This window comes from Paraburkholderia fungorum, assembly GCF_046026025.1.
Taxonomy (GTDB): domain Bacteria; phylum Pseudomonadota; class Gammaproteobacteria; order Burkholderiales; family Burkholderiaceae; genus Paraburkholderia; species Paraburkholderia fungorum_E.
Genome location: NZ_JAQQFL010000012.1, coordinates 173,015 through 216,889, shown reverse-complemented (window position 1 = coordinate 216,889; position 43,875 = coordinate 173,015). Strand labels below are relative to the sequence as shown.

At 61.4% G+C, this 43,875-nt stretch carries 40 protein-coding genes and 1 pseudogene (1 of these 41 running past the window's edge); 21 read left to right on the top strand and 20 right to left on the bottom strand.

Features of this window, described 5'->3' with window-relative positions; translation table 11 throughout:
* The 3 genes from PQR67_RS16005 to PQR67_RS15995 all read left to right on the top strand — a co-directional run.
* Window positions 1–754 (top strand): DUF3138 family protein (locus tag PQR67_RS16005; RefSeq protein ID WP_408460815.1); only part of this gene is annotated, 754 nt, incomplete at its 5' end.
* A 73-nt stretch (window positions 755–827) separates the two neighbouring features.
* Entirely contained in the window at window positions 828–2,120 is a 1,293-nt protein-coding gene (locus PQR67_RS16000; protein ID WP_408460813.1) for an NAD(P)/FAD-dependent oxidoreductase, read from the top strand.
* Window positions 2,120–3,442 (top strand): NAD(P)/FAD-dependent oxidoreductase, encoded by a 1,323-nt coding sequence (locus PQR67_RS15995; protein WP_408460810.1) that lies wholly within the window; start codon window positions 2,120–2,122, stop codon window positions 3,440–3,442. Before PQR67_RS16000 ends, PQR67_RS15995 begins: the two co-directional genes overlap by 1 nt.
* 16 nt (window positions 3,443–3,458) lie before the next feature.
* On the opposite strand, the gene PQR67_RS15990 is transcribed toward PQR67_RS15995, so the two are convergent.
* The gene (locus PQR67_RS15990) at window positions 3,459–4,340 is read right to left on the bottom strand and encodes a LysR family transcriptional regulator (protein WP_408460807.1); all 882 of its coding nucleotides are present in this window, start codon (window positions 4,338–4,340) and stop codon (window positions 3,459–3,461) included.
* A 343-nt stretch (window positions 4,341–4,683) separates the two neighbouring features.
* On the opposite strand from PQR67_RS15990, the gene PQR67_RS15985 reads away from it, so the two are divergent.
* From PQR67_RS15985 to PQR67_RS15970, 4 genes are read left to right on the top strand one after another with little or no spacing between them, the layout of a single operon-like run.
* A complete protein-coding gene (locus tag PQR67_RS15985) occupies window positions 4,684–4,902 on the top strand; it encodes a DUF3311 domain-containing protein (RefSeq protein WP_408460805.1) in 219 nt (72 codons plus the stop codon).
* Complete coding sequence (locus tag PQR67_RS15980; protein ID WP_408460802.1) at window positions 4,899–6,377, top strand: sodium:solute symporter family protein; 1,479 nt, start codon at window positions 4,899–4,901, stop codon at window positions 6,375–6,377. The genes PQR67_RS15985 and PQR67_RS15980 overlap by 4 nt, the downstream gene beginning before the upstream one ends.
* A gap of 5 nt (window positions 6,378–6,382) precedes the next feature.
* Window positions 6,383–7,579, top strand: coding sequence for an amidohydrolase family protein (locus PQR67_RS15975; RefSeq protein ID WP_408460849.1), 1,197 nt, complete (start codon window positions 6,383–6,385; stop codon window positions 7,577–7,579).
* A 34-nt stretch (window positions 7,580–7,613) separates the two neighbouring features.
* Window positions 7,614–9,065: an amidohydrolase family protein gene (locus PQR67_RS15970; RefSeq protein WP_408460799.1), complete on the top strand. Its 1,452-nt coding sequence runs from the start codon at window positions 7,614–7,616 to the stop codon at window positions 9,063–9,065.
* Window positions 9,066–9,078: 13 nt separating this feature from the next.
* Here PQR67_RS15970 and PQR67_RS15965 read toward each other — a convergent pair whose 3' ends face one another.
* The 4 genes from PQR67_RS15965 to PQR67_RS15950 form a co-directional block, all read right to left on the bottom strand.
* Window positions 9,079–9,915: a bifunctional allantoicase/(S)-ureidoglycine aminohydrolase gene (locus tag PQR67_RS15965; protein WP_408460796.1), complete on the bottom strand. Its 837-nt coding sequence runs from the start codon at window positions 9,913–9,915 to the stop codon at window positions 9,079–9,081.
* Window positions 9,916–9,993: 78 nt separating this feature from the next.
* On the bottom strand, window positions 9,994–11,211 hold the full coding sequence (locus PQR67_RS15960) for an amidohydrolase family protein (RefSeq protein ID WP_408460793.1): 1,218 nt from the start codon (window positions 11,209–11,211) through the stop codon (window positions 9,994–9,996).
* A 240-nt stretch (window positions 11,212–11,451) separates the two neighbouring features.
* The gene (locus PQR67_RS15955; RefSeq protein WP_408460790.1) at window positions 11,452–12,231 is read right to left on the bottom strand and encodes a transporter substrate-binding domain-containing protein; all 780 of its coding nucleotides are present in this window, start codon (window positions 12,229–12,231) and stop codon (window positions 11,452–11,454) included.
* Between the two features lie 52 nt (window positions 12,232–12,283).
* A complete protein-coding gene (locus PQR67_RS15950; protein WP_408460787.1) occupies window positions 12,284–13,447 on the bottom strand; it encodes an amidohydrolase in 1,164 nt (387 codons plus the stop codon).
* A 135-nt stretch (window positions 13,448–13,582) separates the two neighbouring features.
* Here PQR67_RS15950 and PQR67_RS15945 point away from each other — a divergent pair, with 135 nt between their 5' ends.
* The 4 genes from PQR67_RS15945 (at window position 13,583) to PQR67_RS15930 (ending at window position 17,509) form a co-directional block, all read left to right on the top strand.
* A complete protein-coding gene (locus tag PQR67_RS15945) occupies window positions 13,583–14,491 on the top strand; it encodes a LysR family transcriptional regulator (protein WP_408460784.1) in 909 nt (302 codons plus the stop codon).
* Window positions 14,492–14,821: 330 nt separating this feature from the next.
* Window positions 14,822–15,538, top strand: coding sequence for a DUF969 domain-containing protein (locus PQR67_RS15940; RefSeq protein WP_408460781.1), 717 nt, complete (start codon window positions 14,822–14,824; stop codon window positions 15,536–15,538).
* A complete protein-coding gene (locus PQR67_RS15935) occupies window positions 15,538–16,488 on the top strand; it encodes a DUF979 domain-containing protein (protein ID WP_408460847.1) in 951 nt (316 codons plus the stop codon). Before PQR67_RS15940 ends, PQR67_RS15935 begins: the two co-directional genes overlap by 1 nt.
* Before the next feature lie 10 nt (window positions 16,489–16,498).
* Window positions 16,499–17,509 (top strand): DUF2891 domain-containing protein, encoded by a 1,011-nt coding sequence (locus PQR67_RS15930; protein WP_408460778.1) that lies wholly within the window; start codon window positions 16,499–16,501, stop codon window positions 17,507–17,509.
* 58 nt (window positions 17,510–17,567) lie between these two features.
* Here PQR67_RS15930 and PQR67_RS15925 read toward each other — a convergent pair whose 3' ends face one another.
* Window positions 17,568–17,993: a PRC-barrel domain-containing protein gene (locus PQR67_RS15925; RefSeq protein ID WP_120345032.1), complete on the bottom strand. Its 426-nt coding sequence runs from the start codon at window positions 17,991–17,993 to the stop codon at window positions 17,568–17,570.
* Between the two features lie 170 nt (window positions 17,994–18,163).
* Here PQR67_RS15925 and PQR67_RS15920 point away from each other — a divergent pair, with 170 nt between their 5' ends.
* The 3 genes from PQR67_RS15920 to PQR67_RS15910 all read left to right on the top strand — a co-directional run bounded on the left by PQR67_RS15920 (window position 18,164) and on the right by PQR67_RS15910 (window position 21,711).
* On the top strand, window positions 18,164–20,530 hold the full coding sequence (locus PQR67_RS15920; protein WP_408460775.1) for a DNA polymerase II: 2,367 nt from the start codon (window positions 18,164–18,166) through the stop codon (window positions 20,528–20,530).
* A 213-nt stretch (window positions 20,531–20,743) separates the two neighbouring features.
* Window positions 20,744–21,208 (top strand): cupin domain-containing protein, encoded by a 465-nt coding sequence (locus PQR67_RS15915; RefSeq protein WP_408460772.1) that lies wholly within the window; start codon window positions 20,744–20,746, stop codon window positions 21,206–21,208.
* A 95-nt stretch (window positions 21,209–21,303) separates the two neighbouring features.
* Window positions 21,304–21,711, top strand: a complete 408-nt coding sequence (locus tag PQR67_RS15910; protein ID WP_408460769.1) for a VOC family protein — start codon at window positions 21,304–21,306, stop codon at window positions 21,709–21,711.
* Window positions 21,712–21,843: 132 nt separating this feature from the next.
* Here the strand turns inward: PQR67_RS15910 and PQR67_RS15905 are convergent, their stop codons facing one another.
* The 13 genes and pseudogenes from PQR67_RS15905 to PQR67_RS15845 all read right to left on the bottom strand — a co-directional run bounded on the left by PQR67_RS15905 (window position 21,844) and on the right by PQR67_RS15845 (window position 34,719).
* On the bottom strand, window positions 21,844–22,695 hold the full coding sequence (locus PQR67_RS15905; RefSeq protein WP_408460767.1) for an AraC family transcriptional regulator: 852 nt from the start codon (window positions 22,693–22,695) through the stop codon (window positions 21,844–21,846).
* 486 nt (window positions 22,696–23,181) lie between these two features.
* Window positions 23,182–23,631 carry a contact-dependent growth inhibition system immunity protein gene (locus PQR67_RS15900; protein ID WP_408460764.1) on the bottom strand — a complete coding sequence of 150 codons (450 nt, stop codon included), beginning with the start codon at window positions 23,629–23,631 and terminating at the stop codon, window positions 23,182–23,184.
* A gap of 257 nt (window positions 23,632–23,888) precedes the next feature.
* Window positions 23,889–24,845, bottom strand: coding sequence for an alpha/beta hydrolase family protein (locus tag PQR67_RS15895; RefSeq protein WP_408460761.1), 957 nt, complete (start codon window positions 24,843–24,845; stop codon window positions 23,889–23,891).
* A complete protein-coding gene (locus PQR67_RS15890; protein ID WP_408460758.1) occupies window positions 24,842–25,390 on the bottom strand; it encodes a cupin domain-containing protein in 549 nt (182 codons plus the stop codon). The genes PQR67_RS15895 and PQR67_RS15890 overlap by 4 nt, the downstream gene beginning before the upstream one ends.
* Window positions 25,391–25,458: 68 nt before the next feature.
* Entirely contained in the window at window positions 25,459–26,157 is a 699-nt protein-coding gene (locus PQR67_RS15885; protein WP_408460844.1) for a helix-turn-helix transcriptional regulator, read from the bottom strand.
* Window positions 26,158–26,546: 389 nt separating this feature from the next.
* A complete protein-coding gene (locus PQR67_RS15880; protein ID WP_408460755.1) occupies window positions 26,547–26,990 on the bottom strand; it encodes a cupin domain-containing protein in 444 nt (147 codons plus the stop codon).
* A gap of 255 nt (window positions 26,991–27,245) precedes the next feature.
* Window positions 27,246–28,124: a PhzF family phenazine biosynthesis protein gene (locus PQR67_RS15875; protein ID WP_408460752.1), complete on the bottom strand. Its 879-nt coding sequence runs from the start codon at window positions 28,122–28,124 to the stop codon at window positions 27,246–27,248.
* Window positions 28,125–28,192: 68 nt separating this feature from the next.
* Complete coding sequence (locus tag PQR67_RS15870) at window positions 28,193–29,053, bottom strand: PhzF family phenazine biosynthesis protein (RefSeq protein WP_408460842.1); 861 nt, start codon at window positions 29,051–29,053, stop codon at window positions 28,193–28,195.
* Window positions 29,054–29,257: 204 nt separating this feature from the next.
* Window positions 29,258–29,824: a GNAT family N-acetyltransferase gene (locus tag PQR67_RS15865; RefSeq protein ID WP_408460839.1), complete on the bottom strand. Its 567-nt coding sequence runs from the start codon at window positions 29,822–29,824 to the stop codon at window positions 29,258–29,260.
* Between the two features lie 194 nt (window positions 29,825–30,018).
* Window positions 30,019–30,315 (bottom strand): cupin domain-containing protein, encoded by a 297-nt coding sequence (locus PQR67_RS15860; RefSeq protein ID WP_408460749.1) that lies wholly within the window; start codon window positions 30,313–30,315, stop codon window positions 30,019–30,021.
* Window positions 30,316–30,494: 179 nt separating this feature from the next.
* A pseudogene (locus PQR67_RS15855) lies at window positions 30,495–31,001 on the bottom strand (DUF1697 domain-containing protein); the annotation flags it as partial.
* 169 nt (window positions 31,002–31,170) lie between these two features.
* Window positions 31,171–32,625, bottom strand: coding sequence for an MFS transporter (locus tag PQR67_RS15850; protein WP_408460746.1), 1,455 nt, complete (start codon window positions 32,623–32,625; stop codon window positions 31,171–31,173).
* Window positions 32,626–32,760: 135 nt separating this feature from the next.
* Window positions 32,761–34,719, bottom strand: coding sequence for an aconitase family protein (locus PQR67_RS15845; protein ID WP_408460743.1), 1,959 nt, complete (start codon window positions 34,717–34,719; stop codon window positions 32,761–32,763).
* Between the two features lie 372 nt (window positions 34,720–35,091).
* On the opposite strand from PQR67_RS15845, the gene PQR67_RS15840 reads away from it, so the two are divergent.
* The 5 genes from PQR67_RS15840 to PQR67_RS15820 all read left to right on the top strand — a co-directional run bounded on the left by PQR67_RS15840 (window position 35,092) and on the right by PQR67_RS15820 (window position 41,493).
* A complete protein-coding gene (locus PQR67_RS15840; RefSeq protein ID WP_408460836.1) occupies window positions 35,092–37,383 on the top strand; it encodes a TonB-dependent hemoglobin/transferrin/lactoferrin family receptor in 2,292 nt (763 codons plus the stop codon).
* 64 nt (window positions 37,384–37,447) lie between these two features.
* Entirely contained in the window at window positions 37,448–38,536 is a 1,089-nt protein-coding gene (locus PQR67_RS15835; protein ID WP_408460740.1) for a hemin-degrading factor, read from the top strand.
* Between the two features lie 44 nt (window positions 38,537–38,580).
* Window positions 38,581–39,513 (top strand): heme/hemin ABC transporter substrate-binding protein, encoded by a 933-nt coding sequence (locus PQR67_RS15830; protein ID WP_408460833.1) that lies wholly within the window; start codon window positions 38,581–38,583, stop codon window positions 39,511–39,513.
* Window positions 39,513–40,601, top strand: a complete 1,089-nt coding sequence (locus PQR67_RS15825) for a FecCD family ABC transporter permease (protein WP_408460738.1) — start codon at window positions 39,513–39,515, stop codon at window positions 40,599–40,601. Before PQR67_RS15830 ends, PQR67_RS15825 begins: the two co-directional genes overlap by 1 nt.
* Before the next feature lie 40 nt (window positions 40,602–40,641).
* A complete protein-coding gene (locus PQR67_RS15820; protein ID WP_408460735.1) occupies window positions 40,642–41,493 on the top strand; it encodes a heme ABC transporter ATP-binding protein in 852 nt (283 codons plus the stop codon).
* Between the two features lie 9 nt (window positions 41,494–41,502).
* Here PQR67_RS15820 and PQR67_RS15815 read toward each other — a convergent pair whose 3' ends face one another.
* On the bottom strand, window positions 41,503–42,408 hold the full coding sequence (locus tag PQR67_RS15815; protein ID WP_408460733.1) for a LysR family transcriptional regulator: 906 nt from the start codon (window positions 42,406–42,408) through the stop codon (window positions 41,503–41,505).
* Window positions 42,409–42,790: 382 nt separating this feature from the next.
* Between PQR67_RS15815 and PQR67_RS15810 the strand changes: the two genes are divergently transcribed.
* Both PQR67_RS15810 and PQR67_RS15805 read left to right on the top strand, forming a co-directional pair.
* Window positions 42,791–43,522 (top strand): gluconate 2-dehydrogenase subunit 3 family protein, encoded by a 732-nt coding sequence (locus tag PQR67_RS15810; protein ID WP_408460730.1) that lies wholly within the window; start codon window positions 42,791–42,793, stop codon window positions 43,520–43,522.
* On the top strand, window positions 43,522–43,875 hold the 5' portion of the coding sequence (locus PQR67_RS15805) for a GMC family oxidoreductase (RefSeq protein ID WP_408460728.1). Its footprint extends 1,425 nt past the window's final position; only the first 354 of its 1,779 coding nucleotides appear in the window; its start codon is at window positions 43,522–43,524; its stop codon lies off the right edge, out of view. Before PQR67_RS15810 ends, PQR67_RS15805 begins: the two co-directional genes overlap by 1 nt.

Sequence of the window (43,875 nt, the reverse complement as noted above, 5' to 3'; positions counted from 1 at the left end):
ACAGTACCGCACGTATGGCTCGGTGGTGCAGACCGGCACCAACGCGCTGGGCGATCCGATCACCAGCAGCAACAAGATCCCGACCTTCACGGCTCGTGTCGACTACACGTGGTCGAGCGCGCTGGATATTGGCGGTTCGTTCAATATCGGCCGTCAGACACTGTCGGCCGCCACGCAGAACGTGAACGGCAACACGATTCCGGTGTATGGCGTGGGTGGCCAGGCGCCTAGCGCCTTTGGCACGTTCTTCTTCGGCGAAGCAGATCTGGCCTACACGCAGGCTGACGTCCAGTACAACGCCGAGATCGACTACGGTCAGCAGCAGAACGCCGCGTTCAACGGTGGCCAGGCGCAGTGGTACGGCCTCTCGCTGCTCGCGCACCGCAAGTTTACGCTGCCGGTGGTGGGCCGCATGGGCGCGACGGCACGGTATGACGTGCTGGTCGACAGCAAGAACGGCGGTGGCGGTGGTGGCGTCGCGTTGAACTCGAATGGCATGGACACGTCTGACGGCTTCGGCATTGGCGCCGACTGTCTCGCCAATTCGAAGGCGAACGGCGGCCTTGGCTTCGAGTGCAAGGGTGCGATCCACCAGGATGTGTCGCTCGACGTGCTGTTCTATCCGACCCAGCAGATCACGGTCAAGGTGGAATACCGCCACGACTGGGCCAACAAGCAGGTGTTCCTGAAGAACGACGGTTCGTACGGCAAGTCCAACGACATCCTCGCGACGCAGTTCATCTACTCGTTCTAATCCGTACCGCCTGAACGCGTGGCCCGGCTTTATCGCGGGCCGCGCAGCCAGGCCTCTTCTGCATGCTCTGCCTATGCTCCGATTCTCAAACCAGCCTCACGTCACCTCGTATTACGCAGCAACCGCGAATGACAGTACACGCCATCCCACGCTCGAAGAAACGCTCAATGTCGACGTCTGTGTGATCGGCGCGGGACTCACGGGCATCTCGGCGGCGTTGAATCTCGCCGAACGCGGTCACTCGGTCGCGGTGCTCGAAGCATCGAAAGTCGGATGGGCCGCGAGCGGCCGCAATGGCGGCCAGTTGATCGGCGGCTTTGCCTGCGATATCGATACATTCGCGAAGTTTATGCCCGCGGATGACGTGAAGCGTGTTTGGGACATGGGGCTCGAAACCCTCGATATTGTCAGGGAGCGCATCGCCAAGCATCAGATCGATTGCGACCTGACAATGGGTTATCTGACCGCGGCGAACAAGCCACGCGATACGGATGATCTGAAAAAATGGCGTGACGAGGCGCAACGCCGCTTCGGTTACGACCGCTACAGCTATGTCGATGCCGATGGCGTCGGCGAGTATGTTCAATCGCAACGCTACCTTGGCGGCCTGTTCGATGCGGACAGTGGCCATCTGCACCCGCTGAACTACACGCTCGGTCTGGCGCGCGCGGCACGCGCCGCCGGTGTACAGATTTTCGAGGACAGTTGCGTCACCGCCTTGCGCGAGGAAAACGGCCGGCATGTGGCCGAAACCGCGCGCGGCAAGGTGAGTGCGCAATTCGTCGTGCTCGCCTGCAATACCTATCTCGGCCAACTCGCGCCGGATGTCGCCAGCAAGATCATGCCGGTCGGCACCTACGTGATCGCCACCGAACCGCTCGACCCCGATCGCGCCGAAGCGCTGATGCCGGCGAAAGCGGCCGTGTGCGACAGCCGCTTCGTGCTGGACTATTTCCGGCCGGCACCCGACAACCGTCTGCTGTGGGGCGGCAAAGTCAGCTATTCGACGTTCGCGCCGCACAATCTCGGCGAGGCGATGCGCCGCGATATGCTGAAGACCTTCCCGCAACTCGACGATGTCAAAATCGACTATGCGTGGGGTGGTTTCGTCGACATTACGATGAATCGCGCGCCACATTTCGGCCGGCTATCGCCCACGGTCTATTTCGCGCAGGGTTTCTCCGGTCACGGCGTGAACACCACCGGTCTCGCAGGCAAACTGATCGCCGAAGCAATCGACGGCCAGGCATCGCGCTTCGATCTGTTCGGCAAGATTCGCCACCGCGATTTCCCGGGCGGCGCTACACTGCGTACCCCTGCCCTCGTGCTCGCGATGGCCTGGTATCGAATGAAGGACCTGCTTTGATGAATGCTCCGACTCCCGGCTTTAACACCCTCGACCTCCGCGCCGACGCGCTGATCGCCAACTCGTACTACGAAGCGAGCGCCACCCGTCCGCTTGCCGACGATCCGGTGCTCGGCGGCACCGTGGAAGCCGACGTCTGCGTGATCGGCGCGGGTTTCGCCGGTTTGTCGGTGGCGCTGGAATGCCGGGCGCGCGGCTTGTCGGTGGTCGTGCTCGACGCACATCGTCCGGGTTGGGGTGCGTCGGGCCGCAACGGCGGGCAGACGCTGGTGGGTTTCGCGAAAGACGAGATCATCGAACGTCAGCTCGGTCTCGACGGTGCGCGCGCTGCGTGGGCGATGTCGGTGGAAGGTGTCGCTTTGGTGCGCGAGCGTATTGAGCGCTACGGCATCGATTGCGATTTCACTTCCGGCTATCTGACGGTCGCGACCAAACCGAAGCGCGTGCCGGATTTGCGTTCGTGGATGGAGTCGGCCTCGCAACGCTGGGGTTATACGAAGCTCTCGTGGCTCGATACCGATGAAGTGCGTTCACGCGTCGCCTCGCGACGCTACCTGGCGGGCGTCTACGATCCGTTTTCCGGCCATCTGCATCCGCTCAAATATTGTCTTGGGCTCGCTGATGCAGCTCGTCGCGAAGGCGCCCAATTGTTCGCGCATTCGCCGGTGATCGAAGTCGTGCGCGGCGCACGCCCTTTTGTGCGGACCGCCGGCGGCGAAGTGCACTGCCGCTTCGTTGCCGCGTGTGGCAACGCCACCATCGGCGAGGTGTTACCCGCGCCAGTGGCTGCGCGTATCGCGCCGATCGCGTCGTACATCGTCGCCACGGAGCCGCTCGGCAAAGAACGTGCGGACGCCCTGATCAAAGGGCGCGAAGCGATTTGCGACAACAACTTCTTCCTCGATTACTTCCGTCTGTCGGCGGATCATCGCGTGCTGTTCGGTGGGCGCGCGAGTTCGACCGGCGCGTCGCCCGTGCAACTCGGCGAGGAGATTCGCAAGCGCATGATTGGCGTGTTCCCGCAACTCGACGACGTGCGAATCGACTATGCGTGGGGCGGTTTCGTCGACGTGACGCGAAATCGCGCGCCCGATTTTGGCTCGATCGATCCGAATTACTTCTATGTGCAAGGCTTTTCCGGCCACGGCGTGGCGTTGACCGGAATTGCCGGGCGCGTGATTGCAAAGGCCATGGCGGGTGAGACAGCGGCCTTCGATCTGTTCGCGCAGTTACGGCATGCGCGCTTTCCAGGTGGCCCCGCCTTGCGCGGGCCTGCGCTGGAACTCGGGATGATGTATCACCGGATACTTGAGTTGTTCTAGGCCGTGCTCGAGCGCCTCATCGCCGCTGCGCCCCCAACATCCGTGCCAACGCGCGCGCGAGTTCCTTGACGGCGGCGTCGGCCGTCGGGCGATGAAGCAGCGCGATATCCATGGATTCGATTGAAGGCAGCCCGCTTTTCGGTGTCAGCACGACGTGATCCGCCGTCACCGCGCGCGCGGGAAGAAGACTGATGCCGAGACCATCGGCAACGGCCGCCTGGATTCCGCTCAAACTAGAACTAATAAAGCTGAGCCGCCAACGGCGTCCGAGCCCTTCAATCGCATTGGTCATGTCGTCACGGTACAGCCCGCGCGGCGGAAATGCGACGAGGGGGATCGGATCGAGCTGGATCGAAGGACTTTTCGCACTGTCGATCCACCTCAATTGCTCCGGCCAGCACGCGACCGCCTCACGGCTGTTGCGCCGCTGCTTGACGAGGATCAGGTCGAGGTCGCCGCGATCGTAGCTATTGCCCAGGTCGCGGCTTAATCCGCTGGTGACTTCAAGCTTGACCTGCGGATGCTTGCGGTTAAACGCGGCGAGCATATGGGTGGTCGGTCCGCCGACGAAATCTTCCGGCACGCCCAGCCGGACAGTCAGCCCCACCGTCGCGCCCGACAGCGCCTCGATCATTTCATCATTGAGAGCAAGCATTCGGCGAGCATAGGCCAGCAAGGTTTCGCCGGCATCGGTCGGACTCACGTCGCGACTGCCTCGCTCGAGTAGCTTGTGCCCCGCCATGTCCTCCAGGCGCCGCACTTTCTGGCTCACGGTGGACTGCGTGGAATGAAGCCGGGCGGAAGCCGCGGTAAAGGTGCCGCAATCGGCCACCATAACAATGGCTTTCAGCAGATCCAGATCGAACAACGGTGTACGTGCTTTGGCGTTGTGTTTCATCGAATCAGTTGATCTTTGAATGCGGACGCTGACTTCTATCACGCATCAAGCAGGCTGGCAATCGCGCTCGAGCCTTGCGGACAACCCATCCCCGCTCCGCTCAAGTCATTCCAATGGTATTTGATTTTCCACTGACATGCATTTGAACATTTAACTTTTGAATGCAGGGCGAGATGGATAACATCCAGCGATGTCGATGCGTGGCCATTCAATAGCCGGCTACGCCGCTTGAAACATCAGACAAAAAAGAACTCGATTGTGGGCGAAACACGGCTCGGCATTGCCGCAGCGGCCCGCGTCAGAAGTTCTAACGAGACACGCAAGATACCTCAGGAGGAATTCCATGAAGCTTCGCTTTCTACTGGCGGCGCTGCCATTCATCGGCATCTACTCAGGCGGCTCACTCGCCGCCGTCAGGCCGCTTCTGTTCGGCCTGCCGTTCCTGCTCGTATGGAATCTGCTCTGGATGGCCGCAACCGCTGCCGTCCTCGCCATCATTTATTGTCTCGACAATCGCGATGAAGCGGCGCGCGCGAGCGGGCGCACGGGAGACGGACAATGAACGCCGCACTCGTCATCATCATCCTGTTTGCCCTCTTCGCGCTGGCAGTCGGCCTGCATGCGCGTCGCGGCAAGACGCTCAGTCTGGAACAATGGGCAGTTGGGGGCCGCGGCTTCGGATCGCTGCTTACCTTCCTGCTGATGGCAGGTGAGGCTTTCTCGACCTTCTCGTTTCTCGGCGCAAGCGGCTGGACCTACAGCAAAGGGGTACCGGCGTTCTACATTCTGTCGTACGGCTGTCTGGCGTACATGATCGGTTACTGGATGCTGCCGGCCATCTGGCGCTACGCGAAAGATCACGGCCTCGTGTCGTTCGCCGATTATTTCGCCTCGAAATACAACAGTCGCGCCATCGGCGTGCTGGTGTCGATCGTGGCAGTCTTCGCGATGGTATCCCTGCTGATCATCCAGTTACGCGGCCTGGGCATTATCGTCTCCGAGATGTCATATGGCCTGATCTCGCAGGAAACCGCCATCTGGATCAGCGCGACACTGATGGTCCTGTACATGAGCGTGTCAGGCATCCACGGTTCTGCCAACATCGCGATCTTCAAGGACGTGCTGATCCTCGGGCTCGCGATTTTTCTCGGCACCTATTTGCCGCTACACTACTTCGGCGGTTTTGGCGAAATGTTCGCGCGCATCGACGCCGTGCATCCGGAACTGCTGCGCATGCCGGAGCGTGGCTTCAATCTGAGCTGGTACAACTCGACGCTGCTGCTGACATCGCTTGGCTATTATCTGTACCCGCACGGCTTCACTGCCGTCTACGTGGCGCGCGACGCGTCGGCGTTGCGCAAGAACACCATGCTGATGCCGATTTACCAGGTGTTGATCGCGTTCCTGTTCCTCGTCGGTTTCGCCGCGGTGCTGACCGTGCATGGACTCGAGGGCGCACAAACGGATCTCGCGCTGCTGCGGCTCGTCAAACAGACGTTCCCGTCGTGGTTCGTCGGGATCGTCGGCGGCGCGGGTCTGCTTACCGCACTGGTGCCCGGCTCGCTGATCATGCTCAATGCGTCGACCATGATTGCACGCAACGTCTACCGGGAAGGCTTCGCACCGCAGGCAAGCGACCGGGAAGTCGCGCGCGTCGCGCGAATCGCGTTGCCGCTGTTCACGCTGGTCGTCGTTTATTTCGTACTGCATGGCGGCTCGAACTTCGTCGCCCTCGCGATCTTCTCGTCGAGCCTGCTGACGCAACTCGTACCCATGCTCGCTTCAAGTTTCCTGAAACGGCCGTTCGGTACGCGGGAAGCGGCATTCGGCGGCATCTTCGCGGGCGCTGTCGTGCTGGCGCTGGCGAACTGGCGCGGCATGACGCTGGCCTCCGTGTTCCCGGCCGCACCCATCGCCTTCACTTCCATTAACACGGGCCTCGTCGCGTTGTTCGCCAACGCCACGGTGTTCATCGCCATCAGCGCCGCGCAGCGCGCGTTGCAGACCCGTGTTACCACTTCCGTCGAATCGGCATGACTAATATGACTCGCTCCCTGCTCCTCTCCAATGTCCGGCTGGCTGATGGCCAACCGGTTTCCGTCGCCATCGCCGACGGTCGCATCGCGGCGCTCGGCGCGCACCTCGAAGCGCAACCTGGCGCGGCAGTTGAAGACGGCGGCGACGCATTGCTGCTGCCGGGTTTCGTCGAAGGACATACGCACATCGACAAAACCAACTGGGGCCAGGCGTGGTATCGCAACGAGGTTGGACCGGCATTGACCGACCGGATCAACAATGAGCGCGAATGGCGCAAAACGTCGGGGCACGACGCGGCCGCCCAGTCGCTCGCGCTGGCGCGGGCATTCTTGCAGGCAGGCACAACGCGCCTGCGCACCCATGTCGACGTCGATACCGATGCGCGGCTGCGTTACGTCGATGGTCTGCTCAGCACACGGCAGACACTGAGCGATGTGCTCGACATGCAGATCGTCGCGTTTCCCCAGTCCGGGATGCTGATCCGTCCCGGCACGGTCGAACTGCTCGGCAGCGCGCTCGCAGCAGGCGCCGACGTACTCGGCGCGCTCGATCCCGCCTTGATCGACGGCGATCCGGTCGCGTCGCTGAACGCGACCTTCGAGCTGGCGGAGCGTTACCGCAAGCCGATCGATATCCATCTGCACGAACCCGGCGAAGTCGGCGCATTCACGCTGAAACTGCTGCTCGATCGCGTCGAGGCGATGGGGATGCAGGGTCAGGTGGTCGTCAGCCACGCGTTCTGTCTCGGCGCGTTACCGGAACGTGAACGCGACGTGCTGCTCGAGCGGATCGCGCATCTGCGCGTGGCGCTTCTGACCAGCGCGCCGCCATCCCGCCCGGTTCCGCCGCTCAAGCTTTGCAAGGAAAAAGGCATCACGATCTTCGGCGGCAACGACGGCATTCGCGACACCTGGTCACCGTATGGCGTACCGGACATGCTCGAACGCGCGATGCTGATCGGCATGCGCTACGACTTGCGGCGCGACGACGACCTTGCGATGGCATTCGACTGTGTGAGCCATGCTGCCGCGCAAGGTTGCGGCTTCATCGACTATGGCCTGCACGTCGGCGCACGCGCGGATCTCGTGCTGGTCGATGCGCAATCCGTCGCGCACGCTATGGTTAGCCGGCCCAAACGCCGCCTGGTGGTGGCGAACGGACGCATTGTCGCGCGTAACGGCGAACTGGTCGATGCTGTGTAACGTCGTATGAAAACCTCACAAGAAAAGCCCGTATATGAACGATAAGCAACCGGTCGACATACTCATTCAGCACGGCTGCGTGATCACGCTCGATCCCGCACGCCGTGTTATCGAAGATGGTGCGGTGGCAATCAAGGGCGATCGCATTGTCGCCGTCGGCGAGACGCGCACGCTGGTTCAGCAATACCAGGCAGATCGCGTGATCGACGCCCGCCGCAAAGCGGTCCTGCCGGGTCTGATCGACGCCCATGCTCACGCCGGGCACGCGATGCTCAGAACGATTGGGGGTGCGAACGGCGATGCATGGTCGGCCGCGTGCGAGGCGATTTATACGCGCGCATCGGACGAAACGTTCTGGGAAATGGAATCGCATCTTGCGGCACTGGAGCGCCTCAAGGCAGGCGTGACGACCGGCGTATCGCTGCTCGGCGGCGGGGACTCGATCATGCGCGTCGACGACCCTGTCTATGCGCGACGCCACTGCGACGCGGTAGTCAAAACGGGCACCCGCTCGATCGTCGCGGTGGGTCCGTCGCGGCCACCCGAGCCGCGCGCCTACACCCGGCACGACGCGAGCGGCAGCGTGACGCGCGAGGTCGATTTCGCGCAGATGCTGGACGTGTGCAAGGACATCATCGACGCATGCCATGGCGACGCCGACGGCCGCATCCAGATTGCGCTGACGCTGCCCGTCTATGCACCGCAGCACTATCCCGGGCACGCGGCTCACGAAGCCGTGTTCCGGCGTGAAGCGAGGCACTACGCGGCGCTGGCTCACGAACGCGGTCTAAGCCTGACGCAGGATGGCCATCGCACCGGCACGCTGGATTTTGCGCATCGCGAGCTGGGACTGCTGAACGCGAAGTCGTTCATGTCGCACGCCATCGATCTGAACGCCGCGGACATTGCGGCATGCGTCGAAACAGGCGCCTCGATTGTGCATAACCCGAGCGCGATCATGTCGATTATCGGCCGATGTCCCGTGCCGGAACTCATCGATGCCGGCGTGACGGTGGCGATCGGCTCGGATGGCGCGGCGCCCGACCGGGGCTACGACATGTTCCGTCACATGTGGCAATGCATGCACTACCACCGCCGTCATTTTCGTGACCCGGACGTCCTGCCGCACGGCAAGGTACTCGAAATGGTCACGATCGACGCGGCCAAAGCGTTGTCGCTCGACCACGAACTCGGTTCGCTCGAAGTGGACAAGCTGGCCGACATCATTCTGATCGACTTGTACAAGCCGCACCTCATGCCGATGAATATGCCCGTCCATCGCGTCACCTGCTTCGCCAACGCCGGCGACGTATGCATGACAATGGTGGGTGGCAAAATTCTGATGGAAAACTATCGTGTGCTATCGGTCGACGAAGGCGACATTCTCGAACGCGTGACGGCGGCCGCGGATCGCGCGTTCGATCGCGCAGGTCTGCGTCATCTGCTGGAAACGCCGCCAACGCTGTGGCGGCGTAGCCATTATTGAAGCCGGAGCGGTTTTATCGCGGTGCGTTGAGCGTCAACTTCATATGCCGGTTGACGTCCTTGTACAGGAGGTAGCGGAAACGGTCTGGTCCGCCGGCATAGCAGGCCTGCGGGCAAAAGGCGCGCAACCACATGAAGTCACCGGCCTCGACTTCGACCCAGTCCTGGTTCAAGCGATAAACCGCTTTGCCTTCCAGTACATACAGGCCGTGTTCCATCACGTGAGTCTCGGCGAACGGAATCACGCCGCCAGGCTGGAACGTGACGATGTTGACGTGCATGTCGTGGCGCATATCGTTCATGTCGACGAAGCGCGTCGTCACCCAGCGGCCGTCGGTGCCGGGCATGGGGATCGGTTCGATGTCCTGCTCGTTCGTCACGAAGGCCTCTGGCAGCGGCAAGCCATCAACGCGCTCATAGTGCTTGCGAATCCAGTGGAAACGGGCGGTGTCGCCGCTGCGATTGCGCAACGACCAGTCCGTGCCGGGTGGAATAAACGCGTAGCCACCGGGCTTCAGAACATGCGCGGCGCCGCGCAGCGTGACTTCGATTTCACCCTCGACAACAAACAGCACGCCTTCGGCCTTCTCGTCCTGTTCGGGATGCTCGCTGCCGCCGCCGGCGCCGACTTCCATGATGTACTGCGCAAACGTCTCGGCAAATCCGGACAACGGGCGCGCCAGTACCCACAGGCGGGTCTTCTCCCAGAACGGCAGATGGCTGGTGACGATATCCCGCATCACGCCTTTGGGAATGACCGCATACGCTTCCGTAAACATGGCGCGGTCTGTCAGCAGTTCGGTCTGGGCCGGATGGCCGCCGTGAGGTGCATAGTAAGTGCTCCGTGACATTCGCCACTCTCCTTGATAATTCACGTTGATGTTCCGACGCCGGCAAGCCATGTATCGGTTTCCTGCCTGACGATGACTTCAGCCGGTGATGCCTTGTCGGGGCGTCATAACCTTGAACTGCAAACGGGACACATCGCCCCAGAATTGCCCGCTTCGGACAATGGCCCGATCAGCCGGTACGGCGGCAACGGCGGCAGCCGCGTTCGGCGCTTTCACCACGACGAAGCTCGCTTCATTGCCGACCTTCAACCCGTAGTCACTTTTCCCCAGCACGCCAGCGCCCGCGTCTGTCGCCATGTGGAGCGCAACGCGCAGTTCTTCATCCGTATAGAAACCGGAGCGGTAACCGACCAGCATGGCCCGTTGCAACATGTCGCCATTGCCATACGGCCACCACGCGTCCTGAATGTTGTCGTTACCCGTGAACACATGCACACCAGCCGCGCGTAGTTGCAGAATGGGCGGGAACGCGCGGTCGCCCGGCGCATTCGTCATGATCGATACGCCCGCTTCCGCGAGTGCGAGGGCAATCCGGTCGACCACCTCGGGCGCAACGTCGCCGAGACCGTAAGCATGACTCACCGAGACCCGGCCGTTCAGCCCCAACGCCCGGGTGCGCGCGGCAATGCGATGCAGTTGATCGATACCTTGCTGGTCCGGCTCATGGAGATGAATATCGACTTTCACGCCGCGCTTTTCAGCAATGCCAAAGACAATATCGAGCTGCCCTTCGGCGTCACCATCCAGCGTTGTCGGATCGATCCCGCCCACGACCTGCGCGCCTTCACGGGCCGCAGCATCGAGAATCTCCGCCGTGCCGGGACACGACACGACGCCCGCCTGCGGGAACGCGACAAGTTCGATATCCACGACGCCGCGCCATTTCTCGCGCGCTTCCATGACGGCATGCAGGTTGGTCAGACCCGTCGTCGCGTCGACGTCGACGTGACTGCGCATTGCCATAGTGCCGAACGAAGCGGCCTGACGGATCAACGCATCGGCGCGCTCGACGATAGGCGCGGCGTGCGCCAGTTCCTGCTTTTCAATAGCAAGACGCTCACGCAGACTCGCGACATGACGATGCGGACGCCAGCCATCGCCCACGAAGCTTTTATCGAGGTGAATATGTCCATCGACAAATCCGGGCAACACCAGGTGCCCTTCCAGATCGACGATCTCCGCGCCGCCGGTCTGAGGATGCGCCGGACCGATGCCGGCAAAACGGCCCTCACGTACGGCGAGATTGAGCGGATTGCCGTCGGCATCTACGGCATTGACGAATACGCGGTCGAACATGGTTCTGCCTCTGCAAATCAGGACTCGAGGACTCCTCCAGCGCGCCCTGATCGGATAGCGTTCGTCGCGCTGCAATGGCCCTGTGTGGAATAGGTCACTGCACCATATCGGACAACGGCAGTATCGACAAATTAAATGTTGCGATGATTCATATTCATTATCTAAATAGATATCAATCGGAATGCCGCGCGCGGAGTTTGTCCCGCGCGCCGGTTGTAGCGCACCCGCCAGATGTGGCGCTTACTTCGTGGTTGCCCCTGCGTCCAGATACTTATGCGTGAGCCGCTCGATCGTACCGTTCTGCCTGAGTTGGGCAATGGCTGCGTCGAGCATCTGCAGCGTGTGTGCGTCGGTTTTGCGCACGCCGATCACACTGCTTGCAGAGAGCATCGCCGGATCGACGATCTGCGCGCCGGCCAGTTCGAAGTTCCTGCCCTCGGGCTTTGCGAGGAAGCCCAGTTGGGCGGCGGCGCCGACCACCAGCGTACCGTCGAGCCGTCCGTTCAGGAGGTCGGCGTAGACGCTGTTCTGATCCTGATACTCGACGACCGACACACCGTGCGCGGCCCAGTTCTGCTTCGCGAATGCCGCCTGCGTCGAGCCTTGCAGCACACCGACACGCTTGCCGGCGAGCGACGCCGCAGTGGGCTGCAAATGAGCGGCCTTCGCGGCGACGAGGCGAATGTCCGCGGGATACAGCGGCGTCGTGAAATCCATCACCGCGCGGCGCGAGGCCGTGGCGGCGAGCGACGCATTGATCGCATCGAACTTGCGCGATTGCAGTCCGGCGATCAAGCCGTCGAAACTCCCCTCAACCCATTCGCATTTCACATGAGCGGCGGCGCACAGGCTATTGCCGATTTCGATGTCGAGCCCGACGAGCTGGCCGCTCGGCAATTTGTATTCGTACGGCGGATAAGTCGGATCGGTGCCGAAGCGCAAGGTTTCGGCCTGCGCGGAGTGTGCCACGACGAGAGCAAGGGCGGCGGCTGCGAGCGCCGGCAGCAAACGCTGCTTCATAGGTATCTCCTGACTGGATTAATTGGCTGTACTTTGGGTGCGAAAAACCGGGCTACGCGTCGAGGCGCGCGAGCGCCAGCGTCACGAAGAAACGCACACCGAGCGGCAACACGGCGTCGTTGAAGTCGAACTCGGGGTGGTGGCAATAGACACCGCCCTGGCCGAGCAGCACGTACGCGCCGGGGCGACGCAGCAGGAATTCGGAGAAGTCCTCGGAGCCGTTGAGCGGCGGGAAATCGCGCAATACATTCTCCGCGCCAAACACCTCGGCCGCCGCGGCTGCCGCTGCTTCGGCCTGCTCACGATGGTTGACCGTCGCGGGCGAGCTGCCGTAGAACGTCACCGCGATTTCGCATTCTGTCGCGAGTGCGACGCCCGCGCAGATCGACTCGATGCGCGCCTTCATCCGTTCGCGTACGCTTTCGTCGAACGTGCGCACGGTACCCGTCATCTGCGCATGCGAAGGAATCACGTTCGACGTGGTGCCCGCATGAATGCTGCCGATGCTGAGCACAGCGGCCGAAGCGGGATCGATCGCGCGGCTCACCACCGTCTGCAGCGCGCAAATGAGTTGCGCCGAAGCCGCAATCGGGTCGCGGGTCTTTTCAGGCGACGAGCCATGGCCACCCACGCCGGTCACGTCGATCCGCATCTCGTCGCACGACGCCAGCATGGCGCCGTCACGCACGCCGAAGGTGCCCGGCGCAAAATGCGGCGCATTGTGCATGCCGTAGATTTCGTCGAACGGAAAGCGGGTTTCGAGCCCGTCGGCCAGCATGGCCAGTGCGCCACCGCCGGTTTCCTCGGCGGGCTGGAAGATCAGCACGAGCGTCCCCGCGAAATCGCGATGACAGCTGAAATGGCGCGCCGTGCCGAGCAGCATCGCGGTGTGGCCGTCATGGCCGCAACCGTGAAAGACCCCTTGTCGCAACGAGCGGTGCAACGGGCGGCCCTCTTCTTCCATCGGCAGCGCGTCCATATCGGCACGTAACGCGATGGTGCGCCCCATGCCAGACACCGTGCGCGTGCCACGAATGACGCCGACCACGCCGGTTTTGCCCACGCCCGTGTATGTTTCGATGTCCCAGGCGCGCAATTTCGCGGCGACGAGTTCACTTGTGCGCGTCTCGTCGAATGCCGTCTCCGGATTGGCGTGAATGTCTCGCCGCAACGCAACGAGTTCGTCGATGTCCGCATCGATGACGTTCAGTCCCACTTTCCCTCCTTGTCTTGAGTACTCCCCGCCGCGCGCCTCCTGGACCGCAGCGGAGTGGCTATACTAGCCAGCCCCGCGACTGGTCAATTTCCAGTTTTTTATGTACATAGCCAACGCTTATGGGCCGCGGAAACCATGAAAACCACTCAACTACGCACCCTTGTGGCGATTGCCGAGCACGGCACGCTGATGGCCGCCGCTGAAGCGCTGTGCCTGTCGCAGCCGGCCGTCACCAAGAGCATCAAGGAGCTGGAGGCACGCCTCGGCGTCCAGTTGCTGTTGCGCAGCGGCTCGGGCATTCGCCTGACCCCGTATGGCGAAGCGCTGCTCAGGCGTGCGCGAAACGTCGTGACTGAGATCGCGCGCGCGGAGCAGGAACTGGAGGAGATGAAGTCGTCGGTTGGGCGGACACTCGAGATCGGCGTATCGCTGCTCGCCGCGTCGATCGTCGTACCGGAAGCGATTCACGCATTCCGGGCACGGTTTCCCGATGTGCAGCTCGACGTACACGAGTACCAGACCATGCGGCTCATCGACGGCCTGCGCGACGGCTCGTTCGACATGTGCATCGGCTTTACCGGTGAAGGAGACCCGAGCAACGAATTCCGCGTGACATCGCTCGGCAAGGTATCGCAATCGCTGGCGGTCAAGCGCGGCGATCCGCTGGCGGGTGAGACAAAGCTTGCGCGTTTGCGCGAAGCGCATTGGCTCTACAACTACACGCGCAAGAGCGTGCCCGCATTCTGGGCCGCGCTGACCGCACGCGCAGGCGACACCCGCGGAACGATTTCCCCGCCCTCACGCATCACGGTCTGCACCGCGCGGCGACTCTATGCCGAACTCGCGAGCGAAAGAGGCGTGGTGAGCGTCTGGCCGGACTTCCAGTTGAATGAGGAAATCGAGCGCGGCACGCTGGAGCGCTTGACGCTCGATATCACGCTGCCGCGCCTTGCGCTCAGCCTGATTCATCGCAGGGATGGCGTGCTGGGCGATGCGGCGGAATATTTCATCGATTGCCTGAAGGGCAACGCGCTACCCGACTGAATGCGCGACGTGGCGTAAAACTGAACTCGACCACGCCGTACCGCTTTGGAACACCACAGGCAGTCGGCTTGAACGCGGCTCCCGAACAGCGACGCGCACTCCCCACCCTGCAAACTGCCCGCCCGAAGCGGCTGCCATCCTGGCGTTTACCCGAAAAACGCATTTTGCCGACTATTTATCGATAAATTCTCGTGTTAGATTTCGTCGCCTGCGCAGTGTTGCAACCTGGCGCAACCTGTTGCGCCGCAGGTGCAACCTACATTCGCCAGGCATCTGGAACACCGCGCACAGCGATAAAACAACGATATTGCAGCGACACAGGAGAACAGCATGTGGGTCTTGATTGGCGTGCCGATCGTCGTACTCGGCTTCGCATTGCGCTTCAATGCGCTACTGGTGGTGACGATCGCGGGAATCGCCACCGGCATCGCCGGGGGCTTGCAACCGGTGGAGATCGTCAGCGCATTCGGCAAGGCATTCGCCGATAACCGCTACATGGGCCTGATCTGGCTCACGTTGCCCGTGATTGCGCTGCTCGAACGCAACGGCCTGAAAGAACAGGCCAAGCATCTGATTTCGCGCCTGCACGCCGCCACCACCGGCCGCGTGCTGATGCTCTATTTCGTGATCCGCCAGCTCACGGCGGCGCTTGGACTCACCTCGCTCGGCGGCCATGCGCAGATGGTGCGCCCGCTGATCGCGCCGATGGCCGAGGCCGCCGCCGCGAACCGCTACGGCGAATTACCCGATGCGGTGCGTCAGCAGATTCGCGCGAATGCGTCGGCGGTGGACAACATTGCCGTGTTCTTCGGCGAGGACATTTTCATTGCGATCCAGTCGATCCTGCTGATCAAGGGCTTTCTCGAACAGAACGGCATCATCGTCGAGCCGCTGCACGTTTCCGTGTGGGCGATCCCCACTGCGGTGGCGGCACTCGTGATTCACGTTGTGCGGCTGATGCTGCTCGATCGCAATCTCTCGCACAAGATGAATAAGCTAGGTATGACACAGGTGGCGCAGGGACAGAAACAAGGTATCGCACCATGATGATCAAGCTCGAATCCCTCTACGTGCTGGCCGGTTTGATGTTTGCCGCGTTCGCGCTCTTCAACCTGCAAGACCGCTCGAATCCACGCCGCGTCGTCAACTTTCTGTTCTGGGGCATCTACGCGATCACCTTCATGTTCGGCGCGGAACTGCCGCATTTCGTGACCGGCTGCCTCGCTATTGCGCTCGCCCTGATCGCCGGTTCCGGCAAGCTTGGCAAAGGCAGGACGGACAACAATAGCGAAGCCGCCGCCACGCGCCGCGAAACCAACGCACAGCGCTTCGGCAATAAGCTTTTCATCCCGGCGCTGCTGATTCCGGTCATCACCTTGCTCGGCACCTTGACGCTGAAATACGTACCGTTCGTTGAACCAAAGAACGTCACGCTAATTTCGCTGGTGTTGGGCACGCTGGTCGCTTTTGGCGCCGCGCTATTCATGTTGCGCGACTCGCCTGTGCACGCGCTGAAAGACGCGCGCCACACCATGGATACGGTGGGTTGGGCCGCCATTCTGCCGCAGATGCTGGCCGCCCTCGGCGCGCTGTTTGCGATTGCCGGTGTGGGCCACGTGGTGTCGGATCTCGTGAAAACCTGGATTCCCGTCGACTCCGCTTTCGCGGTGGTCGCGGCTTATACATTCGGCATGGCGATCTTCACGATGATCATGGGGAATGCGTTCGCGGCTTTTCCGGTGATGACGGCCGGCATCGGCCTGCCATTGATCGTGCATCAATTCCATGGCAACCCGGCCATTCTCGGCGCGATCGGCATGCTGTGCGGCTTCTGCGGCACCTTGATGACTCCAATGGCGGCCAACTTCAATATCGTGCCGGCCGCGCTGCTCGAACTGAAAGACCAGAATGGCGTGATCAAGGCGCAGTGGCCAACTGCTTTACTATTGCTGATCGTCAATACCATACTGTTGTACTTATTTGTATTCCGCTTTTGAGGAGGCGCCGATGACTGTTCAACTCACGCCCGAATTCGCGTCCAAATTCGCCAATCTCGCACTCGCCCATCTCACGCGCGAGTATCCGAACAAGCTGACCCATTCGCTTGCCGGCCCGCAAGACGTGCAAGGGCCACGCGCGCTGCATCCGATTTTCTACGGCAGCTACGACTGGCATTCGTGCGTGCATGGTTACTGGTTGATCCTGCATCTGCTCGATCGCTTTCCCGATCTGCCGGAAGCAGCCCGCATCGTGGCGGTGGTCGACGAGCATTTCACCGAGGCGAATGTGGCCGGCGAACTCGCCTATCTCGACCTGCCGCACAACCGCGGTTTCGAACGTCCGTATGGATGGGCATGGCTGCTTGCGCTGAGCGCACAACTCCACTCGCTGAAACTATCGGAAGCCGCGCGCTGGTCCAGGGTTTTTGCACCGCTGACCGCGGCCTTTGTCGAGCGCTTCGAGGAATTCCTGCCGAAAGCGACCTACCCGTTGCGGGTCGGCACGCACTTCAACATGGCGTTCGCGCTAGCGCTCACGCTCGATTTCGCACGCCAGACATCGCGTGAATCACTCGAGGCGCTGCTGATGAATACGGCGGAGCGCTGGTTTCTGAACGACGTTGCGTGTCAGGCCTGGGAGCCCGCCGGCGACGAGTTCCTGTCGCCTTCGCTGATGGAAGCGGAATTGATGCGGCGCATCTTGCCGCCCGCGCAATTCAGCGAATGGTTCAGGCGCTTTCTGCCCGATCTCGGCGCGAAGAAGCCGGCCACGCTGTTCGAACCCGTTACCGTGACCGACCGCACCGATGGCAAGATTGCCCATCTGGACGGCCTGAATCTGAGCCGTGCATGGTGCCAGCGCTCGCTGGCGCGCGCGCTGCCCGCCGGCGATGTGCGCCGGACCATATTGTTCGATTCGGCCGAGCGTCATCTTCAAAGCGCCCTGCCGCACGTGGCCGGCGACTACATGGGGGAACACTGGCTGGGCACGTTCGCTACGCTCGCACTGGAAGCGTAAGCGGTGCACTGGGAGCCGCCTGTTGCGGCCCAGCCGGCGAATTCGCCGGCTCCGTGCATTACTGGCCAGTCAGCTTTTTAGGCTTCGGCGGCGACTGAACCTTGTTGTACTGAAACGCGGGCGTCGCCTTCAAGGCGTCTTTGGTCGCGCCGGCCAGATAGAAATTCCCCGACCGAATATCCAGCGCGGCGATAGGCACCGCTACGTCATGTGACGCCACGCCCAGAAATCCGCCGGCCGAAACGATGGCGGCGGACAGCGAGCCATCGGGAGCGACCACCAGATCGCGGATCGTACCGATCTTTTCGTTCTGGTCGTTGTACACGCCCTTGCCGAGAATGCTCTTCTTCACACTCCAGCCGCTCAGCAGCGCATTCGATTGCTCGACCGTGACGCTCAAGGGCTGCGTGCCGGCCACTTGCGCCTGCGCGCCAAAACTGGTTGCAGCTACCGCGACCACAATAACAAGCTTGCTCAACCTCATATCGTTCACTCCGTTTTTGGTGGACTTGACCGGCGCATGGCCCGCGCCGAAGGAATCGCTGCAAAACGATCATACAGACTACGCGGCGCGTCTGCATCGAGCGTGCCACGGCGCCAGGCGCATGACGGTAAAATCGAGCCAGGCGATGACGCCCGTTTAGAGGTGGCAGTTTGACTGAGCTTGAACAGGGTTTCATTCTGACCCGACATTGGCGGGATACGCCCGCCGGCACGGAAGTGGATTTCTGGCTGGCAACAGACGGCGGGCCCCGTCACATCCGCCTGCGCCCCCAGCCTTCCGTGGCCTTCATTCCGGCCGCGCACCGGGAGCGCGCGGAAACGATCCTGCGCCGCGAGGCGCCGCTCGATTTGCGCCCGCTCGATCTATGCGACTTCCAGCACCGACCGGTGATGGGGCTTTACTGTGCGCAATACCGCCAGTTGACGGGCTTGGAGAAGCGCCTGAAACAAGGCGGCGTCGACGTCTACGAGGCCGATATCTTCCCGCCCGAGCGCTACATGATGGAGCGCTTCATCACCGCGCCGGTATGGTTCGGCAGCGGTACACAGCATGGCGGCCCGCAGTTGAACAGCGAATTGAAGCCCGCTACGGACTACCGTCCGTCACTGAAACTGGTGTCACTCGATATCGAAACCAGCGCGCACGCCGAGCTTTATTCCATCGCGCTCGAAGGGTGCGGACAGCGTCAGGTCTATATGCTGGGACCGCCGAATGGTGACGCCGACGATGTCGACTTCGACCTCGAATACTGCGAAACCCGCGCACAGTTGCTCGAAAAATTGAATACGTGGCTGGAACGGCACGACCCTGACGCAATCATCGGCTGGAATCTTGTGCAGTTCGATTTGCGTGTGCTGCAACAGCACGCCGAACAATATCGCGTGCCGCTACGACTCGGCCGCGGCGGTGCAGTGATGGAATGGCGCGAGCACGGCCACAAACAGAATCATTTCTTCGCGGGCGCCGCGGGAAGATTGATCATCGACGGTATCGAAGCATTGCGTTCCGCAACGTGGAGCTTCCCTTCGTTCAGCCTCGAATATGTGGCGCGTTCCGTGTTGGGCGAAGGCAAGGCGATCGACAATCCTTATCAGCGCATGGACGAAATCCAGCGCCGCTTCGACGAGGACAAACCGGCCCTTGCCCGCTACAACCTGAAAGATTGCGAGCTGGTCACGCGCATCTTTGCGAAGACCGAGTTGCTGTCGTTTCTGCTGGAGCGCGCCACCGTGACCGGCTTGCCCGCGGACCGCAGCGGCGGATCGGTTGCGGCGTTCACGCATCTGTATATGCCGCGAATGCATCGGCAAGGCTATGTCGCGCCGAATCTCGGCGACGTGGCCGGCGCCGCGAGTCCTGGTGGCTTCGTGATGGATTCGCGGCCTGGCCTCTATGATTCCGTGCTGGTGCTCGACTACAAGAGCCTGTATCCGTCGATCATCCGTACGTTTCTGATCGACCCGGTGGGTCTCGTGGAAGGCATGCTCAATCCCGCCGACGATCGATCGGTGCCGGGCTTTCTCGGCGCACGTTTCTCGCGCACTCGCCATTGTCTGCCGTCGATCGTCGGCCAGGTTTGGCAAGGGCGCGAAGCCGCCAAGCGCGAGCACAACGGGCCGCTTTCGCAGGCGCTGAAAATCATCATGAACGCCTTCTATGGCGTGCTCGGCTCCACGGGTTGCCGGTTTTTCGATCCGCGTCTCGCGTCGTCGATCACCATGCGTGGCCATGAAATCATGCACACCACGCTCGAGTTGATCGAGGCGCAAGGTTATGAGGTCATTTATGGCGACACCGATTCGACTTTCGTGTGGCTGAAGCACGCGCATAGCGAAGAAGCAGCGGGCCGCATTGGGCGCGCGCTTGTCGAACATATCAACGCGCAGTGGCGGCAGAATCTGCAGGCCCGCTTCGGCCTCGAGAGCGCGCTCGAATTGCAATTCGAGCGGCACTACAAGCGCTTCTTCATGCCGACGATTCGAGGTGCCGAAGAAGGCAGCAAGAAACGCTACGCCGGACTGACTGTTTTGCCGGACGGCAGCGAGAACATCGTCTACAAAGGGCTCGAAACGGTGCGGACCGATTGGACGCCGCTCGCCCAGCAGTTCCAGCAGGAACTCTATGGGCGAATATTCAGGCAACAGCCGTATCAGGACTATGTGCGCGACTACGTGCGCGATACGCTGGCAGGAAAAATGGACGATCAACTCGTGTACCGCAAGCGCTTGCGCCGCTCGCTCGGCGAGTACGAACGCAACGTGCCGCCGCATGTGCGCGCGGCACGCGTGGCCGACGAGTTCAACCGGCGACAGGGGCGTCCTTTGCAATACCAGAACGGCGGCTGGATCAGCTATGTGATGACGACCGCCGGACCGGAGCCGCTCGAAACCTTGCGCTCGGCGATCGACTACGAGCACTATCTGACACGGCAGTTGCAACCCGTTGCGGATGCGATCCTGCCGCTCCTGCGCGATGACTTTACGACCCTGATGTCAGGGCAGAGACAGTTGTTCTGAGCTGATCTGCTGCGCAATCCTCTCCAACGGCAGCCCCTTCGTACGCTGCCCGCTCAACCCGCTTGTCAGCACCACGGCGTGCCCGGTTCGGGCGGGTACTCAGGTGTTGCCCTGGTTTTGAACTGCCTTCGCGATGGTGCGACAATCGACTACGGACAAGCCACTCCTTACCACCGCACGCCGATAGTCCGTTCAATCTGAAAGGATAAGAACATGCGTCGAACTCTCTACCTCGCGGCATTGCCCGCCACCTTCGTTGCCGGCATGTTTGCATCCCATCTGGGCACACTGGCGCGGGCCCAGGCGTCAGACGCACCGCTCACGGCGCAGATCGTTGACCTCGCAGCCTTGACGGATGCCGATCTTGGCCAACAGATTCCGAACATGGGCACCTTGCGTTCGAAAGGGCTGGTCGTCACGCCGAACGGGACCGTCGCAGTGCAGACCGGTAACGTACCCAGGCATACGCATCGAGGTTCTGACGAAATCCAGTATGTGATCTCGGGAAGCGGCACGTTCTGGCTGGGTAACGAACAGCGTCAGATTCACGCCGGCGACCTGATCATTATCCCGAAGGGAACGGTGCATGCGGGGTCCGAGTCGACCGGCGGCGAATTCAAGGTCCTTTCTATCAAGCTGCCGCCGCAAGCGCCAGGCGACATGCAGATGGTTCCCTGACGCACCGCCGATATCCGGCGCTCAATTGGCGATTTTCACTGGCAGGCCGGCTCGGAGGACAATGCCCGTACGAATCTCTTCCGAGGCTGCGCAAAATGGCTAATTTTCAACCTGATGGATGGCATACCGTTACGCCCCGCATCGTCGTACGGGATCCGGAAAACCTGATCGCATTCATCAAGATGGTGTTTCAGGCACAGGGCGAATTCCGTCACGGGCGGCCTGCCGAAATCATGATCGGCGATTCCGTCGTGATGGTTAGCGGCGAAGACGGTCTTCGCGATCCGATGCCGGCATTTCTGTATGTCTACGTTAAGGACGCCGATTCGACCTACCAGCGAGCGATCGCGGCGAATGCGATCTCGCTCGAAGTTCCAACCGACGTACCCTACGGCGACAGGCGAGCGATGGTAAGAGATTCGTGGGGAAACACATGGCAAATTGCCACCCATCAGCGCGACTTCCCGGCTGGCGATGACACTATGCCCATCGCTCAAAATTGAACGACAGGCATAGTGGATAATGCAAGGCATCGCATAGACCCGCGTAGAAATTGGGTTCAAATCGATGATCAGCCTGTCTCGCGATCGGGCCGTGAGCATCTGCCGATCGCGCGACAGGGCCGCCTGCTTCGATCAGTCAGGCTGACGTGTCGAACTCTTTATCGGCAGCCAGATTTCAACGACTCCCGTACCTGCAACAGGATCGAAGTCCTCGCTGTAGCGCTCGAACTCGGGTGCCTCTGCCGGCTCAAACCCAGACTCCGGCAACCACCCGTTCCAGATGCTGTAGAAGGTCTGATGAAGCGTAGAGATGTGCCCGTTATGTTCAAAGACTGCATAACGTTGCGGCTCAATTTCTACGCACCGCAATGAAGCGGGCAACCGGTCTCGGCGCTTCACCTCTACGCCTGCGATATATTCAAAACCGCCAGCCGCATCCGGGTTACAGCAAACCCCGTAAGTCATGCAGTTGACCTGATCGGGCAGGTTGCCAATGTACGGGCTAAAGGTTTGCCAAAGAGCCGGAATCCCTTCATTGGTTTCAAAAGTAAATCGACCGCTCATGCCCGCTATTAACAGCTTTTCGGCCACTTCGAAGCGTGGCGGAGCAATAGGGATGATTTTCGATTCTTTCATGCGTAACGGCTCCACAAGAGAAAGGCCATCAAGACTGCGCCGTGTTCGCACATCATCGGGTGTAACGCCGAAGAGTTCGCGGAAGGCGCGGGTGAACGCCTCGTGGGAACCATACCCGGCGTCGAGCGCCACGCGAAGGATATCTGGCGCGCCTTGCGTCAGCGTCCGTGCCGCGCGCGTGAGCCGTCTGGAGCGGACGTAGCGCATAACCGGCCATCCCGTGCTCATCGAGAATATGCGCGAAAGGCCGAAGCGCGTCATTGCGCAACAGGCGGAAATCCTGTCGAGAGTAAGTTCGTCGCCTAGTTCGATTTCAATGAACCAGAGCGCTTTTTCAACCGGATTCATAGCGTTCCCAGGAAGGTTTCCGAAGGAATATATGATATCGACCACGAGGCCATTTGATCGTTCTTGCGCGACAGTGGTGGAGAGGCCGACGACAGATGACATGTTGCAAGCCGAAGGTTGCTCAAGGCGGCCATGTCGGCGAGGCGACCGATTTCGGAGCAAACGCGTAGTCCATGCCCTGCCATCTGAAGAAGCGCACTCCAAGCCCGATCGAAACAAGGAACACGACTACCGCCGCCACAAGGAGAACCCTGGTTGCTCGACCCATGTCAGTTGCCCTCGATCCGTCCTGCGTTTCGCGCTCTTGATGTCGTCATTTATATCTACGTGACGCAGATATGGATGCATTGTCGACGATTCCGGCAGTGGTGTCGAACGGGTAGAACTGGCCGGTCACCGCCTGACGTCGATCGGCGGCTGGTGAGCTTAAAGGGACGTTCAGATTTCAGGGAAGCAGTCGTTCGAGTCCCTGCGATTTTCGCCCCACTAAGTACAACGACCAAATGCAACAATCAGTGCGGCTCCAATTTCGGAAGGACTACTCGTCGCTGGAATGATCACATCCTCGATTCCATCGCCGACGGAGCGACTCCAGCTGTCCAGCTTGTCGTGATGACTTGGAACGAAAACTAACCGTTCTGCGGACCTTGCGACGCTGCAACTCTTCATGTTTTTAAACAGCGCCCGTCTTGTTTTATAGGCAAAACGATCCATCAGCGACTGCACCCACTCTGAGTATCGAGATTCAGCCGTCAGGCTCAAGGCGCTAGCCTCCTTGAGCGACAGGAATCGGCTTTCCGCCAGAGCCCCCTGAATAGCATCCCCTATTTCAACCGCTGAGGCATCCGTTGTTAATAGGCGTTCTGTCGCCATAGGCTCAGCCATTGCTAGTCGATACCCCGACTGAGGCACTATGCAGAGAAACTCTTCAGTCATCTTCGCCGTCAATCGGCTCTTCCAGTTCGGTTCGCTGAGCATATTTACGGTTATATTGGCTAATCGCTCCGCCGAGCCAATGTTGATGCTAGCAGATCGCCAACTGTCGGCGATTGTTGTTGAAACGTCGAGTGACCGTACCTGACCCGTTACAGCCCCTCGCCCCAAGGACGCACAAACGGCAGCTTTCAAGGTGCAATGGCCGCCCGCATAGCCGACTCATCCGACACGCCCGCTCAGGCGGACCAGGTTGGGATCTACCGAACATTCGCTTGAAAAAACGTAAGCGCCATTTCGTCAAACTGCTTGTGAAAGGCTGTGCGATCGAAGCCGTTCGCATCGACGCAGATTCCCGGCGCGTCGTTCTTCATTGCCGCGGAGCATGGAGCAAGAAAGGCAAAATGCGCCGCGTTGGGAACAAGGTGATATTCAGGTCTGCGAGGAAGGGCGTCGGCGAGTGCGGGAGCGTTGCGTGGCAGCACGCCATCGCCGCCGAACTGGGAAGCCCAAAGCTGAATCGGCGCTTTCACATTCTTCAGGCTCTCAGCGGTTGGGAAGAGATTGAGCGGGTCCGCCAGGACGAAGGCTTTAATCCGCACGTCATGAGTCAGGGGATCGGTGGGTACCTCTCGAAGTCGGATCTGTTCGCAAATCGGGGCTTTCGGGTCCGGGCATGGAACGTCGGCGTGCAGAAAATCCGGGCTGCCACCCGCCAACACCAGGCCCGTGTAGCCGCCACGCGAAAAGCCAAAAAAACCTATCCGCTCCGGGTCGATTCTGGATGCGTCGGGCGCGGCGCTCAACATGTAGTCGATAAGACGTTTTATATCGGCCGGTCGCTCGACGAACACAGACATCTCGCCCGCGCGACTCGAATCGGAGAATGTATCGCCTGGATGATTGATTGCAGCTACCACAAAACCCGCGTCGGCAAGCGTCTCGGCAAGGTCATGGTGGCCAAGGAACGATCCGCCATGGCCGTGTGAAATGACAACCAGGGGAAGCTTTTCGCCAACGGTTGGACAGTCGCGCTGCCCCTTCAGGACATATGGCCCGATCGGTACCTCGTGGGCAGGCTCTGCGCATGGCGTCCACACTATCGCTCTCAACGCCGGACCGTTGGCGTCAGCGGGAATTTGAACGAACTTTATTCCCGCGGCGTGTGCGATTGTCGTAGATAGGCACAACAGAACGGCCGATATGAACGTTTTCATGTGGTTCTGGGAGGCAAGTTGTTTGCTTTCAATGCGCTGTCCAGCACTTTCGGTTTGTCCGGCTCTCCATCCATATAGGGCGCCTCAGTCAGCCGCCCGATAGTTTTCAGACTGCGGATCATCACCTTGCCGCTGTCCGGATAGGTACAGACCTCGTGAGGATCATTCATTCCAACCGCAAAGTAGACAAGGTCCTCGTCGAACGGATTTGCCAGTTGGTGAGCGACGCCCGTGCCCGCCGGGCACGAGATGCAGTCACCCGCCCGGATTTCCTGCACGGAATCGCCGTAGCGGAAAACACCCCGGCCCGACAGCACAAAGAACACCTCGTCTGCTCTTGCGTGCGTGTGGAAGGGGCAAGCCGTTCTGCCCGGAGGCACTCGCGACAGGTTGGCACCGAGACGACCGGGGTTGACGTCAAGGGCCGGCGTCAAGGGCTTCCATGCGCTTCCCCAATGATCGCCCCCCATACGCTCGACTTCGTTGACGTCGCCGACGTTGATGACAAGTGATGGCATCAACCCATGCTCAAACTCCTTCTCCATTTTTTTCTCCGTCGTTGACTTCATGTTCGGAAACTATAGGATCGACTATTTTTCTTGATTGCGTTCGCTCAGATTGAACTGAGCCGCACTTGCCTACTGTCCTCAAGCGCCCGCCATTCCTTGACAAGCTGCCGTCGACTTCGGGAATACCGGTCCTCCAAAAATGCGGCATCGACAATGCGCTCAACACGGAACAATCGGAATTCCTCCCGCAGTTCGCACCACGCGGCGATGTACTGCCGCAACTCAACGAAACCTAAAACAATCGGCCATATCGTGCGCTCAGACGACACCCCGTTGTGATCCTCGTAGGTGATGTGCATCTTGCGCTGCTCTCGTAACGCCTGCCGCACGCGCGTTAAATCGAGTGTCGCGTTCACATTGTTCGGGCCGACGTAAAGGACATCGTCACTCAAAGCCTCCCTCATTTCGGAGGAAAGGACACCGCCGATTTTTGCCAACGCGTTTTGTGCTGCGCGAGCCAACGCGCTATCTGTCTGGCGACTTACCCACTGAACCCCGGCAACCAGTGCCTGCAGTTCTTCCCCGGTAAACGACAACGGCGGCAGTAAGAACCCCGGCCGCAGGAGATATCCAACCCCCGGAGCGCCGTCGATGCCGGCTCCCATCGCCTGAAGCGTTGCGATATCGCGTCGAAGCGTGCGCAGCGACACGCCGGTTTCTTGCGCAAGTACCTCACCGGACACCGCTCCACGGTGTCGCCGAAGTACCTGCAGAAGGTCAAACAGTCGTTGGCTTCGAGACACGCCCAGTCCTTCGAAACAAGCCCCTTTCCGCCGAACATGCGACCGGATTCGGTCGCCTCGATCAGCCTGGCTTCCTCGAAATGTTGATGAAGAAATCACAGTGTAGAACGGCACCATGCCAAATTCTGTCACCATTGAAACGAAAGGCAACAGTATCACCAACGCTGCTTTCCGCCTGCGAGTTGTTAATCGGCACTAAGGCGGTCTACGAGTTTGCTGGATTGCGGAAAGCAAAAGCCCCTCCGTCGCCGGTGCTTCATTTGAAGGAATTTTATAAATTAGAAGTTGCCGAGCTGAGTCTGACAGCCGGAAAGCCGATGCTCAACGCTTGGGCTCCGAGGCACTGCGGAGCCGCAATCCGTTGCAGGCAATCGTTGGGTAACCGCTGTTTATTGTGGCGGCGCCGGCACGAGTCCATACCGGGACATGACACCGATAAGCTTCTCGCGGTCGGGCGGCCCGCCGGCATTTACGATTGCTCCGACATCACGAAAATATTGGGCACCAATGTCGGGCGTCAGGACGATCAGCGCGCGGGCCGTGTCATTGTGCGGGTTGCTAAAGTGATGGACCGATCCGCGTGGGGTAAACATCCATTCTCCCGGTGTCAGGTCCCGGATCACCCCGTCGACCGAATACCGAAGCATGCCCTCCAGCACATAGACGCACTCTTCGTTATGTGTGTGGCTGTGTGGCGGCGGAACTTGCGAACTGGGCGGCACAGCCAACTCAAAAACGCCCATCCCACCTGTGGCCGTGCCATCTATCAGGTACTGAATGGTCAATCGACCAACCTTGATCGGCTCGCCTGGTACCACGTCGCTGATAGCCATTCTCAAACTCCTTCAGATTGAGGATTCTCATCGTTCCGACAACGTAACAGCCAGGGTGCTCTGCTTGCGGCCGCTTCTGGCGGCCGAAGGGGGCGCAACTCAATGAAGATTATGCGCCTATCAGGAACGTATTTTGTACGGGAGCAGCGACCGGCCGTTATTGACCGGCTAGTGCCTGTCGCCCACGGGCACTAGCCACCCTCACCGCCCGTTTGTCCGTTCGCCCGTCCATGTAGCGCACACTCAATGCCATCATCAAATCTCGACGGTCATTGACCGCTTGACGACCGCCGCGCCTCCTGCCATCAACCGCGAAATCCTGCCTCTGTCGATATCAAGAACGACCTGGATTACGCTCGGCGAGGGCGGCTGCATCAAGCGGCCCTGTTCGATGGCTATTTCAGTGTCGCCCACCCCCATCTGCTCGTATAGGAAGCACGCGAGAGGCCCGGCTGCCGTTCCCGTCGCCGATTCTTCGGCAATGCCGAAACGTGGCGCGAACATGCGGGCCCCAGCGTGGCGGCCCGGTACTTGCGTCGTAGTCGAGAATACGTAGTAGCCAATCAAGTCGAGCTCATCGCTGATCGATTCGATAGATCGATGATCCGGACGGATCGCGGCTACGGACCGCTCATCCGGCAACGCAACCATCAGAAAACTGTTACCCGTGTTGACTACTGTCGGGCTAGCCGTGCTGTAGATCTGATCCGTCGATACGCCAATCGACTGTGCGATTTTTCCGGCGAGTTGGGACCCCGCTTCGATCGGGCGATAGGTCGGGGAACGCTGCTCCATCAGAACGGTATTGCCATCAATTACGATGTCCCTGCACCCGTCGATCGTCTCTTTTGACGACCTGCCATCACTCACTCTGCCGATTTGCCTGAGGAGTGAAAACGTGGCGATGGTGGCATGACCGCAATGAGCAATCTGCCGCGTGGGCGTGAAAAATTCCAACTTGATCGTCGCCACATTCGATTTCGACACGAATGCAGTTTCCGATAGTGCCGCGCGCTGGGCGACATGCAGCTTCTGACTCACGGTGAGTTCATCGGCATCGATCACCACGCCGGCCGGATTCCCCCCGCTTGTTCCGTCTGTCAACGCATTGACGATTTGCACTTCAACCCGCATGGGTTCTCCCGATAGACGAAACTCAGATAAAGAACAGCGAATCCACGCGCCTCGCATGCATACCGGCGCTATAGGCTGATTGCGCCCCGCCCAAGCTCAATGACACGCCCACCCACACGGATTTCTCCGCTCTCAGTCACTGAAAGCCGCAGCAGACTCGGGCGACCTACCGCTTCGCCCTGTTCGACCTCGAATGCCGCCGGTAATTTACTCTCGTTGGCGAGCAGCCAACCGCCCAGGTTTGCACAGGCGGAACCCGTGCCCGGGTCTTCCGCAATGCCTCCGCTTTGCTTTACAAAGAAGTAACGCGACAGCACTCTTCCCGGCCGGGCAGCATCGAATGCGAACACGTAGGCCGTCTTTCTGCCGAGACTGCTTTGCGGCCACATATCCAGGCGCGCGCTGTCGGGCCGTGCACGGCGAACCGCGTCGGTGCTCTTCAGAGCGACCAGTAACTGATCTGAACCCGTATTGACCCACACGGGCGACGTGAGCAAATCGTCTTCGTTCAAACCTAGCAGCGACGCAATTTCTCCGTCGCTCAAGGTACTGACCGCTGTTTTCGGCTTGCCGGCATGCGGCGCCGCGAAGGTCCACACGTCCTGGTGTGCGCTTACCGGTACAACCCCCGCCTTGAATTCGAGCGTGAGGCTGTCGCCGGTCTGAATGACTTCTCGCACTACATGTGCAGTGCCGAGCGCCGGATGTCCGGCAAAAGGCATTTCATAGCCAGGCGTGAAAACGCGAACCTGTGCGCTTGCGCGATCTGAAGGCAAAACAAACGTCGTTTCAGACAGGTTGAACTGGGCGGCCAGAGCAAGCATGCTCAAATCATCCAGGCCCCGTGCGTCTTCGAACACGCATAACGGATTACCGCCAAAAGTAGATTCGGCAAATACGTTCAGCAGGCGGAATGCGTAAGATTTCATTCTATGCTTACCTGGGTGACAGATTGGCAATCGACTATCGCGACATCCTACCGGAGCAACCACCGTGGGGTGTCGGGTGCCGCTTCGGCAGTTCTCGCCTGTAAGTTCCAGCAGTTGTCTGAGCCCGCTCTTCGCATCTCCGATCAGCGACCCCATTCCCAGAACGCCGACCTTATCGATGGTCTCAACGCGGCCACGCCAATACTACGACCCAGCTTCGCCAGGCCCAATGCTTTTCACTAACTTTTCGACTGTCAAACCCTCGTCCCGGGGAATGCCAACACCAGCATCAACTGGGTAACTCATCACCTCTCCAGTTCGCACGTAGCCTCGACGTAAATAGAAGTCGATGAGTTCCTCGCGGGCCGACAGAACGACCATGACCGCTTTCGCTATATTCCAGCGTCGATTGGCAAATCTCTCCGCCTCGCTCAACAAAGCTTTCCCAAGCCCACAGTCTTGCATGGCAGGAGATACCGCCAGCGTGCCAATATAGGCCTCGTCCCCGTCTGCTCTCACTTCGACGCATCCGACAATTTCCCGTTCTGCCTGCGCCACTATCAATGCGGAATCCGGAGCCAGTAGGGTATCGAAAACGAGAGATGATGCAATTCGGGGGCCGTCGATCATTGCCCCCTCGTGCGTCCACCCGGCCATACCGGCAATTGGTCGATAGGCTGCATTGACCAGCCAAACGATTGCATCAACATCTTGCTCCCGCGCTGCCCGATAACTGACAACGCCTTTGACTGATTGGTCCATTTCACGCATCGAGGTCACTCCAGTTTCCGTTTTCGAGGATCTGTCCTTGGCTCCACTTCCCAAGGATGCGCGACCGACGCAATTAGTCAGCTACGCCACACTCGTATTGGTGGAAAGACTGTCGACGATCGTGGGGCGTGTTCCCAATAACGGGTTCTGGCCGGACTCAGCCTCTTTACACCGCAGACGGCCGCCGACCGGTTCTATACGTCGATAATGACCAGGCTACCGTGGCTTCCTGGTAGCACAGAGTGCGCTGTACCTGCTGGCGCGAGGTACATCTGTCCAGCTTCAACGACAACAGTGTCGTGTCCAACCTGAAGGAGAAGCTTTCCTTCGACGACCAACAGCGCTTCGTTGTAGTCGTGAATCTCCTCTTCGTACGGCTGCGCGTCCATACGCAAAACCTTGATCTTCGCCGAACCGACTTCCCCGACAATCGACGACCTCCAAGCATCAGCCTTTGCAGTCGTGAGGGAATTGAAATCAATCAGAGGCATAAGTGACTCGCCATAAAAACTTCATTCTGCGTTCAGAGCGGCAGTCAGTACCGGTACGGTGCATCGACCTTCTGCCAATACGGTCCCGCACGGAAGCGTCTATTCGAACGACATAAAACAGCGACGGGTTCAGCAGATTGGTGCACGTATTCCGGGCGTGCTGCGCTTGCACACGAGGGTTATGCCCGGGCGCACTTGATGACCGTATCGAGTGTTCGAGTGGTGATGTCCTTCCCGAACGAGCGTTCGAGCAGGCTCATGAACACGGGGCCCTTCTTCGGGTCGGGCACATAGGCACTGAAGACTTCCGTGGCACTGGCCTTGACGATGCTTGCGCCGTCACGCTCGATGGGCAGCCTCACGTCCGGCGGCACGGGACTATGCAGAAAGGTGACAACCCGTTTAAGCGAAGACGCGAGGCTGAACTCGGCGAAAGGGTCCGCGTCGATCAGGTTCTGGAGATAGCTGCTCGGCCGGACAAAGGTGCCGAAGCTGCGGCCCAGTCCCTCTTGCATCGCTTTCTCGGCGCGTCGTTCCAGGGCGGCCAGTGACGATGAGCGCGCATTGAACACGACATTGCCGCTGGAGAGCAAGGTTTTCACGTCGGAGAAGCCCGCCGCCTCGAAGCAAAGCTTGAGCGCGGGCATCCTGGCATTCATCGGGCTGACGCCGCGGAGAAAGGCAACTTATCGGGGCATAACAACCTCGTATCAACCTCGTATCAGGCACGGTGCAGAACTCGATATTCTGCTACAGAAGCGCCGCAACAAGGCTGAACAGATGAGAGGCGATCTTTCCGATTGGGCTTTCGCTTGCCCGATCGCTTCCTCCACCGCGGCAACGTGCTTCCAAAAGCTACCGGGAAATTTTCTCCAGTTCAATGCCCTTTGTTCGCGGCCCCATCAACCCGATCGCCAGCATCACGATCAGCATCGCACCGGCGATAAACACGAAAACCCCCACGGTGCCGAATTGCTTCAACACTGCGGCGATCAGAAACGCTGTAAAAATCGCGGAAAATCGGCTCCACGAATAAACAAAGCCCACCGCCCGCGCACGGATGCTGGTCGGAAAGAGCTCGGTCTGATACGCGTGGAAGCTGTACGAAATGATGTTGCCCGCGAGCGTCAAACACACGCCGAGACTCACCAGCAACACTGCGCCGGACGCCTGGCTGAACCACAATCCGCACACGATATTCACGGCCGCCATTACCACGATCACCGTCTTGCGCTCGAAGCGGTCGCCGATAAAGAGACCGATTACCGGACCGATTGGCGCGGCCAGCGCAATCACGCTCGAGTACATCAGGCTCGTGGTGATCGTAATGCCCTGCTTGATCAACAGTGTCGGTACCCAGTTCGCGAAGCCGTAGAATCCGACCGTCTGGAAGATGTTGAAGATCGTCATCATCAGCGTGCGGCTGCGGTACGGCGGCACCCACATATCGCGGAAGCTGCCGCGCGGCGCAATCGGCACCGGCGGTGCGGGCGGCGGCAGTTCACGGCCGTATTCGCTGCGCACTTTCGCTTCGAGCTCGCTCATCACGCGATCGGCTTCGGCAAGACGGCCTTGTTGCGCGAGCCAACGCGGGCTTTCCGGTAACGCGCGCCGAATCCACCACACGAACAGCGCACCGTGCGCGCCGATCAGGACCACCCAGCGCCAGCCGTCCAGCCCGAGCAAGGTGCGCGGCACCAGCAGATACGAGAGGAACGCCACCACCGGCACTGCCGTAAAACCTACGGCCTGCTCGCAGGCGAACGCGCGGCCGCGAATCTGCTTGGGCACAAGTTCGGAGATATACGTGCCGATCGTCACCAGCTCGACGCCAATGCCGATCCCTGCAACGAAGCGCCAGAAGTTCAACCCCGTGGCCGTTTCCTGAAACGCCATCACGACGTTAGCCGCCGTGTACCACAGCAGCGAATACGTAAACACGGCGCGACGTCCGAAGCGATCGGCCAGAAAACCGCACGCGATCGTGCCGATGAACAACCCGCTGAACAACGCGGCAATGAAACTGGCGACGCCGGTCGAGCCGAACAGGCCGTGCGTGGTCGCGCTCAGCAGGCCGCTTTTAACAAGGCCAGGCGCGACATAGCCGGAGTACAGCAGGTCGTACAGTTCGAAGAAGAAGCCGAGGCTCAGCAGCACCACCAGCTTCCAGATGGAGCGCGTGGCGGGCAGTCTGTCGAGGCGCGCGGAGATGCTGCCGGCGTCGAGCGTGGTGGACGCCGCAGCCGTTGCGGAAGACGCCGCGCCGCCGGCGCTGCGCGCGACGGATCCGGCCTGATCGGGGGATGCCATGTTGTTTGTCTCCTGATAGTGCGGTCTTGCAGGCGGGCACGATGATGCTCGCCGGGTCCGGTCTTGTGCCGGCCTTGGGGTACTGTCGCGCGTCACGCGCACCACGATGCCGGGCCGCAAGGTCCGGGCAGCATTCTAGCCGCGTGCGCGCTTCAATTGTTCGAAGGTGGTGATTTTTCCAGCCAGCGCGCTCGCCGCGACGGTATACGGGCTCGCGAGCCACACATTGCCCGGACCTGAGCGGCCAGGGAAATTGCGGTTGATCGCGCTGATCGTCACCTCGCTTGCATTGGCCGACTGCCCCGGTCCGCAATTCGCGCACGAACCGCAGCCCGGCATCACGAGCGTCACGCCCGCGCGCTCGAACACCGGCAAATAACCTTGGCGCTCGCAATAAGCGCGCACCGCCATCGTGCCGAACTGCAGAAACAGACGCGTGCCTTCGGGCACGTGCATGCCCTGCTCCACGCCCCAGCGCAATACCTCGTGATAGAAATCGAAATCTTCGCGCTTGCCTGCCGTGCACGAACCGCCATACGCGATATCGATTGCGACGTCCTGCTGCAATTGCGGCGCCGGCACGCCATTGCCCGGATCGCCCGGACGCGCGAGCATCGGTTCGATGGCGCTAGCGTCGATATGGATCGTGTCGCGATACGTGGCGCCGGGATCGCTTTTCATCCAGTTTTCAAGGGTGAAATCGACACCGCGTCGCTCCATCAGAAACGCCACGGTACGTTCGTCCGGTTCGACGATGCCCGTGAAACCACCCAGTTCCGCGACCATATTGGTCAGCGTGGCGCGTTCGTCGATCGACATCGCGCGCACCGCCGGGCCGCCGTATTCGAACACGAGACCGATCGCGCCGCCCGAGCGGATCGCATCCATCTGCAATAAATGCAGCACGACGTCCTTCGCGGTGACGCCCTCGCGCAACGCGCCGCCGATCTCGATGCGCAAGGTTTCCGGCACTTTGCAGCGCACGTAGCCCGTCACCCAGCTATTGGCGATTTCCGTTGCGCCCGCACCGAACGCGAGGCAGCCGAGCGCGCCCGAATGCGGCGTGTGCGAATCGGTGCCGCACGCCACCTGCCCCGGCAGCGCATATTGCTCAGCCATCAGCGCATGACAGATACCCTCGGAACCGGGCGAGCTATCGAGGGCGCCGTGCGAGCGCACCGGATAGTCGCGCGAGAACGACCTGTGCCCTTCCATCAGATTGGCAACACCGGGCAGCAATCCGTCGCGTACATGGGGAATGCTTTGCGAAGCGAGCACCAGATGATCCTGAAACGCGATGATGTGGTCCGGTTCGTGTAGCGGCGCCGGTTGACCGAACGCGCGATGCATCAGATGCGCGCACATGCCGGTGAAATAGTCGTGGCTGAAGCGCCAGTCGGCGGCAATGAACACACCGTCGCCACGCCGCGCGCTGTCAATGCCCGGATGAAGATGACGCTCAATGATCTTCTCGACCAGCGTCTTCGGCTCGCTAATGCTCGCCGCATGGGCGGCATTCGCCATGTTTCGCACACGCGGCGCGGGCCAGTCCGCAAACTTGCTGTACGCGAGCAGGCCGCCACTGCGAATGATCTGCTGCGTAAGCGCGTCGCGGCCTTTGAGAAACTCGTCGATTGACACCGCCTCTCCCGCGCTCAGACGATCGAGCACGGAGAAATCGGTAGTAGTCAGGATTCCGATGTTGTCGCAATTCTGCTGATAGATGCGCTCGAAGCTCTCGGCAACGATCAGGCGGATGCCCGCCGACAATTCCGCCAACGGACTCGATTCGCGCGAGGACCCCTTGCCGTAGCGCTTGCCCGCCACCGTCACCTGGAAGCCGCCGTCCTTGACTGCGTTTCGGCCAATCGGCAGGCGCTCGCCCGCCTGGAAGCCCACGTACGGATACTGGCCGAGGCGTTCGTCATAGGTGAGCATGACGGTGACCGGTGTGATTTCGTCGGTGGAGACGTTGTCGCGCAGCGGGCCGGCACTCGCGCGCGTGAAGTTCTCGCCGGCCAGTTGCGCCTCTATCACCGCGGGGTCCCGGGACAGGTACAGCACGCGGCCGTCCAGACGAATCGTATCGCTCATCAGCATTCTCCTTGCGCTCATCAAGCTCACTATACGGCGCGCGCCGGTGATGCCGAAGTGCTCGTCGAGCAACGCAGGCGTCTCGTTTGGCGATGATCGACGCCCAAACGCTCACGTCAGACAGCACTCATCCATTCCACCTTCAAACAACATTTTGCGGAAATTTATCTCCGCGCAATTGACATTGATTCTCATTTACAATAAATTTGTAAGGCTTTCGTTACCTTCATTTATTCATTTCACATACACAGTCCGCACATCGTTGCGAACTGCCAGCCAGGTGCTTCTCGTCACCCAGCCAGCTACGGGCTTGTTTGATCGGGAGAACCACACGTGCATCACCTCAATACAGCGCGACGTCCGCTGTGCGCCATGCTGTCCGGCGTTTTTGGCGTCGTCGGTCTATGGGCCGCGCAGCCGGCTCACGCAGCAGATAGCGCGCAAGTTCAGGGCAGCGCCGCGCCACTGGCGACACAGGCCTCACCACCGGCCCAAGCGGCCTCATCCGCCCGCTCAGTTAAAGCGCCGCTGTATCTGGCGTCGGCGCGATCGCTCGATCCGGTCACCGTCACCGCCACGCGCACGGCGTCGGCCCAGAGCCGCACGGCCGCATCGGTGTCGGTCATCACGGACGAGGACCTGGAAGAACAGCAAGCCGAAAACATCAAGGACGCCCTGCGCTACGAGCCCGGCGTCACGGTGCGCCGCACGCCCTACCGGCCCTCCTCGGCCGCCATGGGCGGTGGCCGCGACAACGATTCGAGCATCAACATCCGCGGTCTCGAAGGCAATCGCATCCTGCTGATGGAAGACGGCATCCGCCTGCCCTATTCGTTCACCTTCGGCCCGCTTGAAGCGGGTCGCGGCGACTACGCCGATCTCGGCACGCTCAAGCGTATCGAGATATTGCGCGGCCCGGCCTCGGCGCTCTATGGCAGCGACGGGCTGACCGGCGCGGTGAATTTCCTGACCAAGGATCCGCAGGATCTGCTCGACATCTACAACAAGCGCACCTATTTTTCGCTGCGCCCAAGCTACGACTCGACCGATCGCAGTTTCGGTGCGACGGTGCAGGCAGCCGGCGGCAACGACATGATCCAGGGCATGCTGATCGCCGACGGCCGGCGCGGGCATGAAGTGGACAGCCAGGGGACCAACAACTCCGCCAGCACGAAGCGCACCACGGCGAATCCGCAGGACACCTACTCTGAAACGCTGCTCGGCAAGCTCGTCGTCAAGCCGACCGCGCACGACACCTTCAAATTCACCGCCGAAACCGTGCGCGAGCGGATCGACACGAACGTGCTGTCGGCCGTCAATCCGCCCACCACCCTCGCCCTAAGCGGCCACGACAAGCTCGAGCGCAACCGCTACAGCATCGATTACGACTTCAACAACAACGCTGCCCGTTATTTCCAGACCGCGCATGTTCAGGTGTACTACCAGGATGCATGGCAAGATCAGAATTCGTATGAGACGCGCGGCTCGTCCGCGTCACGCACCCGCTTGAGCCACTACGGCGAGCGTGTCTTCGGCGGATCGGCATTTGCGGAGAGCAACTTCCAGACGGGGATTCTTTCGCACAAGCTGCTCTATGGCGGCGACGGCAGTCTCGATCGTGTGACAGCGCTGCGCGACGGCACCGTGCCGGGCGTGGGCGAAGCCGCGTTCCCGAACAAACCTTTCCCCGATACCGACTACCGGTTGCTCGGTGCATTCATTCAGGATCAGATCGGCTACGGCGCATTGACCGTCACGCCGGGCTTGCGCTTCGATACCTACAATCTGAGCGCGAAAACCGGCGATCCGCAGTATCTGGGCAAGCCGGTTTCGTCGAGCGACAACGCGTTGTCGCCGCGTCTGGCGGTACTGTACGAAGTGTCGCCCGCGCTGATTCCGTATGCACAATATGCGCATGGCTTCCGTGCGCCGGCGCCGGATCAGGTGAACAACAGCTTTGCCAATCCGCTCTATGGCTACACCTCGATCGGCAATCCTAACCTGAAGCCGGAAACCAGCGACACCATCGAAGCCGGTTTGCGCGGCAAGCTCGGCACCGGACTCGGTCCGCTGCGCTACAGCGCGGCAATCTTCGCCGGCCGCTATCGCGACTTCATCTCGCAGCAAACCGTGGGCGGCAGCGGACGCCCCAACGACCCGCTGGTGTTCCAGTACGTCAACTTTTCCAAAGCCTACATTCACGGTCTGGAAGGACGCGCGGAATGGGCGCTGCCGCACGGCTTCTCGCTCAAGACCGCGATGGCCTTCACCAAGGGCAGCGTGGACAGCGGCAATGCCGCCAGCCAGCCGCTGGATTCGATCAATCCATTCTCGGCGGTGTTCGGGATTCGCTATGAACCGAGCGAGCGCTGGTTCGCGCAAGCCGACCTGCTGTTCCAGGCGGCGAAGAAATCGAGCGACATCACGCCGAAGAGTTGTGCCTCACAAACCTGTTTCGCGCCGGCTTCGTCGTTCGTGGTCGATCTGCGCGGCGGCTATCGCTTCAACAAACATGTGGTCGCCTATCTCGGCGTGTTCAATCTGTTCGACCGCAAGTACTGGAACTGGTCGGACGTGCGCGGCATTGCCGATTCATCGCCGGTCAAGGACGCTTATACGGCGCCCGGCCGCAATGTGTCGGTCAGCATGAAGATGGATTTCTGATGCTGCGCAGCCGTACTGCTTTCTCCTCTTTCAACCCGCCATCCCGCATTGCGAGGTCTCCATCGTGCTGAATTCCGTTTATAACGACGCAGCTTCATTGCATCAGTTGCGTCATGATTTTCTCAATCTGAAGAGCGCGCAGAAGTTGCGCAATCGCGAAGCTGCGCACGCGCTCGGCATTAGCGAAGGCGCGGCGCTCGCCGCGTTCGTCGGCGAGCACGTGGTCCGGCTCGAAGCGCGCTTCGTCGAATTGTTCGAACAGATGCCGCAACTGGGTGCGGTGATGGCGCTCACGCGCAACGAAGCCGCCGTCCATGAAAAGGACGGCTCCTACGAGGATATGAGCCACGACGGCACGGTCGGTCTCGTGCTCGGCAGCGCGATCGACCTGCGTGTGTTCTATCACGCGTGGGCCTCGGGTTTCGCGGTGCGTGAGGACACCGCGCACGGCGTGCAGAAGAGCCTGCAATTCTTCGATACGCAAGGCCATGCCGTGCACAAGGTGTTTCTGCGTGAACACAGCAATCATGCCGCCTTCGATGCATTTGTAGAGCGTTGGCAAATGCGCGACCAGACACCGGGCCTCAAGACGGGAGAGCCGATCGTGCCGCCCGCGCAGAATCTGGACAGCGATATCGACGTACCCGCGTTTCAGGCCGCGTGGCACGCCATGACCGACACCCACCAGTTCTTCGGCCTCCTGCGCAAGTTTGGCCTTGCACGCACCCAGGCGCTGCGGCTGGCCGAGCGCCGCTACGCGTATCCGGTCGCCAACGACGCACTGCAGGGTCTGCTCGAACGTGCGGCCGACAGCGCGCTGCCGATCATGGTGTTCGTCGGCAATCGCGGCATGATCCAGATCCATACCGGTCCCGTCAAAAACATCCGACTGATGGGGCCGTGGGTCAATGTGCTCGACCCAGGCTTCAATCTGCATCTGCGCGGCGACCTGATTGCGAGTGCGTGGGTCGTGCGCAAGCCGACCAGCGACGGCATCGTCACTTCGCTCGAACTGTTCGACGCAAACGGCGAGAACATCGCCATGCTGTTCGGCGCACGCAAACCCGGCACTCCCGAACTCGCGGGCTGGCGCGAACTGATTGCCTGCATCGCGCCGCTCGAAAACGGAGCGGCAGCGGGACTGGCGAAATGAGCGGCGAAGTGAGCGGTGAAGTGCGCGATGAAGTCAGCGGCAAAATGAGCGGCACCACGTTCGGCAATCTCTGCGACGGCCGTATCAGCAGACAACGGCGCCGCCTCATGCTCGGCGGTGGCGCGTTGTTGCTCGGCGCGCTGCAGCCGCCAGCGTTCGCCCAGCCGCAGCGGCGCGTGATCGTGGTCGGCGGCGCACTGGCCGAGATCGTCTACGCGCTGGGTGCGCAGGGTACGTCAGGCAGCGCGAGCAACCTGCTGGTCGGCGCGGATACGACCTGCAGTTATCCCGCCGCCGCGCGCGCGTTGCCGAAGGTCGGTTATCAGCGTGCATTGTCGGCGGAGGGTTTGCTGTCCCTGCGGCCCGATCTGATCCTGGCCTCCGCGGAAGCGGGACCGCCCAACGTTCTTGCGCAAGTCAAACAGGCGGGTGTCACCGTCGTGTCGTTCGCCGAGCAGCACGATGCGGACAGCGTACGCGACAAGATTGCCGGCATTGCGAAGGCGCTCGACGCGAAAACGCAGGGCGACGCGCTACGCGCCCATTTCGACGGCGAGTGGCAGCGAGCCCGCGACACGGTTGCCAGCTCGCCATTGGCCACGCGCAAGCAAGCGCTACGCGTGCTGTTCGTGCTGAATCACACCGGCAATGCGGCGATGGTCGCAGGCCAGCACACCGCCGCCGACGCAATGCTCGCGTACGCCGGCGCGCGCAACGCGATGCAGGGCTTCAACGGTTACCGGCCGCTCTCGGCGGAAGCGCTGGTGAGTGCCGCACCCGACCTGATTCTGACGACCGACGAAGGCCTGAGCGCGGTGGGCGGCGCGGCGGCCATGCTGGCAAGCCCAGGATTCGCCGCCACGCCCGCGGGACAAAACAAACGCGTCGTGGCGCTCGACGCGCTGTTTCTGCTTGGCTTCGGCCCCCGTCTGCCAGGTGCCGTGACCACATTGAATCAGCGGCTCCTGGAGGCGTGATGGATACGGATATCGCGGGGCTCGCACCCGCCCCGCCGCGCACGCTCGCCGAACGGCGGCAGCGCGCCGCCCGTCTCATGCTGGGCGCGCTCGGTATCGCGACCGGGCTGGCGACGCTCGCGGCGATCTGCATCGGCGCCTATCGAATCAGCCCTGCGCTAGTCTGGTCCGCCTTGCTCGCAAGCCCCGCCGAACTGGCCAGCGACGCCTCGCTTCAGCAGGCCCGCGCGGTCCTGCTCGAGATCCGTCTGCCGCGCGTGCTGCTGGCGTTGCTGGTCGGTGCGGGTTTTGGCTCGGCAGGCAGTGCGCTGCAAGCGCTGTTTCGCAATCCACTGGCCGACCCGGGATTAATCGGCATCTCCAGCGGCGCGGCGCTCGGCGCGGCGACACTGATCGTGCTCGGCCCTCTGATCGGCGCCGTGAGCCTCGGCTGGCTGCCGCTCGCCGCGTTCATCGGCGCGCTGCTCGTGGCGACGCTGGTGTACCGGCTCGCTGCCGCGCGCGGCAGACTCGCGCTGCCGCTGCTGCTGCTCGCCGGCATCGCGATCAACGCGCTCGCGGGCGCGGCGATCGGCCTGCTCACCTATCTCGCCGACGATGCGCAACTGCGCTCGCTCACTTTCTGGAGCCTGGGCAGTCTGGGCGGCGCCCAGTGGCGCGTACTCGCCGCGGTCGCACCGTTCGTGCTGATCGGCGCCGCGCTGATCGCGCGCAACGGCCACGCGCTGAACGCGCTGCAACTCGGCGAAGCCGAAGCCCAGCATCTCGGCGTACCGGCTCAGGCGGTCAAACGCACCGTGCTGGTGGCGTCGGCATTAGGGGTGGGCGCGCTGGTGTCGTGTACCGGGGTCATCGGTTTCATCGGCCTCGTGGCGCCGCATTGCGTGCGGCTCGCGTGCGGTCCCGACCAACGCGTGGTGATGCCCGGCGCGATGCTGCTCGGCGCGACGCTGACCGTGCTCGCGGATCTGGCAGCGCGAACCGTCGCCGCGCCCGCCGAAGTGCCGCTCGGCATTCTGACCGCACTCATCGGCGCGCCTTTCTTTCTCGCGTTGTTGTGGCGCAGCCGCAGTCAACTCGGTCTGTGAAACATCCAGACGCCCCAGACTTCATGACGGAGAGCATGCGATGCTCATCACCAGCCACCTTTCCATCACCCGCGGTAACCGGTCCATCCTGCGCGATCTTTCGCTGACGATCGAACCGGGGCGTTTGACCACATTGCTCGGCTGCAACGGCGCCGGTAAAAGCACCCTGCTGAAGGCGCTGGCGGGCGAATTTCATGGCCATGCTTCGGGCGGCGGCGCCCAGCAGAGCGGTTCGACAACGCTCAACGGCGCGCTGCTGGCCGACATCTCGCCCAGGCATCTGGCGCGGCTGCGCGCCGTACTGCCACAGGCGTCGAACCCGGTGTTTCCGTTCAGCGTCGAAGAAATCGTGCTGCTCGGCCGTTATCCGCATGCGGCAAACGGCGCGGTGTCGCGCGAGGATCGCAGGATCGTTGCCGAGGCGCTGACGCTTGCAGGCGCCGGGCCGCTGGCGGGGCGTGAAATCACCACGCTGTCCGGCGGTGAGCTTGCCCGTGTCCAGTTTGCACGCGTGCTCGCGCAAATCTGGCCGCGTTCGTCGCTGCATTCGGGGATGGCCGGCCAAACAGACGACATGCCGGATGAAGCGCCACGCTATTTATTGCTCGACGAGCCGACCGCCGCGCTCGATCTTGCGCATCAGCATCGTTTGCTCGAAACCGTGAAGGCATTGACGCGCCGTTGGCACATTGGCGCGCTGGCGATCGTGCACGACCCCAACCTCGCCGCCCGCTATGCGGACGCGATCGCGTTGCTGGCGGACGGCACGATCATCGCGCAAGGCTCGCCACGCGACATCATGCAGCCGGCGCTAATCGAACGATGCTTTGGTTTCGCCGTGCGGATGCTGGACGCGGGAGACGGCTCAGCGCCGGTTGCGGTGCCGGCCTGATCGCAGGCGTTATGCCCCGCCGCCGAGGAACCCTACCAGCGCCGCCGCGCTCGCGCTTAACTGATCGCGCGACTTGAAGATCATGATGAGACGCCGCACCGCCCAGGCGTCGCTCAAGGACAGCAAGCGCACGTCGAGCGCATTCACATAGAGCAGCGCCACCTGCTCGGGCACGATCGCGATGCCGAGCCCGGCGTGGACCATCCGGCACAGCGCGTCGAGACTGCTGACGCGGATCTTCACGTCGAGCTGCCGTCCCGCGCTGGCCACCGCCTGCTGCGCGAGCAACTGGGTGAGTGCGCTCTCGCTGCGCAGGCCGACGAAGCTGTCGTCGAGCAAGGCCTCGAACGCCACGCGCGGCACGTCAGCGAGACGATGACCGGCCGGCACCAGCACCGCCAGCCGGTCTTCCCGATACGGCACCTGCTCGAAAGCTTCACTGCCCGCCACCGAATTGCAGATGCCGAAGTCCGCGCCGTGTTCGCCGACTATCCGCAGCACATCCGTGCTGTTCTCCTCTTCCAGTTCGATCGACACCTCCGGAAACACGCGTCCGAAGGCCGCCACGTCTTCGGGCAAAAACTGCACGATCGACGAGAGATTCGCCACCACCCGCACCCGCCCCTTTGCCCCCGACGAAAACCGCGACAACTCGGCGCTCATCTGTTCGATGCTGCCGATGATCGCCAGCGCATAACGCAACACGGTCTCGCCCACCGGCGTCACCGTAATGCCGCGCGACTGCCGCTGAATCACCGGTAAGCCGATCAGCGCCTCGATCTCGGCAATGCGCCGGCTCACGGCGGACGACGCGATGAACTCGCGCTCGGCCGCGCGCGCGATGTTCTGCTCCTGGCAGACGGCGACGAACAGGCGCAGCGAGGTGAGGTCGAGTTTCTTCAGGAGGTTTTCCATGGTGTCGCCTGGCGGGGAATCCCTCGATTGTGACGTGCGCGGCCTGATTCACCAAAGCGCCGCCCGCAGGGACCCGGCGTCCGGCAAGCGGCGCCTGGATTACTGCCGCAAAGGCGTCCCACGCGGGGAGCAGCCTGAAACGTCGCTTTTTCGCGTCAGTTTCAGGATGCGCGCGGCGGCACATCCACAGGTCACAGAGCCTGAAAAACACCTATGATTTAAAAGCATTTTTTATTACAGAACGGCATTTAACCGGTTCAGGAAACAGCTTATTGTAAAAAAGTAGAAACACTTTGGAACCGGTTCCATTTACCATGACGCGGCATTCCGACGACTGCCTCGGAGCCCGATGGCGCGCCCCCTTCTCGTGACAAAGAACAATATGGCTCACTCTCCTCTCACCTCCCGCCGCGGCTTCTTACGCACGGCCATCGCGCTGGTTCCCGCCGGGACCCTCGCCGGCTGTGAAGTCAAGCAGGCCGACACGACCACCCAGGGCGCGAGCGGCGCAGCGGCCACGGGCCAGGCTTCCGGCGCCGACTACAAGCCACGTTTCTTCGACGCGAAGGAATGGGCCTTCGTCCATGCGGCGCTCGACCGTCTGATCCCCGCCGACAGCGAAGGCCCGGGAGCGGTCGAAGCCGGCGTGCCCGAATTCATCGACCGGCAGATGGACACGCCGTACGCGCACGGCGCGCTCTGGTACATGCAGGGTCCGTTCCAGCAAGGCGTGCCGGAACTCGGCTATCAATTGAAGCTCGTGCCGCGCGATCTGTACCGGCTGGGCATTGCCGCGGTGAACGCCTACTGCACGAAGACCTACTCGCATCCGTTCGACGCGCTCGACGCGCCGACCCGCGACACCGTGCTCGCCGCGCTCGAAGCAGGAAAGATCGATCTGGCGGATGTCCCGGCCACGGTCTTTTTCGGTCAGTTGCTGCAAAACACCCGCGAAGGCTACTTCTGCGACCCGATCCACGGCGGCAATCGCGACATGGGCGGCTGGAAGATGATCGGCTTCCCCGGCGCGCGCGCCGATTTCATGGACTTCGTCAACCAGAACGGCCAGGCCTATCCGTATGGCCCCGTGTCGATCGAAGGAACGCGCACCTGATGACCACACAAACCAAACCCCACGCCGACGCGGTGATCGTCGGCTTCGGCTGGACCGGTGCGATTCTCGCGAAGGAACTCACGGAGGCCGGACTCAAAGTGGTCGCGCTCGAACGCGGCGAGTATCGCGACACCTATCCGGACGGCGCGTATCCGAACACCATCGACGAGCTGACCTACAACATCCGCAAGAAGCTGTTCCTCGATCTTTCGAAGACCACGGTATCGATCCGTCATAACGTCGGCGATACCGCTCTGCCTTATCGCCAGCTTGCCGCGTTCCTGCCGGGCGAAGGCGTCGGCGGCGCGGGCTTGCATTGGTCGGGCGTGCACTTTCGCATCACGCCGGAAGAG

Bases quoted from the DNA above. Each gene is read 5' to 3' on its own strand.
- PQR67_RS16000 (WP_408460813.1), top strand. From the start codon at position 828: ATGCTCCGATTCTCAAACCAGCCTCACGTCACCTCGTATTACGCAGCA.
- PQR67_RS15995 (WP_408460810.1), top strand. From the start codon at position 2,120: ATGAATGCTCCGACTCCCGGCTTTAACACCCTCGACCTCCGCGCCGAC.
- PQR67_RS15990 (WP_408460807.1), bottom strand. From the start codon at position 4,340: ATGAAACACAACGCCAAAGCACGTACACCGTTGTTCGATCTGGATCTG.
- PQR67_RS15985 (WP_408460805.1), top strand. From the start codon at position 4,684: ATGAAGCTTCGCTTTCTACTGGCGGCGCTGCCATTCATCGGCATCTAC.
- PQR67_RS15980 (WP_408460802.1), top strand. From the start codon at position 4,899: ATGAACGCCGCACTCGTCATCATCATCCTGTTTGCCCTCTTCGCGCTG.
- PQR67_RS15975 (WP_408460849.1), top strand. From the start codon at position 6,383: ATGACTCGCTCCCTGCTCCTCTCCAATGTCCGGCTGGCTGATGGCCAA.
- PQR67_RS15970 (WP_408460799.1), top strand. From the start codon at position 7,614: ATGAACGATAAGCAACCGGTCGACATACTCATTCAGCACGGCTGCGTG.
- PQR67_RS15965 (WP_408460796.1), bottom strand. From the start codon at position 9,915: ATGTCACGGAGCACTTACTATGCACCTCACGGCGGCCATCCGGCCCAG.
- PQR67_RS15960 (WP_408460793.1), bottom strand. From the start codon at position 11,211: ATGTTCGACCGCGTATTCGTCAATGCCGTAGATGCCGACGGCAATCCG.
- PQR67_RS15955 (WP_408460790.1), bottom strand. From the start codon at position 12,231: ATGAAGCAGCGTTTGCTGCCGGCGCTCGCAGCCGCCGCCCTTGCTCTC.
- PQR67_RS15945 (WP_408460784.1), top strand. From the start codon at position 13,583: ATGAAAACCACTCAACTACGCACCCTTGTGGCGATTGCCGAGCACGGC.
- PQR67_RS15940 (WP_408460781.1), top strand. From the start codon at position 14,822: ATGTGGGTCTTGATTGGCGTGCCGATCGTCGTACTCGGCTTCGCATTG.
- PQR67_RS15935 (WP_408460847.1), top strand. From the start codon at position 15,538: ATGATCAAGCTCGAATCCCTCTACGTGCTGGCCGGTTTGATGTTTGCC.
- PQR67_RS15930 (WP_408460778.1), top strand. From the start codon at position 16,499: ATGACTGTTCAACTCACGCCCGAATTCGCGTCCAAATTCGCCAATCTC.
- PQR67_RS15925 (WP_120345032.1), bottom strand. From the start codon at position 17,993: ATGAGGTTGAGCAAGCTTGTTATTGTGGTCGCGGTAGCTGCAACCAGT.
- PQR67_RS15915 (WP_408460772.1), top strand. From the start codon at position 20,744: ATGCGTCGAACTCTCTACCTCGCGGCATTGCCCGCCACCTTCGTTGCC.
- PQR67_RS15910 (WP_408460769.1), top strand. From the start codon at position 21,304: ATGGCTAATTTTCAACCTGATGGATGGCATACCGTTACGCCCCGCATC.
- PQR67_RS15905 (WP_408460767.1), bottom strand. From the start codon at position 22,695: ATGAATCCGGTTGAAAAAGCGCTCTGGTTCATTGAAATCGAACTAGGC.
- PQR67_RS15900 (WP_408460764.1), bottom strand. From the start codon at position 23,631: ATGACTGAAGAGTTTCTCTGCATAGTGCCTCAGTCGGGGTATCGACTA.
- PQR67_RS15895 (WP_408460761.1), bottom strand. From the start codon at position 24,845: ATGAAAACGTTCATATCGGCCGTTCTGTTGTGCCTATCTACGACAATC.
- PQR67_RS15890 (WP_408460758.1), bottom strand. From the start codon at position 25,390: ATGGAGAAGGAGTTTGAGCATGGGTTGATGCCATCACTTGTCATCAAC.
- PQR67_RS15880 (WP_408460755.1), bottom strand. From the start codon at position 26,990: ATGGCTATCAGCGACGTGGTACCAGGCGAGCCGATCAAGGTTGGTCGA.
- PQR67_RS15875 (WP_408460752.1), bottom strand. From the start codon at position 28,124: ATGCGGGTTGAAGTGCAAATCGTCAATGCGTTGACAGACGGAACAAGC.
- PQR67_RS15870 (WP_408460842.1), bottom strand. From the start codon at position 29,053: ATGAAATCTTACGCATTCCGCCTGCTGAACGTATTTGCCGAATCTACT.
- PQR67_RS15865 (WP_408460839.1), bottom strand. From the start codon at position 29,824: ATGCGTGAAATGGACCAATCAGTCAAAGGCGTTGTCAGTTATCGGGCA.
- PQR67_RS15860 (WP_408460749.1), bottom strand. From the start codon at position 30,315: ATGCCTCTGATTGATTTCAATTCCCTCACGACTGCAAAGGCTGATGCT.
- PQR67_RS15850 (WP_408460746.1), bottom strand. From the start codon at position 32,625: ATGGCATCCCCCGATCAGGCCGGATCCGTCGCGCGCAGCGCCGGCGGC.
- PQR67_RS15845 (WP_408460743.1), bottom strand. From the start codon at position 34,719: ATGAGCGATACGATTCGTCTGGACGGCCGCGTGCTGTACCTGTCCCGG.
- PQR67_RS15840 (WP_408460836.1), top strand. From the start codon at position 35,092: ATGCTGTCCGGCGTTTTTGGCGTCGTCGGTCTATGGGCCGCGCAGCCG.
- PQR67_RS15830 (WP_408460833.1), top strand. From the start codon at position 38,581: ATGAGCGGCACCACGTTCGGCAATCTCTGCGACGGCCGTATCAGCAGA.
- PQR67_RS15825 (WP_408460738.1), top strand. From the start codon at position 39,513: ATGGATACGGATATCGCGGGGCTCGCACCCGCCCCGCCGCGCACGCTC.
- PQR67_RS15820 (WP_408460735.1), top strand. From the start codon at position 40,642: ATGCTCATCACCAGCCACCTTTCCATCACCCGCGGTAACCGGTCCATC.
- PQR67_RS15815 (WP_408460733.1), bottom strand. From the start codon at position 42,408: ATGGAAAACCTCCTGAAGAAACTCGACCTCACCTCGCTGCGCCTGTTC.
- PQR67_RS15810 (WP_408460730.1), top strand. From the start codon at position 42,791: ATGGCTCACTCTCCTCTCACCTCCCGCCGCGGCTTCTTACGCACGGCC.